The sequence below is a fragment of the Thauera sp. 2A1 genome (assembly GCF_009469595.2).
Taxonomy (GTDB): Bacteria; Pseudomonadota; Gammaproteobacteria; order Burkholderiales; family Rhodocyclaceae; genus Thauera.
Window position 1 is genome coordinate 1 of sequence record NZ_SSXV01000143.1, and the last position, 57,431, is coordinate 57,431.

General features: G+C 63.8%; 49 protein-coding genes and 1 pseudogene. 28 read left to right on the forward strand and 22 right to left on the reverse strand.

Annotation, left to right across the window (positions count from 1 at the left end; genetic code table 11):
* Positions 1-501: 501 nt before the first annotated feature.
* The 4 genes from GH664_RS22965 (at position 502) to GH664_RS22980 (ending at position 6,512) form a co-directional block, all read left to right on the forward strand.
* On the forward strand, positions 502-1,770 hold the full coding sequence (locus tag GH664_RS22965) for a hypothetical protein (protein WP_153167850.1): 1,269 nt from the start codon (positions 502-504) through the stop codon (positions 1,768-1,770).
* Between the two features lie 39 nt (positions 1,771-1,809).
* Positions 1,810-3,651: an alpha/beta hydrolase gene (locus tag GH664_RS22970; protein ID WP_194270367.1), complete on the forward strand. Its 1,842-nt coding sequence runs from the start codon at positions 1,810-1,812 to the stop codon at positions 3,649-3,651.
* 775 nt (positions 3,652-4,426) lie between these two features.
* Positions 4,427-4,882 carry a hypothetical protein gene (locus GH664_RS22975; RefSeq protein ID WP_153167852.1) on the forward strand — a complete coding sequence of 152 codons (456 nt, stop codon included), beginning with the start codon at positions 4,427-4,429 and terminating at the stop codon, positions 4,880-4,882.
* Positions 4,883-5,075: 193 nt separating this feature from the next.
* Positions 5,076-6,512, forward strand: a complete 1,437-nt coding sequence (locus GH664_RS22980) for an IS1182 family transposase (RefSeq protein WP_153167853.1) — start codon at positions 5,076-5,078, stop codon at positions 6,510-6,512.
* Positions 6,513-6,897: 385 nt separating this feature from the next.
* Here GH664_RS22980 and GH664_RS22985 read toward each other — a convergent pair whose 3' ends face one another.
* Positions 6,898-7,926, reverse strand: coding sequence for a ParB/RepB/Spo0J family partition protein (locus tag GH664_RS22985; RefSeq protein WP_096453152.1), 1,029 nt, complete (start codon positions 7,924-7,926; stop codon positions 6,898-6,900).
* 427 nt (positions 7,927-8,353) lie between these two features.
* Between GH664_RS22985 and GH664_RS22990 the strand changes: the two genes are divergently transcribed.
* The 14 genes from GH664_RS22990 to GH664_RS23055 all read left to right on the forward strand — a co-directional run bounded on the left by GH664_RS22990 (position 8,354) and on the right by GH664_RS23055 (position 20,812).
* Positions 8,354-8,716, forward strand: a complete 363-nt coding sequence (locus GH664_RS22990; protein WP_096453077.1) for a transcriptional regulator — start codon at positions 8,354-8,356, stop codon at positions 8,714-8,716.
* A gap of 299 nt (positions 8,717-9,015) precedes the next feature.
* Positions 9,016-9,975, forward strand: coding sequence for a P-type conjugative transfer ATPase TrbB (trbB, locus tag GH664_RS22995; protein WP_096453079.1), 960 nt, complete (start codon positions 9,016-9,018; stop codon positions 9,973-9,975).
* A 13-nt stretch (positions 9,976-9,988) separates the two neighbouring features.
* Entirely contained in the window at positions 9,989-10,435 is a 447-nt protein-coding gene (gene trbC, locus GH664_RS23000) for a conjugal transfer system pilin TrbC (protein WP_096453081.1), read from the forward strand.
* A 1-nt stretch (position 10,436) separates the two neighbouring features.
* Positions 10,437-10,748, forward strand: a complete 312-nt coding sequence (locus GH664_RS23005; protein ID WP_096453083.1) for a conjugal transfer protein TrbD — start codon at positions 10,437-10,439, stop codon at positions 10,746-10,748.
* Entirely contained in the window at positions 10,745-13,312 is a 2,568-nt protein-coding gene (locus tag GH664_RS23010; protein ID WP_096453085.1) for a VirB4 family type IV secretion/conjugal transfer ATPase, read from the forward strand. The genes GH664_RS23005 and GH664_RS23010 overlap by 4 nt, the downstream gene beginning before the upstream one ends.
* Positions 13,309-14,109 carry a conjugal transfer protein TrbF gene (locus tag GH664_RS23015; protein WP_096453087.1) on the forward strand — a complete coding sequence of 267 codons (801 nt, stop codon included), beginning with the start codon at positions 13,309-13,311 and terminating at the stop codon, positions 14,107-14,109. The genes GH664_RS23010 and GH664_RS23015 overlap by 4 nt, the downstream gene beginning before the upstream one ends.
* Positions 14,110-14,124: 15 nt before the next feature.
* Positions 14,125-15,021, forward strand: coding sequence for a P-type conjugative transfer protein TrbG (trbG, locus tag GH664_RS23020; RefSeq protein WP_153167854.1), 897 nt, complete (start codon positions 14,125-14,127; stop codon positions 15,019-15,021).
* Between the two features lie 2 nt (positions 15,022-15,023).
* Positions 15,024-15,512 carry a conjugal transfer protein TrbH gene (locus GH664_RS23025; protein ID WP_153167855.1) on the forward strand — a complete coding sequence of 163 codons (489 nt, stop codon included), beginning with the start codon at positions 15,024-15,026 and terminating at the stop codon, positions 15,510-15,512.
* Between the two features lie 5 nt (positions 15,513-15,517).
* Positions 15,518-16,921: a TrbI/VirB10 family protein gene (locus GH664_RS23030; RefSeq protein WP_153167856.1), complete on the forward strand. Its 1,404-nt coding sequence runs from the start codon at positions 15,518-15,520 to the stop codon at positions 16,919-16,921.
* Positions 16,922-16,939: 18 nt separating this feature from the next.
* Positions 16,940-17,719, forward strand: a complete 780-nt coding sequence (gene trbJ / locus GH664_RS23035; protein ID WP_153167857.1) for a P-type conjugative transfer protein TrbJ — start codon at positions 16,940-16,942, stop codon at positions 17,717-17,719.
* Between the two features lie 17 nt (positions 17,720-17,736).
* Entirely contained in the window at positions 17,737-18,012 is a 276-nt protein-coding gene (trbK, locus tag GH664_RS23040; protein ID WP_153167858.1) for an entry exclusion lipoprotein TrbK, read from the forward strand.
* A complete protein-coding gene (gene trbL, locus GH664_RS23045; RefSeq protein WP_153167859.1) occupies positions 18,009-19,598 on the forward strand; it encodes a P-type conjugative transfer protein TrbL in 1,590 nt (529 codons plus the stop codon). The genes trbK and trbL overlap by 4 nt, the downstream gene beginning before the upstream one ends.
* Positions 19,599-19,709: 111 nt before the next feature.
* Positions 19,710-20,288 (forward strand): TrbM/KikA/MpfK family conjugal transfer protein, encoded by a 579-nt coding sequence (locus GH664_RS23050; RefSeq protein WP_153167860.1) that lies wholly within the window; start codon positions 19,710-19,712, stop codon positions 20,286-20,288.
* A gap of 2 nt (positions 20,289-20,290) precedes the next feature.
* Positions 20,291-20,812, forward strand: coding sequence for a transglycosylase SLT domain-containing protein (locus GH664_RS23055; protein ID WP_194270368.1), 522 nt, complete (start codon positions 20,291-20,293; stop codon positions 20,810-20,812).
* Positions 20,813-21,240: 428 nt separating this feature from the next.
* On the opposite strand, the gene GH664_RS23060 is transcribed toward GH664_RS23055, so the two are convergent.
* From GH664_RS23060 to GH664_RS23095, 8 genes are all read right to left on the reverse strand, one after another.
* On the reverse strand, positions 21,241-22,800 hold the full coding sequence (locus GH664_RS23060; protein ID WP_153167861.1) for a hypothetical protein: 1,560 nt from the start codon (positions 22,798-22,800) through the stop codon (positions 21,241-21,243).
* Positions 22,797-24,620, reverse strand: a complete 1,824-nt coding sequence (locus GH664_RS23065) for a hypothetical protein (protein ID WP_153167862.1) — start codon at positions 24,618-24,620, stop codon at positions 22,797-22,799. Before GH664_RS23065 ends, GH664_RS23060 begins: the two co-directional genes overlap by 4 nt.
* A 422-nt stretch (positions 24,621-25,042) precedes the next feature.
* A complete protein-coding gene (locus GH664_RS23070; protein ID WP_153167863.1) occupies positions 25,043-27,907 on the reverse strand; it encodes an AAA family ATPase in 2,865 nt (954 codons plus the stop codon).
* A complete protein-coding gene (locus tag GH664_RS23075; RefSeq protein WP_153167864.1) occupies positions 27,907-28,506 on the reverse strand; it encodes a hypothetical protein in 600 nt (199 codons plus the stop codon). Before GH664_RS23075 ends, GH664_RS23070 begins: the two co-directional genes overlap by 1 nt.
* Positions 28,503-30,344, reverse strand: a complete 1,842-nt coding sequence (locus GH664_RS23080) for an ABC-three component system protein (protein ID WP_153167865.1) — start codon at positions 30,342-30,344, stop codon at positions 28,503-28,505. Before GH664_RS23080 ends, GH664_RS23075 begins: the two co-directional genes overlap by 4 nt.
* Positions 30,345-30,833: 489 nt before the next feature.
* The gene (locus tag GH664_RS23085) at positions 30,834-32,255 is read right to left on the reverse strand and encodes an MBL fold metallo-hydrolase (RefSeq protein ID WP_153167866.1); all 1,422 of its coding nucleotides are present in this window, start codon (positions 32,253-32,255) and stop codon (positions 30,834-30,836) included.
* 10 nt (positions 32,256-32,265) lie between these two features.
* Positions 32,266-35,874 carry a S8 family serine peptidase gene (locus tag GH664_RS23090; RefSeq protein ID WP_153167867.1) on the reverse strand — a complete coding sequence of 1,203 codons (3,609 nt, stop codon included), beginning with the start codon at positions 35,872-35,874 and terminating at the stop codon, positions 32,266-32,268.
* Positions 35,875-36,396: 522 nt separating this feature from the next.
* Positions 36,397-36,732 (reverse strand): peptidoglycan-binding protein, encoded by a 336-nt coding sequence (locus GH664_RS23095; RefSeq protein ID WP_153167868.1) that lies wholly within the window; start codon positions 36,730-36,732, stop codon positions 36,397-36,399.
* Between the two features lie 396 nt (positions 36,733-37,128).
* On the opposite strand from GH664_RS23095, the gene GH664_RS23100 reads away from it, so the two are divergent.
* The 4 genes from GH664_RS23100 (at position 37,129) to arfB (ending at position 38,819) form a co-directional block, all read left to right on the forward strand.
* Positions 37,129-37,509 carry a transposase gene (locus GH664_RS23100; RefSeq protein WP_153167869.1) on the forward strand — a complete coding sequence of 127 codons (381 nt, stop codon included), beginning with the start codon at positions 37,129-37,131 and terminating at the stop codon, positions 37,507-37,509.
* The gene (tnpB, locus tag GH664_RS23105) at positions 37,506-37,850 is read left to right on the forward strand and encodes an IS66 family insertion sequence element accessory protein TnpB (protein ID WP_153167870.1); all 345 of its coding nucleotides are present in this window, start codon (positions 37,506-37,508) and stop codon (positions 37,848-37,850) included. The genes GH664_RS23100 and tnpB overlap by 4 nt, the downstream gene beginning before the upstream one ends.
* Positions 37,851-37,906: 56 nt before the next feature.
* Positions 37,907-38,116 (forward strand): hypothetical protein, encoded by a 210-nt coding sequence (locus GH664_RS23110; RefSeq protein WP_194270376.1) that lies wholly within the window; start codon positions 37,907-37,909, stop codon positions 38,114-38,116.
* A gap of 298 nt (positions 38,117-38,414) precedes the next feature.
* Positions 38,415-38,819 (forward strand): alternative ribosome rescue aminoacyl-tRNA hydrolase ArfB, encoded by a 405-nt coding sequence (gene arfB, locus GH664_RS23115; RefSeq protein WP_153167872.1) that lies wholly within the window; start codon positions 38,415-38,417, stop codon positions 38,817-38,819.
* A 37-nt stretch (positions 38,820-38,856) separates the two neighbouring features.
* Here the strand turns inward: arfB and GH664_RS23120 are convergent, their stop codons facing one another.
* Positions 38,857-39,222: a hypothetical protein gene (locus GH664_RS23120; RefSeq protein ID WP_153167873.1), complete on the reverse strand. Its 366-nt coding sequence runs from the start codon at positions 39,220-39,222 to the stop codon at positions 38,857-38,859.
* A 105-nt stretch (positions 39,223-39,327) separates the two neighbouring features.
* Here GH664_RS23120 and GH664_RS23125 point away from each other — a divergent pair, with 105 nt between their 5' ends.
* Both GH664_RS23125 and GH664_RS23130 read left to right on the forward strand, forming a co-directional pair.
* Complete coding sequence (locus tag GH664_RS23125; RefSeq protein ID WP_153167874.1) at positions 39,328-39,804, forward strand: helix-turn-helix domain-containing protein; 477 nt, start codon at positions 39,328-39,330, stop codon at positions 39,802-39,804.
* On the forward strand, positions 39,801-42,305 hold the full coding sequence (locus GH664_RS23130; protein WP_194270369.1) for a VIT and VWA domain-containing protein: 2,505 nt from the start codon (positions 39,801-39,803) through the stop codon (positions 42,303-42,305). The genes GH664_RS23125 and GH664_RS23130 overlap by 4 nt, the downstream gene beginning before the upstream one ends.
* A 48-nt stretch (positions 42,306-42,353) precedes the next feature.
* Here GH664_RS23130 and antB read toward each other — a convergent pair whose 3' ends face one another.
* The 9 genes from antB to GH664_RS23175 all read right to left on the reverse strand — a co-directional run bounded on the left by antB (position 42,354) and on the right by GH664_RS23175 (position 52,395).
* Complete coding sequence (gene antB, locus GH664_RS23135) at positions 42,354-42,854, reverse strand: anthranilate 1,2-dioxygenase small subunit (protein WP_153167875.1); 501 nt, start codon at positions 42,852-42,854, stop codon at positions 42,354-42,356.
* A 4-nt stretch (positions 42,855-42,858) separates the two neighbouring features.
* Positions 42,859-44,247, reverse strand: coding sequence for an anthranilate 1,2-dioxygenase large subunit (gene antA, locus GH664_RS23140; protein WP_153167876.1), 1,389 nt, complete (start codon positions 44,245-44,247; stop codon positions 42,859-42,861).
* A 115-nt stretch (positions 44,248-44,362) separates the two neighbouring features.
* Positions 44,363-46,270 carry an AMP-binding protein gene (locus tag GH664_RS23145; RefSeq protein ID WP_153167877.1) on the reverse strand — a complete coding sequence of 636 codons (1,908 nt, stop codon included), beginning with the start codon at positions 46,268-46,270 and terminating at the stop codon, positions 44,363-44,365.
* Between the two features lie 66 nt (positions 46,271-46,336).
* Positions 46,337-47,344, reverse strand: coding sequence for an NADPH:quinone oxidoreductase family protein (locus GH664_RS23150; RefSeq protein ID WP_153167878.1), 1,008 nt, complete (start codon positions 47,342-47,344; stop codon positions 46,337-46,339).
* A gap of 149 nt (positions 47,345-47,493) precedes the next feature.
* A complete protein-coding gene (locus GH664_RS23155) occupies positions 47,494-48,639 on the reverse strand; it encodes an ABC transporter substrate-binding protein (RefSeq protein WP_153167879.1) in 1,146 nt (381 codons plus the stop codon).
* A gap of 67 nt (positions 48,640-48,706) precedes the next feature.
* A complete protein-coding gene (locus tag GH664_RS23160) occupies positions 48,707-49,255 on the reverse strand; it encodes a flavin reductase family protein (RefSeq protein WP_153167880.1) in 549 nt (182 codons plus the stop codon).
* Positions 49,256-49,297: 42 nt separating this feature from the next.
* Positions 49,298-50,557: an acyl-CoA dehydrogenase family protein gene (locus GH664_RS23165; protein WP_228111450.1), complete on the reverse strand. Its 1,260-nt coding sequence runs from the start codon at positions 50,555-50,557 to the stop codon at positions 49,298-49,300.
* Positions 50,558-50,566: 9 nt separating this feature from the next.
* Positions 50,567-51,358, reverse strand: coding sequence for an alpha/beta fold hydrolase (locus tag GH664_RS23170; RefSeq protein ID WP_153167881.1), 792 nt, complete (start codon positions 51,356-51,358; stop codon positions 50,567-50,569).
* A complete protein-coding gene (locus GH664_RS23175; RefSeq protein WP_194270371.1) occupies positions 51,355-52,395 on the reverse strand; it encodes a peptidase M29 in 1,041 nt (346 codons plus the stop codon). Before GH664_RS23175 ends, GH664_RS23170 begins: the two co-directional genes overlap by 4 nt.
* A gap of 154 nt (positions 52,396-52,549) precedes the next feature.
* Here GH664_RS23175 and GH664_RS23180 point away from each other — a divergent pair, with 154 nt between their 5' ends.
* From GH664_RS23180 to GH664_RS23195, 4 genes are all read left to right on the forward strand, one after another.
* Entirely contained in the window at positions 52,550-53,203 is a 654-nt protein-coding gene (locus GH664_RS23180; RefSeq protein WP_153167882.1) for a glutathione S-transferase family protein, read from the forward strand.
* A 57-nt stretch (positions 53,204-53,260) separates the two neighbouring features.
* Positions 53,261-53,872 (forward strand): TetR/AcrR family transcriptional regulator, encoded by a 612-nt coding sequence (locus tag GH664_RS23185; RefSeq protein WP_153167883.1) that lies wholly within the window; start codon positions 53,261-53,263, stop codon positions 53,870-53,872.
* Between the two features lie 539 nt (positions 53,873-54,411).
* On the forward strand, positions 54,412-54,699 hold the full coding sequence (locus GH664_RS23190) for a DNA-binding transcriptional regulator (protein ID WP_194270372.1): 288 nt from the start codon (positions 54,412-54,414) through the stop codon (positions 54,697-54,699).
* A 99-nt stretch (positions 54,700-54,798) separates the two neighbouring features.
* Positions 54,799-55,596, forward strand: coding sequence for an endonuclease (locus GH664_RS23195; protein WP_153167884.1), 798 nt, complete (start codon positions 54,799-54,801; stop codon positions 55,594-55,596).
* Positions 55,597-55,600: 4 nt separating this feature from the next.
* Here GH664_RS23195 and GH664_RS23200 read toward each other — a convergent pair whose 3' ends face one another.
* The 3 genes and pseudogenes from GH664_RS23200 to GH664_RS23210 form a co-directional block, all read right to left on the reverse strand.
* The gene (locus tag GH664_RS23200; RefSeq protein WP_256219464.1) at positions 55,601-56,560 is read right to left on the reverse strand and encodes a 3'-5' exonuclease; all 960 of its coding nucleotides are present in this window, start codon (positions 56,558-56,560) and stop codon (positions 55,601-55,603) included.
* Positions 56,561-56,603: 43 nt separating this feature from the next.
* Positions 56,604-56,765 carry a hypothetical protein gene (locus GH664_RS23205; protein ID WP_228111459.1) on the reverse strand — a complete coding sequence of 54 codons (162 nt, stop codon included), beginning with the start codon at positions 56,763-56,765 and terminating at the stop codon, positions 56,604-56,606.
* Positions 56,766-56,832: 67 nt separating this feature from the next.
* Positions 56,833-57,162 (reverse strand): annotated as a pseudogene (locus tag GH664_RS23210) (HU family DNA-binding protein); the annotation flags it as partial.
* Positions 57,163-57,431 lie beyond the last annotated feature (269 nt).

The following is a 57,431-nucleotide window of genomic DNA, read 5'->3' on the forward strand; positions in this document are numbered from 1 at the left end:
TTCACTCGGAATGGTGCCATTCCGTCAGCCCTCTGTCTGTCTTGTCCAAAGTACGGCGAGAAGCGCGGGCTCGAAGCCCTGCCGTTCCTGGAGGTCGTGCCCAGCCGTTGGACAAAATGGTTCATTTTGTCTAATCACGCCGCGCCATGCCCCTAAACGACCTCTTTGCCGGCCCACTCATGACAGACAGCAGGCGGCCAAGAGCAGTCGATCGTCGTTACATTTCCTTTGCATGCGCTCGGCTACCGCCTATGCTGAATGTAGTTTGCAAGAAGAGTGCGGATTCGCTTTACAGCAGTTTGCCGTCCTTATGCCCCCCGTTGGATATTGCTGGTGGTGCTCTACGTGGAAACGACAATCTCGACGACGCTTTACGGCCTGTCCCTGATATTGAGCGTGGGGTTTTGTCATTCACGGAGTGCTCTTCTATCTTGCACGGGTGAAATTCGAATTAGCGTCATTTCTACGTGCAATCAGCCCACATGACAAAGGGAGATGCCCATGTCAGAGATGTCCTCGATGGCAGACGACGGCCTGGCTCTCCTCGCATGGGCAGTTAGACAAGGCAAGCAGGTGCCGCCGGAACTCTCGGGAGAACTGCTGGCCGCGCCCGACCAACTGGCCGACCTGGACGAAGGCCCGAAGAAGGAAGCGTTCTACAGTGCCATCCAGAGACTGACCGCCCTTTTGCAGACAAGTCCCGCTGAAATTTGGGCCGAAAAGCAACGCGAAGCGCGTCTGGCACAGCAGGTTGTCGACGCACAGCAGCTACTCTCTTATGCAGTTGCCAATGGGAAGGAGATCAATGCTGGTGTTCGTAAGGCCTTGGTCGAATCGGCGGATGCCCTCATGCGGGGAAGTTTGAGGGCAGAAGGTGAGGACCGCTTCCTGCAGGCTTATCAAGAACTGACTAAGACGCTCGCACCGGTGACTTCAGAGACGCTGGAGGCGTCTAGAACCCGCTTTCCAAAGCTTGCGTTGTTGCTTACCCATCCGACCGAGTTCGTTAGCGGACTCGCCGTCGCCACTGGTGGCCGATTCTTGCACTCCCTGTTCTTCGTCTGCGTGTTGGTCGTGACTGGATTTGTACTCGCCTATTTCGCAGTGGGATCCACCACGCTCGCACGATACGATGAAGTGATTCAAATCGCCCAGATGGCGAAAGATTCCGCACGAACGAAGCAACTCGCGGTGCTCGGTGCCACACGAGCGCTCGAAACTGCAAGGGCAGGCACAGAGGCCGAACTAGAGAAAGCGCAGGCCGAGTTGGATAGGACCAAGGATGAGTTGACGCAGAGCGAGGTCACGTTGAAGGAAACCGATGCCGAGATGATTGGATTGCGTAATCGGCTGACAACTTGGATCAAACCGATTTGCGGCATGGTGGGGATGGCCGGCGCGTGCGGTTCTGAAGATAGGCCCGCTAGCACGTTAGTTTTTGATGCGCAAGTCATCCGCGATCAACTCGCTCAGATAATGTTGCCGATGCTGCTCGGCTTTCTCGGTGCGCACACCTTCGTGCTGCGCAATATGAGCCTCGACATCAGCAAGCGATCGTTTGCACCTGGTTCCTCAATTCATCACATGATCCGCCTCTTCCTAGGAGCTATGGCTGGAATTGCTTCGGGATGGATGCTGAAGCCTGAAACAATCGGCTTGCTCAGCAGCGCCCCTGCCTGGACTCTCGCCTTTATCGCTGGATACAGCGTGGAACTCGTATTTTCGTTTATGGACAGGATCGTAAGTGCCTTCAGTAACAAACCCCTATGAATTGATGTGCAACGCGTATCCTTGATGAGGACCGAGACTATGGAAGCGCATCAGTCTGCCCGCCCCACAGACAAAAACAAGCATCGCCTTCTAGTGGTCGCATTGAGAGGCTGGACCAACGCGAATGATCTGCTGCCAAAACTAACGGGAGACCCTGGCGGCGAGTATCCGAAAGCGTTTCTCCAGTTTGTTGAGTCGACGCTCCAGGAAAAATATGAGGTGGATCTATGGGTACCCGAGTTGCCACTTGCAATGTTTTCCGTGGCAGATCCAGCGGAGATAGTCGCGCAGATTGTGGATGACCTGAGCAAGAAAACTGAGGCGAAGGACTATGATGAAATTCAACTACTTGGGTTCAGCACAGGCGCACTCTTGGCACGCGGGGTCTTCTGCGCGGGCCATGGTGCGAGCGACGCGGGAGAAGTATGTCCCGAACACCGAAAGAGATGGGCCTCCTTAATCACTCGGATCGTGTATATATCGGCGATAACGCGTGGTTGGGAGATATCATCCGCCACACCGATGCGCTTCCGCTTGGTAAGTCCTCTGCTGAATTTTTTTGCGCACGCTTGGGGAATCTGGCACAAGCTATCGCACATTCACTCCTTTTCGCTCCGCAACTTGTTCGAGCCAATGGTGCTGATACATAAAGTGAAAAGGGGCGCTCCGTTTGTCACGCTAACTCAGCTTCAGTTTCTCGCAGTCCATCGCTCATTGATCGATGCTGGGCGCCCGGAACCGACAATTGTGTACCTCCTCGGATCACAGGATGAGTTTGTATCTCCGGCCGACGCGATGGATTTCGGGCCACGGGCTTGCTCAAATTATTTAGAAGTCCCGAATAGCAGGCATTTCGACCTATTGCGCCTTGAGGGGGACGGTGATAGGCCAAATGCACGCGTGGCAGTCCTACGTGAGGCGCTTCTAGCCTCACAAGAGACCTTGGCTCAGAGTCGATACAAAGTAGATCAGGAAGACTTGGACAGCAATCTTGACATCCTCGACCGGCCGCGTCGAGACGGTCCGTCGGAGGAATTTCCAAATGTAAATGTAGCCGTCATAATTGTTCATGGCATTCGCGATCACGGCTTCTGGACGAAGCGAGTCGCGCGCTGGGTTAAGAAAGTAGGCGCCGAAAAGGGCTTGATCGTTCGCGCACCATCCCCTAGTTACGGCTATTTCTCTGCGTGGGATTTCATCCGCCCGAGCGGCCGATTGGATGCGACCTATTGGTTCATGGAGCGGTACGTCCAAGTCAAAGCGGTGTATCCAGAGGCCAAAATTTCGTTCATCGGACACAGTAACGGAACCTTCCTCGCAGCAAGAGCGATGGAACTCTGCAAGGCGATCAAGCTGGATAACGTCGTGTTTGCCGGCTCAGTCGTTCGCTCGACGTTCGAGTGGCCCGTCATTCTTTCCATCAGCGCAAAGAGAGTTTTTAATGTCACGGCATCCAAGGATTTCGTTGTTCGGATGCTTCCCGGCTTCGTCGAACGGCTGGGGCTTTCTTTCATGCAATGCGGAGGCGCTGGTTATTTCGGATTCCGCGATTCCGCCACAATCGCCGACAATCGAGTGAAACAACTCGGAGTCCATGGTAATCATAGCGCAGGCATATCGGAAAACCATTGGGAGCGTCTGGCCAGAGCGGCTGTTAATGGCACGGTGACCGAGTCTAGCGCGTCAGAGTTGCCGGCTGCGCTATCGCGATCCATGCACGGGACGTTGCTCGTCGACCTCGCACTGATTGCGATCGTCGGTGGGATACTGTCTCTGCTTGTCCGGTTACTTATCGTCGTCTTACCGAATTCAATCCCCATTGAGACCATGGTCGCCGTGGTTGGCAGCCTTATTATCTACCGAGCTGCCAAATTCCTTTGAGGAAATACCCCTCCGCCCTCATCATCACCTCAGCTTAAATATAGTTCAACTATTGATGGCGACGTGTCCTTGCGGTGATCGAGAGATCAAATGTGACAGAAGCGAAACGGTGAAAACTCCGTTCAGGAAGTAGGCATTGAGCAGGCGCGATGCCAAGTGATCGGAGCGGTTGAGCAGACCGATTACATTACCGGCCCAGGAAAGCAGGATTCAACGACGTGAAGGATCGAGACGGTTTCAGTCATGCAGCCGGCCTATTTTGCAGGTGTGTTTCCTGTTGACTATGATGACAATTGCCGCGACCTTTAGAGCCGACCAAGACAGCCCATCTTGGTATTCCCGTGGGCTCACAAGCGCTTGCGGCCGTCAGTTGCAGCTTCATGCTGGACGGCACCTTTCGTACAGCCCCTCCGTCCGCTTCGGGTCGGCCTGAGACGCTCGTGGGTGGCCTTCCGAGGTGCTGCGTGGGTTCGGGGCCCTGGGGCTCTCAGTCCGGCCAGGAGCTGCCGGTGAGCGTTGGCGCTCGTAAGCCAACATCCACAATCCGCATGCAGTATGCTTCTCGCGTTAGGCCTACCCCCGACGAGTACCTGAACCGGGATCTGAAAACTACGATACGCTCCGGTCCAATTGCCAGGACCGCAGCACCACTCCTTGAAACGGCGCACATGTGCATGCAGCGCATTGCTGCGATGCCGAAACAAGTGGGGTCGTATTTTAGCCATGAGTACGTTCGGTATGCCCAGTCAATTAACTATTTGCCTGCCTGGTTAATGTGACTGCACCTCTTGTTTGGACGATCTGCCTCTCGTGCGTCAATACACAGATCGAGGAAGGGGCGCTGTATCTTGGGCGTGTGCAATTTGCCTCAGAAGAAGAAGCCCTGGCGTGCCTTGAACAGATCGAACGTGACGAGAATTCAAGTTATATATGCCAGCTCAGATGCGACGGGTGGGCTGATGCAAGTACCGGCTTAAGTGGGATTGAACATCCTCCAATCCATGTATCTGAGAAGGCAATTGAGAGTCTTCTTGGCGAGCCCCTTTATCCAAAAATAATTCAATGGAAGAGAAAATATAAAGTTCAAAAATTTATTGAAAAAAATGGCCTGCCAATTATTTCAATACTAACCATCATTGGGTTAGCTGCCCTTGGTGCGTCGGAGAATGTCATAGATATATTTCTGAAGATCCTCGAGGTCATTTGGCATCCTTTGACGTCATGGAGATAGAAGTTCACGCGCTAACGATTCCGTCGAGAGGGACCGCCCACAAGCTGCACTTGTGGGCTTTGCGGCTACGGTGGCCCTTCACGGCAAACGTTGAACGTCGGCTTTCCATATCTTCGACTGTCGTCTTTGGGTCCAGGCTGTGTCAAAACCCTAGATATAATATGCACGAGCCGTACATGGATCGGGGACTGTCGTGAAGCGTTTCGTTGAAGGCCAAGACCGTGGTCAAGGCACCCTGCTTCCGGAGCATGTGGATGATTACGTCGCCGAGGACAATCCAGTCCGCGTCATCGACGCCTTTGTCGAGCATCTCGACCTACGCAAACTGGGTTTCGAGCGCGTCGATCGCAGCTTCAATGGACGCCCGGCTTATCATCCTGCCGTATTGCTGAAGATCTACATCTACGGCTACCTCAATCGGATCCAGTCGAGCCGGCGACTTGAGCGCGAGGCGGGACGCAATCTCGAATTGATCTGGCTCACCGGTCGGCTTTGCCCGGATTTCAAGACGATCGCGCGGTTCCGGCAGGACAATGGCCAAGCCATCCGTAACGTCTGCGCACAGTTCGTTGGCGTCTGTCGCAGGTTGAAACTGTTCTCAAACGCCCTCGTCGCGATCGACGGCAGCAAATTCAAGGCGGTCAACAACCGGGACCGCAACTTTACCGCCAACAAGATCGATCGCCGCCGCGAGCAGATCGAAGCGAGCATCGAGCGCTACCTCGCCGCAATCGAGACGGCGGACCGGCAGAACCCTGACATTGCTGAGGCCAAGACTACACGCCTGCGCGAGAAGATTGCTTGTCTGAAGGAGCAGATGACGCAGCTTGAGGAAATTGAAGCCCGTCTGCAGCAGACGCCCGACAAACAGATCTCGCTCACCGATCCCGATGCACGCTCGATGGCCACCAGTGGTCGTGGCACAGGCATGGTCGGCTACAACGTCCAGACGGCCGTCGATAGCAGGCATCACTTGGTGGTGGCCCACGAGGTAACCAATGTCGGCCATGATCGCACCCAGTTGGCCAAGATGGCGAAGCAGGCAAAGCGCGCGATGGGTGTGAAAGAGTTAAGCGTGGTTGCCGACCGGGGCTATTTCCGGAGTGAGGAATTTCTGGCCTGTGACAAGGCGGGGATTACGGCCTACGTGCCCAAGCCGTTGACATCGAATGCCAAAGCCGATGGGCGGTTCGGCAAGGATGACTTCCTCTACGATCCGGAAAGCGACGAATATCAATGTCCAGCCGGTGAGCGACTGATCTGGCGCTACCACACCGTCGAGAACGGCCAAACGTTGCACCGTTACTGGAGCTCGAACTGCAAGGCGTGCTCATTGAAGCCGAAATGCACCCCTGGCGACCAACGTCGGATCAGCAGGTGGCAGCACGAAGACTTGCTCGAACGCATGCAGCGCAGGCTCGATCGCTCACCAGATGCAATGGCGATCCGGCGCCAAACGGTAGAGCACCCATTTGGCACGTTGAAGGCCTGGATGGGGGCGACCCATTTCCTGACCAAAGGCCTTGAGCGTGTCAGCACGGAAATGAGCTTGCATGTTCTCGCTTACAACATGAAGCGAGTAATGAAAATTCTCGGAAATGCGGCGCTAATCAACGCAGTGAGGGCCTGAAGGAGGCCTTCGTTTCTCTCTCTTTTCGTAATTCAACAGACGGCGAAAGAAACTTGGGACTCGCGTTTCGGTGTTTCCCCTCGGCTGCTCATTCTCTCAACGACTTTTGACACAGCCTGGGTCGATACGAGACTGTCGCAGGCGGTTCGCTGAGCCGCTGAGCGGGTTAAGGGGAAACGCCCACGTCAGATACATGTACGGGTCAGTAACCCAACGGCGGCGCCGAATCGACGTTTGCTGTTTCTTGCTGCAGATCAGCCCTGCGGGACTTGATTGCGATGGATGGACGCTGTTGCCCTGTCGATCCACGCGATCCCTGGCCGCTCTCCCTCGACCCGCTGGCGGTACCGAGCCAATGTTCGAGTTTTTCCACTCGGGCTCACCGTCAGCCTTCGATCAGCGCCACCAGTTTCATGTCTGCCAGGCGGGCTTCGACCTTATTCCCGCCATCCTCGTAGGTTAGCCAGGCCCACCCCTCGGTCGATGGGCGCTTGCTGAGGATTAGCCGGGCCCGCCGCCCGCGGTGTTCGACCTGGATGATGGCCCGCTTGAGCATGTCAGGGCCGGCCTTGCTTCTGGCGCCCGTCCTGTCCGGGCGCGGAGTCTCCCCTTCGCCCTGCAAATGAGATCCGTCCCCGAGGAGGTCATCGATACCTGCGTCGTGCTCGTCATCATGATGGCGCTTTTCCGCCAGGAACTCGCGCAGCATCCTGACCGACCCGCGCGTGAGTTCCTGGGTCTCGTCGGAGAGCCAGGCGCCAACTTCCGCCGGATATCGTTTGAAGGCGGTGACCAGTTCGTTGACCACGGTCACATCGCTTGCCCGGCCGCTGCTGAACGCGCGTGCGATGGGATCGGGCAGATCGAGAAGCGTCACATGCTGGGTGACGAACGCCGGGGATTTCCCGATCTCGCGGGCGATGTCGCTCTTCTTCTTGCCGCTCGAGAGTTCGCGACCGATGAAATCGGCGATCTCACGCGCGGTGAGCTCGTTGCGCTGCAGGTTCTCGATCACCTGATCGGCGTGGCTGTAGTCGTTGTCGATGAAGGCGGGGATAGTTGTCTTCCCCGCCCAGATCGATGCACGGTATCGCCGCGCGCCGTGGTTGATGAGGTAGCGCCCCTCGCGCTCCGGATGCTCACGCACCGAAATCGGCGACTTCACGCCCCGGATCTGGATAGTCTGGCCGATCTCAGCAATGCTCTGCGCCGAAAAACCGGGGTTGTCGGCCGTGCGCGGCTGCTGCGGATCTTCGTCGATCAGCTCGAGCGGCAGCTCCAGCGGGCGCCCGATGCGCACGAAGGCTTCCGACGGGCCCGGTTGCCGTGAGGGCTTGTCGTTACCTGCGGTGTCCGATGCGGATGCCCGGGGCCTCTCATCGGCTTTCGTCCTGGCATTCTTCACGCGGCTCATGGTGTGCTCTCCCATTTTCTTGTTGTCCGCGCAGGGTCACGGGTTGAACGCGGTGCGCGAGCGCGCTTTGGCCTCCCCCCTCGCTTCCGCCTTCATGGCCCAGGGGGTGTGTTGCCCGCCTGTGGGTCTGGGGTCACGCCACGCGCGTTACCGCTTCGAATGGGACCCGTCGGCGCCAGCGCAAGCTCCTCAAGCCCGGCAGGCCGTGCCTCCGCAGGCGGCGAAGCGGTCGGCGGGAGTGACGCATTCCGCGTGTCCGATCGTCGGCGCGCAGGTAAAATCGCGGGTTGACGAGAACAGGTCATGCCATACGCATTGTTTGAGACCCTCGCCCGACGCCACGCTGTGTGTGCGCAGGGTGTGCGGCGAAAAAACAATGCGATTTTAGCGGCTAAAGCCGAACGCGTGCAGCCAGAAGGCCCGAGCCTTGTACAACTACATCTTCTTCACGAACGTGCTGCGCGTCCTCGATGAGCTGCAGATGACCAAGCACGACCTCGCCGAAAAGTCCGGCGTGTCCATCTCTTTTCTCTCCGACATCACCACCGGCAAGGGCAACCCGTCGCTCAAAGTGATGGAGGACATCGCCCGCGCGCTGCAGACGCCGCTGCCGCTGCTGCTCGAAGTCACCGATCTGGATCCGGCCTCGCTCGAGGCGCTCGCCGGTGGCAAGGTCCCCAGCAGCCTGCCGCCCGGCTACGAACGGGTGGCGGCCGTCCTGCCCGAGCACCAGGCCTTCATCGTCAGGAAGTGGGCCGAGGCGGCCCAGAAGAAACTCAGGAAGTCGTAACGCCAGGGGTAGGGCGACGCAGCGGCACGAACGGGCAGACGCCCGCGTTTTAGCGGCTAAAGCGTGCCACAGCGGCACAGTCGCCTCTGGATGCCGCGCGTCCACAGCCTTTTCTCGCCCACGCACTCGTGCCCCCGGACGGCCGGCGGCCACGGTCGTGCTGCGCGCCCGTCTATTCACGCAGGATAATCAGGCCGCAACATTTTCGTCAAAACATTTTTCTTGAACTGCAAAATAGTTCGGTATATCGTTTAACAAAGTTCGGTGCCAACACAATGGCATTGTAGCCGGGGGAGACGATGTCCGAACAGCCTGAAGCCATCAGCATCCGCGAGCGTGCCCGGCGCAAGCTCGAACGCGACATGGGGCCGGCGTTCCTGGCGGCGCTGCACGACCCGAAGACCGTCGAACTCATGCTCAACGCGGATGGCCGCCTGTGGCAGGAGCGGCTGGGCGAGCCGATGCGCTGCATCGGCACGATGCGGCTGGCCCAGGCACAGGCCATCATCGAGACGGTCGCCGGCTACCACGGCAAGGAAGTCACCCGCCAGAAGCCCATCCTCGAGGGCGAGCTGCCGCTCGACGGGTCACGCTTCGCCGGCCAGCTCCCACCGGTCGTCCCGGCGCCGACCTTCGCCATTCGCAAGCGCGCGCTGGCCATCTTCACGCTGGATGAGTACGTCGCAGCCGGCGTGATGAGTTCCCACCAGCGCGACGTGCTGGTCGAGGCGGTGCGTGCGCACCGCAACATCCTCGTCGTGGGCGGCACCGGCAGCGGCAAGACCACGCTGGTCAATGCCATCATCGATCAGATGGTGGCCCATGACCCGGGCGAGCGGGTGTTCATCATCGAGGACACCGGCGAGATCCAGTGCGCCGCACAGAACTATGTCCAGTATCACACCAGCCTCGATGTGAGCATGACCGCGCTGCTCAGGACGAGCCTGCGCATGCGCCCCGACCGCATCCTGGTCGGCGAGGTCCGCGGTCCGGAAGCGCTCGATCTGCTGATGGCCTGGAACACCGGTCACGAAGGCGGGGCGGCCACCTTGCACGCCAACAGCGCGCGTGCCGGTCTGGACCGTCTGGCGATGCTCATCAGCATGCATCCGGACGCCCCCCGACCCATCGAACCGCTCATTGGCGAGGCCGTGCAGCTCGTCGTGCATATCGCCCGCGTCGACGGGCAGCGCCGTGTGCAGGACATCCTCGCCGTGTCGGGGTTCGACGGCGGCCGCTACCTCACCCACACCCTCTGAAGGAGTCTTACCGATGCCGCTTGCCCTGTCCCCGTTCCGCCTCAAGCACCTCGGGCAGCCCGCCGTGCGTGCGCTCTGCCTGCTCGCACTGCTGGCGCTCGTCCTGCTGGCACCGCAACTGGCCCTCGCTTCGGAGGGCACCGGGGGTTCGTTGCCGTACGAGAGCTGGCTCACGAACCTGCGCAACTCGGTCACCGGACCGGTCGCCTTCACCCTGTCGCTGATCGGCATCGTCGTCGCCGGCGGCATGCTGATCTTCGGCGGTGAGCTCACCGCGTTTTTCCGCACGCTGATTTTCATCGTGCTGGTCATGGCGCTGCTGGTAGGTGCGCAAAACATGATGAGTTCCTTCTTCGGCCGGGGCGCGGAGATCGCCGCGGCAAGCGGGGGCGCGGCCGAAGCCGTGCGGGTGCCGGCCGTGCAGGCCGGTACGGCGATGTCGACGGCGCAGGCGGTGTGACATGGCGCTGCGCACGATCCCGCTTCGCCGCGCCGGCAACCGGCACAACCTCTTCATGGGCGGGGATCGCGAACTGGTGATGTTCGCGGGCCTGCTGGCCGGTGCGCTCATCTTCAGCGCGCAGGACCTGCGCGCCACCGTATTCGGGGTCATGCTGTGGGTGGTGGCGCTCTTCATGCTGCGGCTGATGGCCAAAGCCGATCCGAAGCTGCGCCACGTCTATCTGCGCCACCGCCGCTATAGGGGCTACTACCCGGCGCGTTCGACCCCTTTCCGTGACAACACGGCCGCCCAGGGGAAGCAGTACACATGATCGCGGCCATTGCCTTCGTCGTAGCGGGGCTGGGCGCCGCCTTGCTGCTGATCCTGGTGGCCCGCATCCGCGCGGTCGAGGCCCGGGTGCAGCTCCGGCGGCATCGGTCCCGGGACGCGGGCCTCGCCGATCTGCTCAACTACGCCGCGGTGGTCGATGACGGCGTGATCGTGGGCAAGAACGGTGCCTTCATGGCCGCGTGGTGCTATCGGGGCGAGGACAACGCCAGCCGCACCGATGAGGCGCGCGAGCAGGTGTCGGTTCGCCTCAACCAGGCGCTGGCGGGTCTGGGCAGCGGCTGGATGGTGCATGTCGATGCGGTGCGCCGGCCCGCACCGGGCTACCCCGAGCGCGGGCGTTCGCATTTCCCGGATGCGGTGTCGGCGGCGATCGACGAGGAACGGCGGCGCCTCTTCGAGCGTCTGGGCACGATGTACGAGGGCTATTTCGTGCTGACGCTCACCTGGTTCCCGCCGGTGCTGGCGCAACGCAAGTTCGTCGAGCTGATGTTCGACGACGACGCGATCGCGCCGGACCACACGGCGCGCACGATGAATCTCATCGCGCAGTTCAGGCGCGAGATCGCGGCCATCGAAAGCCGTCTGTCCGCGGCGGTGACGCTCACGCGGCTGCGGGGCGAGCCGAGGGTCGAGGAAGACGGATCGACCGTCACCCATGACGCCTTCCTTGGCTGGCTGCAGTGCTGTCTCACCGGCGCCCATCACCCGGTGCGGCTGCCGGCCAACCCGATGTATCTCGATGCGGTGATCGGTGGTCAGGAGCTGTGGGGCGGGGTGGTGCCACGTATTGGCCGCCAGTTCATTCAGGTGGTGGCGATCGAAGGTTTTCCGCTGGAATCCGCGCCGGGGCTGCTCACCGCCCTGGGCGAGCTGCCGTGCGCCTACCGTTGGTCGAGCCGCTTCATCTTCATGGATCCGCACGAGGCCGTGCGCCACCTCGAGCGCTACCGCAAGAAGTGGCGGCAGAAGGTGCGCGGCTTCTTCGATCAGGTCTTCAACACCCACCTCGGACCCATCGATCAGGATGCGCTGTCGATGGTCGCCGACGCTGAAGCGGCGATCGCCGAGGTCAATAGCGGCCTGGTGGCGCAGGGCTACTACACCAGCGTGGTGGTGCTGATGGACGAGGATCGGGATGCGCTCGAGGCCTCGGCCCGCCTGATCGAGAAGGCGATCAACCGGCTGGGCTTTGTGGCCCGCATCGAGACGATCAACACGCTCGATGCTTTTCTGGGGAGCCTGCCCGGTCACGGCGTCGAGAACGTGCGCCGGCCGCTCATCAACACGATGAACCTGGCCGATCTGCTGCCGACCTCCTCGATCTGGACCGGCAGCCCGGAGGCGCCTTGCCCGCTCTATCCGTCGGGCGCGCCTGCGCTGATGCACGGCGTGACGCAGGGGGCCACGCCGTTCCGGCTGAACCTGCACGTGCGCGATCTCGGCCATACCTTTATGTTCGGCCCGACCGGCGCGGGCAAATCCGCGCACCTGGCGCTGATCGCCGCGCAGTTGCGCCGCTATGCGGGCATGTCGATCTATGCGTTCGACAAGGGTCTGTCGCTCTACGCGCTCACCCGCGCGGTCGGCGGACAGCACTACGCGGTCGCCTCCGACGACGGGCGGCTCGCCTTCTGCCCGCTGCAGTTCCTCGAGTCCAGAGGGGATCGTGCCTGGGCCATGGAGTGGATCGAGACGGTTCTGGCGCTCAACGGCGTGGAGGCCACGCCGGCCCAGCGCAACGAGATCGGTCACGCCATCCTGAGCATGCAGCGCAGTGGCGCGCGCACGCTGTCCGAATTTTCGGTGACGATCCAGGACGAAGCGATCCGCCAGGCGATCCGGCAGTACACGGTCGATGGCGCGATGGGCCACCTGCTCGACGCCGAGGAAGACGGCCTGGCGCTGGCCGGTTTCACCACCTTCGAGCTTGAGGAGCTGCTCGCGCTCGGCGAGAAATATGCGCTGCCGGTACTGCTGTATCTGTTCCGTCGCATCGAGCGCAGCCTGAGCGGCCAGCCCGCGGCGATCCTGCTGGACGAAGCCTGGGTGATGCTGGGGCATCCGGTGTTTCGCGCCAAGATCCGCGAATGGCTCAAGGTGCTGCGTAAGGCCAACTGCCTCGTGCTGATGGCGACCCAGAGCCTGTCGGATGCGGCCAACAGCGGGCTGCTCGACGTGATCGTGGAATCCACCGCGACCAAGATCTTCCTGCCCAATGTTTTCGCACGCGATCCGGACACGGCGGCGCTCTACCGGCGCATGGGCCTGAACACGCGGCAGATCGAGATCCTGGCGAGCGCGGTGCCCAAGCGCCAGTACTACTACGTGTCCGAGTCCGGCCACCGGCTCTACGAGCTGGCGCTGGGCCCGATCGCACTCGCCTTTGTTGGGGCAACCGACAAGGCATCGGTGGCCGCCATCCAGCGCCTCGAGGCGCGCGTCGGCGAGCGCTGGGTGCACGAATGGCTGGCCGCCAGGGGCCTGACGATCAACGATCAACGCGACGACGGGGACCCCGTCGATGCAATCCGGGAGGCCGCATGAGTCTGGCTGATACCGTCAAGGGGTGGCGCTTCCGGCGGCCGTCCGCATCGGGGCGCGACGCGACCGCGCCGTCGCACGGCTCTGAGGCGCCCGCATCGGGCGATTCGCCCGGCGCGCGGCGCACTGGCGACACCGACAACCCGTATCTCGCGGCGCGGCGCACCTGGAACGAGCATGTCGGCTCGGTGATCGCTCAAACCCAGACTTGGCAGGTGATCGGCCTGCTGTCGCTGCTGATCGCGCTGGCGGCCGTCGGTGGGCTGATCCACATCGGCAGCCAGTCGAAGTTCATCCCCTACGTGGTGGAAGTCGACAAGCACGGCCAGACGGTGGCTGCCGGACCGCTGACCGCCGCCGCGAAGGCCGACCCGCGCGTGGTGCATGCCGCGGTGGCCGAGTTCATTGGGGACGCCCGCATCGTGACGCCCGATGTGGCCCTGCAGCGCAAGGCCGTGTTCCGCGTGTATGCCAAGCTCGCGCCCAACGATCCGGCCACCGCGAAGATGAACGAGTGGCTCAACGGCCACGCCGAGGCGACTCCGTTCAGGCGCGCGGAAAAGGAAATGGTCAGCGTCGAGATCCGGACCGTCCTGCCCCAATCGCCCGACACCTGGCAGGTCGATTGGGTGGAGACGCGCCGCGACCGGCAGGGCACGGTGATGGGAGAGCCCGCCACGATGCGCGCGCTGGTCACGGTGTACACGGCTGAAGTGTCCGGCCAGACGACTGACGAGCAGTTGCGCAACAACCCGATGAGCCTGTTCGTCCGCGACTTCGCCTGGTCGCGGATTCTGTGAAGTGAGGGGGCGACGATGCAAAAGCACCTGTGTGCGGTGATCCTCGGCGCGATGGTGGGTGCGCCCGTGGTGGCGGCGCCCGGCGACGAGCTGGCCGACAAGTACTTCTCCGGGAAGAGCCCGGAACTGACCGCGCCCGAGCGCGAGGCGTTGCGTATCGCCAAGCGGTGGGGCGGCAGTGCGGCGTCGGGCGTGAAGCCGGTGGCGGGTCCGGACGGAGCGGTGCGCTTTCTCTTTGGGGCGCAGCAGCCCAGCATCGTGTGTGCGGTGCTGCAGGTCTGCGATATCGCCCTGCAGGCGGGCGAGCAGGTCAATTCGATTCATCTGGGCGACACCGCGCGCTGGACCGTCGAGCCCGCGATCACCGGCAGTGGCGCGACCGAGACCCAGCACCTGATCGTGAAGCCGATGGATGTGGGCCTGATGACAAGCCTCGTCATCACCACCAACCGGCGCACCTATCACCTGAAGCTGCGCTCGCACCGCACCGAGTACATGCCGCAGGTCGCGTTCACCTACCCTGAGGAGGCGCACGCCAAATGGGAGGCGATCCGCAGCCGAGAGGCGCGCGAGCGTGACGCCCAGACGCTGCCGCACACCGGCGAATACCTCGGGAATCTGTCCTTCGACTACGAGGTGGCGGGCGCCGCGCGCTGGAAACCGGTGCGCGTCTATAACGACGGTCGCAAGACCATCATCGAGATGCCCGTTTCGATGGCTCACACCGAGGCGCCGACCCTGCTGGTCGTGCGCAAGGATGGCGGGCTCTTTACTGAGGATGAAACGGTGCTGGTGAACTATCGCGTCCAGGGCGGGCGTTACATCGTCGACACCGTCTTCGACAAGGCCATCCTGATCGCAGGGGTGGGCGGTGGCCAGGACCGGGTGACCCTCACCCGGACGGGGAAATGACCATGACACGACGTCTCCCCCTGACCGGCCTCGTGCTCGCGGTGTGGGTGCTGGGCGGTTGCGCCACGGGCAGGCCGTACGGCAACTTCGTCGCGACCTCGGCCGCACTCGATCAGCCCGCGCTCGCCGCGCAGGCGACTCGGCAACTGGCAGCGCTGTGGCCGCCGGCCCGGACCCGGTTCGCGCTGACGCAGCCCGCGGCGGACACGTTTGGCGCTGCGCTCGTCGGGCAGTTGCGGGCCGCGGGCTATGCCGTTCAGGAGGCCGTTCCGGCGGCCGCCGCGGGGAGCCCCGCGCTGGGCACGGCGCCGGTCGATCCGGCAGCCGGCTTGACGTCGGAAGCGCTGCCGCTGCATTACGTGCTGGATCACGACGCGGGCACGGACCTCTATCGGCTGACCCTCTCGGTAGGCGAGCAGTCAATCACGCGGGCCTACCTGGCGCAGGGCGGCACGGTGAGACCGGCTGGCGCCTGGGTACGCAGGGAGTGAATTCGATGCGCGACACCGATGATCCCATGGCCCCCGAAGCCTCGCCCGGGACGCTCACGACGCGCTCGGGCGTGCGCCGGGTCAACAATCTGCCGATGTATCTGATGGGGGGCGTCATGGTCGCCTTCCTGGTGATCATGATGATGGTGGCAGCCGATCGGGCGGCCCGGCAGCACACGCCCGCCAGCGAACCGGCCGGGAAAGCGGGCAGCACCGCGATGTTCGCCCGGGAGATCGCGGGCGAGCAGACTGGCGGGATCATTCCCCCCGCCCCCCGACTGATCCCGCCCGCGCTGGACACGGCGCCCGCCCGGGGCTCGGTCTCGGAGCCGATCCTGATCGCCCGCCCGGACGATCTGGACGCGCCGCCCCGGCCGCCCGATCGCAGCGGACCGGTGCAGCCCGCGCGCGATGAGGAAGCCGAGCGCATCCGTATGGCCAAGCTCCAGCGCCTCGAGGAAGCGGCCAGGGCCCGAACCGGTGTGCCCGTCGGCGCCCCGCGCAGTGCCGCTTCCGCGCCGACCGGTGTTGCCGGTTCGTCGTCTTCGCGCGAGGACGTACGGGCGCGGCTCGCGGCGCTGCGCCAACAGGCCGAGGGCGCCCGCGGCGACGATCCCACCGCAGCCTATCAGGCGCGCCTGGCGCAGATCCGCAGCCAGCTCAACACCGGCGCCGGCACCCCGGCCACCAGTGCGGGTGGCGCACCCTCCCTGCTTCAGGGGGCCGGTGGCGGACGTCACGCCCTGGCCTCGTTCGGCCAGGCAGGAGCGGGCGACCGCTGGGCGATGGACGCCCAGCCCGAGGCGCCGCGCACGCCGTTCGAACTGCGAGCCGGGTTCGTCGTGCCTGCGACGCTCATTTCGGGGATCAACTCCGATCTGCCGGGCCAGATCATGGCGCAGGTTGCGCAGCCCGTGTATGACACGCCGACCGGCCGGCATCTGCTGATCCCGCAAGGCGCGCGCCTCATCGGCGCCTACTCGAGCGAGGTTGCCTACGGGCAGGCGCGCGTGCTGGTGGCCTGGCAGCGCATCGTGTTTCCGGACGGCAAGGCGATGGACATCGGGGCGATGCCCGGCGCCGACAGCGCCGGGTACGCCGGCTTCAACGATCAGGTGAACAACCACTACGTGCGCACCTTCGCATCCGCCTTCCTGATGTCGGCGGTGACGGCCGGCATCGCCCTGAGCCAGGACCGGGGCGGGCGCACGGACCATCGCGACACACAGCGTGCCGGCGACGCCCTGAGCGAAGCGCTGGGTCAGCAGCTCGGCCAGGTCACCGCGCAGATGATCGCGAAGAACCTGAACATCTCACCGACGCTCGCGATCCGTCCCGGCTACCGCTTCAACGTGATCGTGACGAAGGACATGACGTTCTCGAAGCCGTACCAGTCATTCGATTACTGACCCGAAGGAGGAGCCCTCATGAAGATGCAATGCCGAGTCGCGCGCGCCGCTCTCGTCGTGGCGCTGGCTGCCGGCCCCGTCACGGCGCATGCCGGCGGGATCCCGGTCATCGACGGGGCGAACCTGTCGCAGACGGTCATGACCGCCATCGAGAGCGTGGCGCAGACGCTCAAGCAGATCGAGCAGTACCAGACCCAGCTCCAGCAGTACGAGAACCAGTTGCAGAACACGGTGGCGCCGGCGGCCTACATCTGGGACCGCGCGCAGGCGACCATCAACGGGCTGATGGACGCGGTCGACACGCTGAACTACTACAAGTCGCAGCTCGGCAGCGTCGATGCGTATCTCGGGAAATTCCAGGACGTCGCCTATTACCGCGGCTCGCCGTGCTTCTCGCCGGCCGGCTGCAGCGACGCCGAGCGGGCCGCCATGCAGGAAAACCGGCGCCTGGCGGCCGAGTCGCAGAAGAAGGCCAACGATGCGCTGTTCCGGGGACTGGACCGGCAGCAGGATGCGCTGAGGGCCGATGCCCGCACGCTGGAGCAGCTTCAGTCGGGCGCCCAGGGGGCGGGCGGTCAGATGCAGGCCCTGGGCTATGCGAATCAGCTTGCGAGCCAGCAGGCCAACCAGCTCCTGCAGATTCGTGCGCTGCTGATTGCCCAGCAGAATGCGGTGGCGGCTCGTATGCAGGCGGAGTCTGATCTTGAAGCCAGGCAACAGGCAGCGCACGTCACGTCGACGGAATCGCGCATCGAACGCACGGCCAGCCCGAAAAACTGGCTTGAACTGACTCGCTGACAGGGAGGTCCGGCGCCATGAACAAGACGATACTGCTTGCAGGCCTCGCAGTGGTGCTACTGGCTGGCTGTGACAGCCACCCAGTCCCTCCTGCCATGCCCGAAGTTAACGACACCAACTGTCAGATCGAGACGATCAAGAAGATCGAGGACAAGGCAACACGCGAAACCTTCGCTGGGTTGTGCTCTCGGCGGCCACCGGCCGGCGGTGGCATTGCGCCGACCGAGAAGCCGATGAACTGGCTGGAACTTGCCAACCCGAAAGACCAGAAGGGGCAGGGGGCGAAGCCATGAACGCCGGGCACAAAGCAGCCTTGAGCGGTGCGGTCCTCACTCTCTACTCGACCGCTGCGGTGGCGCAACTCACGAACCTGGGGATGCTGGACCAAGTGGTGATGGAGTTCGCCACGCGGGCCACGGCTTGGCAGACCGTGGTGATGAATGCCGCCATGTACTTGTTCTGGACGCTTGGAACCATCTCACTAGTCATCACGTTTGGCGTCATGGCGCTTCGAAGGGCCGACATTGGCGAATTCTTCGCCGAGTTCGTCAGATTCATCCTGTTCTTCGGTTTCTTCCTGTGGCTGCTGCGCAACGGCCCGAATTTCGCCAACTCGATCATCCAGTCGCTTTCTCGGATCGGCGAGCAGGCCTCCGGCCTGTCAACGATCACGCCGTCAGGGATCGTCGATGTGGGCTTCATGATTTGGAAGCAGGCGATATCCAGTTTGTCCGCGTGGAGTCCTATTGATAGCTTCGTTGGTGTGGCCTTGAGCGCCGGCATCCTGATTCTGCTGGCTGTCATCGCCGTGAATATTCTGCTGCTGCTCGTATCGGCGTGGCTGCTGGCCTACGCAGGCATCTTCTTCTTGGGGTTCGGCGGCTCGCGTTGGACGTCCGACATCGCGATCAACTACTACAAGACCGTGCTGGGCGTGGCCGTGCAGATCATGACAATGGTGCTGCTGGTCGGCATCGGAAACGACCTCCTTTCCACGTTCTACGCCAAGATGAATAAGGGCGTGCTGAACTTTGAAGAGTTGGGTGTGATGCTGGTTTTCTGTCTGGCGCTGATGCTGCTGGTCAACAAGCTCCCAAGTCTGGTCTCCGGAATCATCACCGGCGCCAGTATCAGCCACGCCGGTATCGGCAGTTTCGGCGCAGGCGCGGCGGTGGGGGCTGCCGGGATGGCGGCGGCTGCAGCGGCAACGGGCAGCGCGATGCTGGCTGCGAGTGCAGCGAATGCCGCTGGCGGGGCACAGGCGTTGATGACAGCGGTCGCGAAGGGCAACGAGAACGTGCAATCCGGCGCCGACGTGCTCACGAGCCTGTGGGGTGGTGGGTACGACGGGGGAGACACGGGCGAGCGAGCCAAGAATCACATGTCGTACGCCGAGGCCGCTGGCATTTCATATCCCAACAGCACCCCGATTGATTCGACAGGGCAGGGTGGGAACGTCAGAGGCAGACAGCAGGCGAGGAACGACCAGTCAGGCAAGACAAGCGCATCTCGGGACCGCGCCGGCTCGAGCAGCGCGCGGAATGTCGAGGATCGTCCGCAACCGGGCTCGAGCGGACTGATGGCCTCAGTCGGGAAAGCTGGATTGATTGCCGCGGACACCGCCGCGAACCTGGCCAAAGGCACCGCACAGGTCGCCAAAGACGCGCTGGCCGGAACCACAGAGGCTGCACTGGACCGCATCGCCGAAACACCAGGCGGCAGGATCGCGGCCGCCATTAAAGGTGCGGCTGCGCCCGAAGGCGCGCATGGCGCGGCGCCGACGTTCGAGGGCAACACCCTCGCGGGCGCAGACACCAGCGACATCGACGTGGAAGCGGAAGTCGCGGCGTTCGTCAATCGCGACACCCGATCCGCATGAGCAGGAACAGCGCGGACTCGTCACGGCAAGGCTGGCACGCCCGGTGAAGGGCAAGGCGGGCGACGCTCACGCTACTGGCAAGAAGCGCAAATCAGCGAGGAGAAACGCACCATGAAAAGGCACCTCTTGGGCATCGCCGTCGCGGCGATGGTCCTCGGCGTAGCGATCCACCCGGCCGGTGCCCAAGAGGCAGAGGAGCTCGCCGGAGACACCCGCCTGGCTTGCGAGGCGATCCTGTGCCTCTCAACAGGCCAACGGCCGAGCGAGTGCACGCCATCACTGAATCGCTACTTCGGCATCATCAAGCGGAAACTCTCCGACACGCTCGAGGCCCGGCAGAATTTCCTCGAGCAATGTCCGGTCGCCCATCAGACGCCGCAGATGTCGGCCCTGATTCGTGCCGTCTCGCGCGGTGCCGGTCGGTGTGATGCGGCCTCGCTCAATCGAACGCTGCAACGGTGGAGCGGTGACGACGGCGGAGAGATCTCGATCAGCGACAGACTCCCGGAGTACTGCGCGGCGTACACCGGGCACGCCTACACCGACTTCAGCCAGACGCGACCCCGGTACGTGGCGACGCCCGAGAGCGGGGGCTATTGGGTCGAAGCCCAAGACTACGAGCGAGCCCTTGCGGAGTACAACGCGCGCCGGGAAGCAGCGCGCCGTAGCGAGGGGTGGGGAGATCGCTAGACATGCTGTCCTTCGTTGCCGATATGCCGCCGCTGGAGCAGGAAAGGATCCTGTGTTCGATTTCTTCCGCGGTGAAGTACGCCGTGCCGGCCAACATCGTGCTGGCTGTTGCCGAGAAGGAGGGCGGCAAGCCGGGCCAGTGGGTCCGCAACACGAATGGCACCCATGATGTTGGTGCGATGCAGTTCAATACGGCGTACCTACGCGAGCTGGCGCGCTACGGCATCGCGGCGGACGACGTTGCGGCCGCAGGCTGCTACGCGTTCGAGCTGGCCGCCTGGCGGTTGCGAAAGCACCTTCGGAACGACCAGGGCGACCTCTGGACGCGCGCCGCGAACTACCACTCCCGTACACCTCGATTCAACGCCGTGTATCGCACTGACCTGATGAAGAAGGCGGCAAAGTGGGCCGATTGGCTGGAAGCCCGGTTTGTCACGGTAGACGTGACCCGGGCGGACGCGACGCCATCAATGCCGATGGCAAATGCGGCGAATGCGCCGGCGGCGCTGACTGCGCGGCGATAACCCTGTTTGCATTCATCCAGAGCCCCCGAGTTCGACCTGGACGACACGTTTCTGAGTGGAGCTGCCATTGGGGGAACGGCCACGAACTGCTGGTCGTCGGCCGGAGCTGCCGGTCGGCCCGCGCCGAATGAGCGGCGGCAATGCGCTGTACTGCTGTCGGGGGAAGCGGGGGCGGGGTAAGCGACCCGTCTTCGGCCCCACCAGTTCACGCTACCGTCCGCAGCCGGTCGAATCCTCAACGAGTCGACGTCGGCATTCTGCGGATCGTCAGCTGGCACGCAAGACTCCAGCGAGAATAATGGAACATCGAGGACCGGGAATCGACGTGACCGCGCATTCCTGTCATGGTCGGATGTTGGGGGGCGGGATCATGACTCTCGAGCTTCCGAGGCGTTCGATGGGCACTACAGAAGCCTATTAGAGCCGAGTCAAGCGTAGTACTTGAAATTGGGTTTCCACTTGTCAGAGGTGAGCCCAGGGTTGGCGAGCAAGATCTCGCCGACCCGGTCGGAATACTTCACGGTGATCGGTTGGCCCTCGCCCAACTGGCAAGCGTTGTAATTCAGCTTGGTGAGCCCAAGGATGTCGCGTGCCACCTGCAGAAGATCTGCGTCGCCGTGCTGGATGGCGATTGCCAACGGGACTGGGACCTCGAAGCCGTCGTATGTTCCGAGCCGTGGCTTGAAGCCGTTGGTGAACAGAAGACCGTAGCGCAGGCCGCGCTGCCAAAACACTCCGCGCTGGACAGGATGTTGACCGCGTTTGCCGACGTCAGGATGCTCATCGAACCGATAGAGACGCTGACCATTTCTGTCTTGCCTGACCCGGATAGCCACGAGGTTCACACCCTTCGGACAGGCACGCCGGAAGCCCTCGAACTCTTCCGCTTCGATGCCAGAACGAGCGTGTAGGAAGATTTCCTTCAGTGGCCGACCATCTTGCTGCTCGTAGGTATCAATAACCCCCCTGAGTAGCGCCTCAGCTTTGTCAGGTGGCAGATGGAATTCGCCTTTTTCCTTTGAATACCACGGGCCGAATTCGCCTACGAAGACCAGCCCGTCGCCACTATCAAGGAACATCTGAGCGGCGCAGCAGGCTTGTCGGCCGTCCTCCGTCAGTTTGTAGGCGATGCCAACGTAGCACACGCCTTCGCGCGCCCACGGGGTCTTCCATGGTTTGGCGCCGCTCTTGTAGTAGACTGCTGTACCGAAATTCCAGAGACGGTCCGAGAGCGGATTGGTGCCCTTTTCGCCATTGCGGACCTGAGGCGTAACCATCAGAGTCGATTCTTTGATGATTTGAACGGGCAGTTCGTGTGCCATCATCCGAGCCTTGAGCTGCCGACGAAAGTCTGGCGAGAGCTGTCGCGCGGCTTGGTACTCGTCGAGTCCTCCCATGTCTTCGTCGTCGAACATTCGGAGCTGTCCACTCGCACGGTCTTTCAAGACGGACTTGAACAACCCGATCTCCTCTTTGGACCGCCCCTCATCGCTTCGTTTGTCGGGTGTGACGAAAGACTTGGGACGGCAGTTTTCATAGACCTCGTCCGGAACAACGCACACAGCTAGCGATGGCCGTCCATCCAGCTTGGCAAGTCGCTCGAGTTGCGCCAAGTAGAGGTTGGCGACACCATAAGAGCGCTCATGTCCGTCTGTTTTTCTGGACGCCTCTGAGAGTTCCGCGTCGTCTATGGCGAATGAACGCAGAGGCTTTGGCCATGGTGCACCGAATGCCACTTCGTACCCCGGAAAGGGTGGCCACGCACGATGCTTCGCGGCATCAACACATGAGGCGGGCGCATTGAGGGCGAAGCACCACTTCGCCCAAAGCTCAATACCCCGGGGCGTACCGAACACGACGTAATCCGGCATCTGGGAGCGACGCTCGGCGGGTCCGAAAAGGGCAAGGCCGTCGTGTGGGTCTTCGGCCGTCTGCCCCTCCCCAAACTCCAACAAAGGTTCTCCGAGAAAGTGAAAAGTATCGCTCATGCTTCAGTTGCCCCTTCGGGGGAGGCAGTGGTCTCGTCGTCACTCTCGTCATCATCTCGGGTACGGTACTCAGCAAGCTCTTCGCCCATGTCGTACACGCCGCTGATCGCCGCCACATCAAGTCCGACAGGGCAATTCCAACTGAGCGGAGTGCTCTTCATGACAACAGCAGCGTTTCCTTCACCGAACTGAATGACACCTGGGGACGTTTCGATGCCTTGCACCAAGCCTAGCAGGCGTGGAAGCCACTTGTTGTTCCACCATTGCTTGCTGACGATCTTTCGGCGGCGCCCAATCTCCTTGCCTTCAAATAGCATGCCTTCAGCGGTAGTCACTCGGATGTAGGGCCTGACCAAGACAGTCCAATTGCCTTCCTCGTCGCACTGCGGTGAGAAGCGGGGTGCAAGTTGGTAGTAGAACAGAGACGCACGGTCGCCGAAGCCTTTAGTGCGCTCGCCCGTCAACTGGACCGTAGTGTTGCGACCATCTACATGACGAATAGGCTGAACCCATTCGCCGGCTTCCCGCTTGGGGTAATAGAACACTCTGCGGTCGGTGCAGAACTTGAGACCCTTCTGGATGCACACGACTTCCAGGCTTCGACGCGTGACTTCCTTTGCGATGTCACGGGTCCGGCGGCCGTTACGTTCCGACATCTCCCTCCAAAGGAACTGACCTCGATTCGCTACCTTGACACTTGCCGGCGGCTCGTAGAACGACGCAAATGCGCTCTCGCCAATTCGCGCACACGGCCAGGTCTGGCGCCACGCCTCAATTTCTTCCTCCTTCGGCGTGTGCCGAAGGTCAAACGTTTTCATGAGGTCCGGTAATTGCAGCGAGAAGACGTTCGAATACACGGGCTCTGGTTTCGCCACCGTCATTCGGGTCGGAAGATAGTCACCAAGCGCGATGCTGCGCCCGCGTGCTGCATCGAGCTTCGGGGCTAGTCCGAGCGCTCTCAATCGGCCGAAGATGCTCTCCAGGCCTTTCATCCACGATGCGCCGAATTCGGCAGAGGTCAAGGATCTGAGCTTGGATGGCAACCGTGAGCCAAGCGGCAACCCAACGGTGCAAGGAAGCACAAGGTCGTTCTTGGCGCCGGCGATGACGCACCGCTCCAAGAAAATGCTGTCTGCTAGGCTGGCATTCGAGAGAACTGGCAGATACTGCGCTGCCCGAGAGTCGAGCAGTATCCGGATGGTCTGGTCCGTGTTTTCACCGGCGAGCGGCGCCGTCCCGCGGCACCATGTAGAGTAACCCGCGAGTGCAAGCCTCCTCGCAAGCCAAGTGCTCAGTGCGTGGTCGGCATCGACATGGTCGAGTACCAAGAGGTCTGGAGACTCAACGACTGACTGGCCGCCTCGTTGAGGAAAGAACGGCGGCGTGAAAACGCTCGGATGCTCGGCCAAGAGGTGCCGTTGCGGCCCCGCGAGTTGCACACGCAAACGCTCCAAGTCAAAGAGGTCAAGCTTCCAGCCGTACTTCTCCGCGACCAGCGCATGAGCCCAATCCTTCTCGGAAGCCGACAGAGCCTCGGTGCATACGAAGACAAGAGCGTCGAGCTTGTACTTCTTCTCCGTCAACCGGTCGCAATCGCCTTTGAACTTGACTCGCCAGTCCTCCCGGACGGTGTACGCAAACCCAATCGTCCGATTTGATGCGTCGCTCCGCACTATCGCATCTCGACCTCCGTCACCTGTTCCTCCCAACGGATCGATGCCCGGATACCCTGCACCGGCAAGCAGGGCGGAGGAAAGCCGTTCGAAGTCTCGGTAGTCCGACAGGCGTTCGAGACAGTAGATGATGCGGTCAGCAGACATAGCTCGAGGATACCTTACTGCGGTGTAGAAACATGCCGGACAAAGCCGAAATGGTGAAAGCAAGCCATCACTGCCTACTGAGCATCCCAACCCCCGAAAGCGGCGGAAGGCGTTCGCAAAGAAAACAACTGGTTGCAGAACGTTTTCTTGAGAGATGCGACAACACAGTTCAGCTGCAAACCGACTACTCGGTCGGCCATGCTTCGTCGTCTCACCAGCCGCTCCGGCCGAGATACTTTGGTACCCGGTCCGTCTGCTTCGTCCAGAAGCGGCCATTCGAACCGACAGAGCAATTTGGATGGAGCTAAGGCAGTGAAGAATGTCTGTAGATCTCCCCCCAATTTGACTGCCGATTCCACGTCCGCCTCAGTCGCTGAAATCCGCCCGGAAGCCTCATAGACGTATACCGCCAAACACAGCGTTTAGCGTAGCGGATAGATGGTGCTCAGCCGAATGCCGCTGCGCCCGTTGCCGTCAAGCTCCAGAACCTTAAGCGGATGCACCTTTCCTGCCGGCGTCTCTACCAAATCGATGCCGGCGAACTTCTCGATGAGGTGGCGAGCCAACGCACGGCTCGAAGTCGTGATGACGAGATTGAGGGCCCGACTGTTCTCAAGAACGGTCGCGCGCAAGATGTCGAGTAGTCCGACGCGATTGAGATCGTCGAGATGGATGATCGGCTCGTCGAGGAAGAATGTGCCTCCGAGGCTGCGCGCCCGTGCGAGGAACAGCGCGAGCGCTAAATCCTGCCGCTGTCCTTGACTGAAATCCGTCCCGGGGTCGAGCTGCTGACCGCCAGCGTCGGCCAGCCAGTGAAGGAAGTCGCTGTCCTCGCCGAGATTGATGCGATCAAATACGCGGTTGGCGTGCATGCGTGCGAAGAGCGGATTGACGACGCGGCTAAGGTCCTGGACCTGTTTTCGACTCATTGTGGTATAGGCGTCGTAAAAGACCGCTCTCGCGCGATTTGCGGCGGCAATCCGGTCACTCATGCGCTTTTTCCGATCGAGCGAGGGCTGGATTGCTTGGCGCAGTTCCTTGAGCCTCGCGCGCCGAGACTCGGCCGCCCATGCTGCCCGCGCGGCTTCGATGTGACCCTCGGCACGCGATAGCCGCTGGGCTTCCGCGGCGAGCTCCGTCTTGAGTGTGGTTAGGGTGGTATCCGACCAATCGACACCCGGAGCAGCCTCTGCGCAGGCCATGCGCAGAGTGGCGAGCTCCGACGACTTCCGCTGCAATGCCTCGCGGGACTCACGCAGGGCCTGCTGGGTGGCGGCGTAGCTTGCACGCAATTGGTCGCGCTCCTGAGTCGCCGTTTCGATTCCTTTCGCCAGATCCGCTAGCTGGAGCTGAATAACGCGGTCACGCGCAGAGAAGGTCGCATCGAGCTGATCGAGCAGGTCGGAGACCTGCGCGTCGGGTGCGAGGAGGAGGTCACCCGGAAGCGTCGGCGAGAGGCTGTCACGCGCGGCGATGAGCTCTGCGAGAGCATCGGCGACATCCAGATGGAGGCGCGCAGCCTTGACCGTCTCGGGAGTGGCGCCCTCTGCGAGACCAAGCCGCTCTATCGCGCGATGCCGGGCATCGTCGGCAGCTACCAGACCGGCGTGCTCCTTCTCGAGCGTAGCGACTTGGGCTTGCGCGGAAAGCGCTGCATCGAGCCGCCCGCGCGCTGCCCGTGCCGCGTCGGAGGCGACGGTAGCCGCAGCCCTGGCCGCCTCAACGAACTCCGGCGCCGCCGAGAGCGTGGCGGCAATGGCGGAACGCAAACGCACGGCGTCGCCCCAGTCATGCGAACAGGTCGGGCATTTGGCAGCGTCGATGCCATGATCGTGCAACAGGAGATCACGCGCGGCTGCTTGCAGGCGGGCCACCGGATCCGCCGTGCCATCCAGGATGGTGACGGCGGTGCGGGCACGGGCGTCAGCCTCTGCGACGTCGCTGCGCAGGACGGCGAGTGCCTCCTCGGATACCGGTCTCGAGCGCGCCGCCGCCAGATCCGCATCGAGCACGCGCAGGCGCTCGATCTGATCAGCTGCTTGCTCGAGCGCAGCCTCAAGGGCTGCCAAGTCGCTGCGGTATTGCTCGCGCGCGCTGGCGGTCCACAGGCTCTGAGGATATCGTTCCGATAGCGCTGCGAGTGACTGCGGACGCCCGTCCAAGGCACCGGTATCGAGTAGCACAGCGAGAAGCACGGCGCTCAAATGGGAGAGTCGGTCCTTGGCTGCAGCAAATGCGCGGGCCGCGTTGCTCACCGCGTAGCGCTGCGAGCTGCGCTCGGCAACGCGCGCTGCAGCTTCGCTGGTCTTTTGCTCGATGTCGGCAAGCGATTGCGTCAACCTCGCTTCGAGCGCGGCTCCTTCGTCCACAGCGTATTCCAAGCTGGAGCGCGTGCTCCACCGCACTTCAACGCGCTGTGCGGCACGCGTGCGCGCATCCAATGCGTGACTCTGGCGACGCTGGATGGCAGTGAGCGCTTCGAGCAGGTCGTCGAAATTCGCTTGTTCTTGGGATTGGCGCAGCTCATTCGACGCCAGGAGCGCAACGGCAGCCCTGGCTTCAGAGCGTGCCGAAATCGTGCGTGCCGGCCCATCCGTCTCTTCGCCCGCGAGAGCTTTTTCCAGCGCATCGGCTTCGGCGGATTGCCGCGCGATCAGCTGAGTCAGTGAACGAAGCCGGGTGGAGAGCTCGGTTGCATATTTCTCGCACTGGCGCTCGGCATCGAGCAGGTGGCGAATGCCTAGCAAATCGGCAAAGACTTGGGTTCGTCGCTCGATCGTCTCGTCATCGGTATCGACTAGAGCGGCGAGCGACTCTGCACCCAGAAACCGCGTCCCCTTGAGCCAGCGTTGGCGCAGATTGATTGCCGTCAGATGGTGCGCCTCGTTTGCCGCAGCGGCAGGCGCAAGAAGCGCCAGCAGCTCATGTGGGCGGTAATCGGTCGCGCTCGCAACATCGTTTCCGAAGACCGCGGGGGACTGCGCGCCATCCGCAAAGCGAGCGACGAAACGCCGTTGGCCGTCGATATGGAGGTCGGCGGCCGTCACGGGGAAATCGGTCTCCTCAGTGAATTTGGAGCGGAGCACCCTTGCGTCAAAGGACTTGCCTTCCTTCAGGCGCTCGACCTGGCCGGTGAGCAGCCATTCGGTAGCCTCGCACATCGTGGTCTTGCCGGTGCCGTTTGGCGCGAACACCAGCGTCAGCGGTGCGCTGAAGTCGAACTTGACCGAATCGTTGATCCCCCGAAAATGGGCGACGCTCAGAGAAGAAAGCCGAATTCCGCTCATCAGGCCGCTTCCTCGTGGCGCAGGATCGCTTCAGCGACACCGATGGAAACAAGTTCGTTCCATAGCGCCTCGGCCTCAATGTCGAGGCCAGGCCATTGCAGTTCCGGACCAGGCGCGGCTACCGCGTCGGGCAGCCCCAGGACCGTGACGTCAGCCACACGTCGCCATCCGACTGGGTCACCGTCGGCATCATCGGCCGAGGATGGCCAGATCAAATGCTTGCGACAGACCTGCACCGAAAGCTCAATACGGCGAATTTCCTCCCGTGCCTCGGCGTCGGGGGCTTGCGGAAGCGCGAGCACGAGATAGCCATCGATCGGACGGCCCCGTGTGTGGCGTTCGCCTTGGACGAGAACTTCATCGAACCAGGCTTGGCCAGCCGCCGCCGCCTGCTCGACCGACGCCGGGTCGCTTGCCCCGCACGGCCAGAGAAGAACGCGCGCATAGGAGGAGGACCAAAGCGTCGAACCGTTGGGCGGCCGGATAGGTGTTTCCGATTGCGGAAGATCGTTAATGCTCACGAGTCCAACCTTGGCGCAAAGTTCTTCAAGCTGCCCACGGGCGCCCGCGAGGTCCGCGGGTTCAGTTCCTTCCGTCATCCACTCCCCTCCTGAAAGAACGCGCCGATTCGGTCGAGCAGCGCAGTCACGCGCGCATCATCGTCGGCGGCATCATAGTCGGCGAAGACTGCCGCGACATGCGAGAGACCAAGACCCGCTACCCGCCGCAGTACTTTGGTAGTAGTGATATCACCAGCGACAGGTGCAAGCGATCCGCCGGCGGAGAGGTCGGTGCCGACCGCAGGTGCAGCGCTGATGTCGTCCCGCCGATCCTCTTCGATTTCCCCATCGGCAATGTCACCCATGCGTGTGGATCCGAATACCACGAGGTACGGATGTACGCCACCGTTAAGTCTCCATTCGGCAAGATGGCGCTTCAGCGCTCGCGGTGATTCGCTGGGCGAGCGCCACACAAGGATGTGACGGTCCTGCGTATCGATCCGCAGTTGGCCAGTCATACCCGGAACAGTCTGCCACCTGATCCCCTCAATCGACTTTAGCGTCGCAAGTGCATGGAGCCCGGTCTTAAGCGCACTACCCACCTCCGCATCATGGAGTGCATCGGGGTCAACCGGTTCGGCGGCGCGGGTTCCTTTCAGTGTCGAGTTGAGTAAGGACGCCGGGCCGTGCGGATCGGAGCGCCGCAATTGTTCGCCGATTTCGATGATGCCTCTAGCGAGCCTTGGCGCGCAGCCGGGATCGGGCGGATGCCGGCGGAGGAATCGTGCAATCTCACAAGCAGCCGCGCTTGGCGCAATCACGACGGGCGCCGCGATTCCCTCGTCGTGGATCGGGCACGCCATGTTGCCCCGCCAGACAAAGTTACCATTGACCGGGTTGTACGGCGCCCAAGAGACAAGACCCGCAGTAGCCGATGGGTGCGTTTGGCGCACGACTGCGCCAACAACGCCTTGGGCGTTGAGTGCGCGAGTCGCAGGCAAACTCGCTTGGCCATGAGTCATCGTGCCATAAGGTGCAAATACGCCGGTCAGACTGCGCCACTTGTCATGGGTCTCATTCGCCACCGGTTCATCATGCGCGACATTGCAGAGCGCAACGGCGCCCGATCGCCCGGCAAGCACGACGTTGAGGAGTGAATCGATCGCGACCGCCCAGTTCTGATTGAAACCGGTTTGGAGCAATGACCCCACGACGAGCGTCGGCCGGTCGTCAGGAAGAGTCGCCAGCATGCGTTGTATCCTTGCTTGTGGCGACGCGGAGTTCTGCGCGGCCGGTTGCACGAGATCAGCGCAAATCAGCGGCAAGATGTCGAGATCGGTGAACCGCAGATGTAGGAATGTCTCGCCGGTCTGCAGGTCGGGAATGGCCACAGCCTCGAACGCCTGCTGAAGGACATTCTTGAGGTACGCGATACAGTGGGTAATGCCATTGGGCTCGTGAACCCAGCACCATCCGCCGTTGACCCGCATCGCGACGCTGAGGGGGTGATCAACCTGCAACCAAGCCAGATGGCGATGCGTGCCTCCTTCTGCTCCACCTGTCTGCCAATCCAGCACAGTCTGGCCCACGGTTGCCCCGAACCCAGCGATCAATACGAGCGGACGATTAGTCGCTCGTACAATCTTATCGACCGCAGTCCAGTCACCTGAGCCCAAGGAATATTCCGGTGCGACGACGAGAACGGGACCGCCTCCGGGCATCAACTGCTGCAACGCGGGCTGCGGGTGGTTCGGTCCTCCGATGAGCAGGTCGCGCAGAACGCTCACCGCGATTGGCCGGGAAGCATCATGTAACGCCTGGTCAATCGTCGCCGAAAACTGGAGAAGGCAGATATTGAGCCCACCTCCTGTGCGAAGCGCATAGTCCACATCGATCCGGGTATGATCTCCTGCGAACTGAAAATGCAGATTGGGCACGTTGTAGTAGGGGCAGCCGGCAACGGTTGAACTGTCGCTCGTTAGAATACCTTCTTCCCGTCGTCATGTGTTATCGCCACCTTGACCCTGGGGATCTAGCAGTCGTGGCTGCCTCGGCGTACCTTTAGCCCCTTCCTCCCCATACCGCTCTAGGAAAGAGGGGATCGGAGCTCGTCCGGCACGGCCGATTTGTCTGGATTCAGTTCGCAAAGGGCTGCTTCGGGTCGATATGGTGAGTTCGCAAGATTGCGGACCCACCGTTCGACCGCGCAAAGTACCCTACGGCAGTTGTAGGCTGCGTTGCCGCCGCTCATCTGGCGCACGCTGGCCGGCAACTGAGGCCGACTTGCCGGCGTGCGGCCTCAAGGCGTGACCGGCAGTAGTCGGAGTGGAGTTGCCGTTCCATCGACCGTTTCGTCCAAGGGGCCACAGGCCGGTGATGGCCGCGGGCTGCGACTCCGTGCTTCGGACTTTCGCAGGGGCGCGCCTTCAGTCCACCGTCACCTCGAAATAGAGGTCGGTGGAGCGGGCGCCGCGGGCGCTGGCCTGCGCGGAAGGCAGCGCGTCGCTGCGTAGAACGTATCCGGCTGCGCCGGTGGTCTGTTCGAGGGCGGCGACCAGGGTGTTCAGCGGGATGTCACCCCAACGCTTCTTCACCGCCATGTTGTGGTCCACCGGGATCAGGGCGACCCGCAGCCCACTCATGGATTCGAGGCCGCCCTTGCGAAGGGTTGCGTTGTAGCTGCCATGATGACCGACCTTGTAGAGGACGGTGCGTTTAAGGAGATCGTCGACCACGACCCGCGTGCCGCCGACCGTCCACTCGTGGGTGCGCCAGGATTCCCAGTTCCCGACCTGGGCGTCGGCCGCAAAGAGGAGCACGCCGGCCGCGCCCAGATCGACCGCCAGCACGAGACTGGTGTTATTGACTAGGTTGTCCAGCATCAGCGCGAGCTGGGTCGCGCTATCCATCCAGGCGAGGTCGATACTGCGCCAGGCTTCGCCCGCGCCCTCGTCGACCCAGTAGCGGGCTTGGAAAAAGGGCATGCTGCGAGCGACCACGTCCGGAATCCGATAGGGGCCGCCGAAGGGCTGGTCCTCGTCGCTGCCGCCGAGCGCCGCGGCGGCAGCGGCGACGCTGGCGGCGAATGCCTCGGCCGCGAGATGGTAGGTTTCGTCCCGGTCCGTCTTGGCGGGCAGCATCTTCTTCAGGAAAGCCTCGTCGCGGGGCGGGCCCAGCACGTAAATGCGCGCGCCGAAATCGGACAGTTCGAACGGCTCGTCCTTCGGGTCGCAATAGCGAAGCGTGGCGCCGCCCTTGGCCCGCAGCGCGTCCATAGCGCCGTCCGTGGTGGCAGCGCCGGCGGCGCCGAAGAATTCGAGGACCGTCGCCAGCAGCGTTGGCTCGGCGCTGGCGGCCAGATGCATCCTCGCCGCCGCCGGTTGCAGCATCGCCAGCGCATCCGCCTGTTGCTTGCGCAGCGGCGCGGCGTCGGGGTCGCGGGGGTTCTCAGTCCATCCCAGCCAGACCTGGCCGACCTTCAGCCGGGCAAAATCATCGGCCGCCTGCACGAAGCCGGACACGTGATCCCAGTGTCGGTGAGTGGCCACCAGGACATCCACGGTCCCGCCGGATTCCTGGATCACGTCCCTCATGACGGCGCTCATCTTCGCTTGGGCGTTCGTTGTGCCGAGGATCACGCCGCAGTCGATGAGCATCCGGAACTTCCGCCCGGTCGCGCTGGTGAGCGTGAGCAGGTGGCAGTCGCCCAGGCCGTGCCGGTAGGTACGTACCGTGGCAGCCGGACGCGGCGCGTTCGTTGCCACCGGCGTTACCACCGTTGCGCCGGGTCCTTTCCTGGATCTCGAGCGCGTCTTCGTCGTGCCCTTGTCGCTTGCGTTGCCTACCATGGCGATTTCCTCAGCGGCGGTGAAGGAAGGCGAAGGGCTCGCGCGCCTGCGCCGCCAGTCCGGTGTAGTTGTTGCCGGCCGCGTCCATCTGCGCCTGCCAGGCGGCCTGACTGCGCGTGACGCGGGCCACTTGGTCGAAGCGCTTGCGGACCATATAGACCGCCGACTGGGTATTGAGGTCGAAAAGTAGGGTCGCGCCGCCGCGGAATTTCATGCGGCTGCCGTCGCAGGCAGTCAGGGACTGGGTCAGTTCAACGACCAGTTGCGACAGCAGGCGCCCATCCGGACCGACCCGCTGCAGTGGCCGCACGGAATGGACCTCGATGGCGTGCAGGTCGCATTCAATGCTTTCGCCGGCCGCGTTACGCAGCCGGTAACCTTTGGCGGCCCGGCGCTGCAGGCCGAGCATCTCGAACTCCTCGTCGCTGACACTGTCCTGCAGCCAGCGGTGAACCTGCCGCGCATTGACCAACGAACTGAGCCACGCGCGGCGCCGATGGGTGCTGCGGTCCCACTTCAGGCGCAACCTGTGCAGCAGGCCACCGAGCCGGCTGAAGGCAAGGGGTGGTGGCTCCCACAGCACGGTTTCGACGGACAGGCTGCGCACCGCTTCGGGGAAGATGCCGCGCTGGGCAAACGCCGACACGAAGGCCACGCGGTAGCCCCACGGGTCCGACGGCACGAGGTCGTGGTCGGCGGTGACGAGGGCGCGCAGGAAGTCGCCGAAGGTGATGTCCACCGGCGGGCAGTAGTCGAGCGCGCGGATACAGATCGTCAGCACGTGGCCGGCGACCTTGGCGGCCACGTCGGTGAGGGCGTCGGTGAGTTCGCTGGACAGGACACCTGGGGGCAGCACTTCGGAGCCGCCGGTGGCCAGACTGATCGGCCGCAGCGCACGGCGCGCGTAGACCTGCGAAAAGGCGTCGAAGACCGCAGCGACGAGCACCGCGCCGCGGGCGTGGGGCTCGTTCGATGCCTGGTAGTCGCCGATCGTTGGCCGCGCCGGCGTCCAGGTCTTGCCACCGGCCCCGTCGTCGGTGAACTGTCCGATGGCATTGCGCAGCCCGCCGTGCAGCCCCCGCGCCCTGCCGAATTCGACGGCCAACTGAGCGAGCAGGCTGTTCTGCCCGGACAGGTCGCCGCGCACCTTGCGCAGCTGGTCGCGCAAGGATTCGTGCAGGGTGAAGTGCTGGAACAGCGCGACAATGTCGGCGAAGGCTTCGTGAAAGGCAAGAACGTCGGGGTTCGTCGGCTCGCGGAAGCGCGGGTGGAGACCGTCGAGGAGCGCGTGGGTCGTCTCGTGGGCGACGATGTCATGGGAAAGCGCGGTGAATACCGTCTGGCTCGGCGCGCCGGCGACGTCGAAACGGCACGAGAAATAGCCGAGCAACAAGGCCTTGCGATCCGGGCTGTAGTAGGCGTTTTGCTCGCGCAGCGCGTGAGGATAGATGCGCAGCCGCTGCACGAAGCGTTGCCCGGGCCGGGTCTGCGGGCGATTCTGCGCACCGCTCGTTGGTGGATCGCCGGCGCGCGCCTGCAGCGGCACCTGCACGACGCGCGGAGACCACAGGGCGGTGCGGCCCAGCGCCCGCTCGAAGTGTTCGATGGTCTTCATGGCCACCGCGTAGGCCATTTGCTGGTGGAACTGGGGGTTGGCCTCGGCGGGGCGCAGGCCGTCGGACGCCAGGAGGCGCGGGTCGTTGAGGTCCACCGGCGCATAGCAGCAGCCGCTCGCCGGGTCCACGTCCACCACTTCGACGTATTCGCCGACCGGCCCCGGCGCCAGGTTGTGCTCCCAGCGGATAGTGGAAATGGTCTCGTTGAGTCCGATTGTCTCCAGTTCCCGGCCGAGCGACGGGTCGTAAGCATAGATTCGCAAGCGGCGCGCAGTGGGTTCGGGCGGGCGCGGTGCGACGGCGTGCCTCAACTGCAGGGCCTCGACGCTAGGCGAAGTGGCGGCCGGCCCAATCGGGGGCGCGTCAACGGCCCGCAGGGCGCGGCGCAGTGCTTGCGAGGCCCGGGGATGTTCGGCAAGTGCCTTCGCCAGCGCGCTCCGCGTGCTGGCATCGAGGGAGGCCGGATCGACGCCGGCATCGGGCAGAATTGCCTCGATCGCCGCGGATTGGGAAAGCTGCAGCGCCTCCAGTTCGAGCATCGCCTGCTGCGCGGTGCCAGCGTCAACGCCGAGGCCGGTAAGCACCTTGAGGAATCCGAAGCAGGCCGAATCGGGGGCTTCCTTGGCGAGTTGTGTCTCTTCCGCCGGGGCCACCGCCATAGCAGCGGCGACGCGCAATTCGCCGTTGCCCAGTTTGTGGCCGTCGCCGCGGGCAGCGCTGGAAAATAGGGCCCGACGCGCCGCCTCGACGCACATCCAGGGCTGGGAGTAGGCATCGCAGGCGGCCTTGTTTTTCTGCAGCCACATGGCTGCAGCGGCGGCGATCTGGGGCGTTGCTGCGGACGTACCCGCACCATCGAAATCGACCACGTCGGAGCAGCCGAACTTGGCCCACGGCACGTTCGGCGTGCTGGCAGCGAGGGCTGTGCGCATCTTGCTGTCGGGGCCGTAGTTCCCGGCCATCTTTCTCAGTGGCAGATCGGCGTAAGGCGAGTGGTCAGCCATCACGCCGCAGGCAGCAATGACGCGGTTGAAGCGCGCCGGATAGACAAGATGGCGGGTGGGCAGATTGCCGAAGTTGTTGCCAGCCGCGGTGACGACGACGACCCCCGCCTCGTAAAGCGCGTTTACCGCGTCCGCCCAGGCCCGGCTAGCGAGGCCACCCATGCTCATCGAAATCACCGCCACGGCGCTCTCTGGCCCCTTTCCCGCGGTCAGGCCGTGTACATAGTCGAAGGCCTGGGCGATGGCGCTGTTGTAGAAGAGCTCGACCCGGTTGGCGACACGGATAGGCACCACCTTCACGAAGGGTGCGGCGCCGAGCCGTGGTAGGCCCGCTGCTGGCGCGCCGGCGAGGATGCTCAGGGTGCCGGTGCCGTGGCCAAGGTTATTGAAGAAGCCGGAGGAGTCGTCGGCGGCATCGTTCGGGCGGTCATCGTCGACGAAGTTGCGCTGCAGGGTCCGCTCGAGGCGCCGGGGCAGGCTATGGTGATCAGGGTCGTAGCCGGTATCGAGGTGGGCCACCCGCACCAGCTTGCCGTCGTCGGCAGGCAACGGCAGATCGGCCAGCGCACGGGCGAACTGACCGTGGGCGTCGTCCTGGTACCAGAAGTTGTCCAGCGCCCCGGGAAAGCCATCGGGGCCGGTCTTCTGGTCGTCCGCCGCGCACGAGGCGACGAGCGCCTGTTCGCGGTCGTTCGGTGGGGCGGTTATCCATGCCTGCTGTAAATCCGGCTCGGCGAACTCCGGCCGGACCCCGCCGGCCAAACCGAGGCCCTGGGTGACCATCGAGTGACAGACGTCCCACGCATTGCCCATGTCCAGCGCCACCGGCGCCTCGACAATGTGCCAGATCGACGGCGCCGCGACGCTGGCTGTGCGGGGCTCGGTGATACTGCCGAAAAGGGGGCGGGCACGCAGCACCGCAGCCTGCCCGGCAAGGGACAGGGACGTGTTCGGCGCCACGACCGGCATCTTGACGAGGAATCTTTGAACTTGGGCCATCACCCGCCTCTCCACGGTCGATGCGCCGGGCCGCGCGTCTCGCCAACCCCATGCGCGCGCAACCCGGGCGATTTCAAGAGTTCTTCCGTTAAAGTCCCGCCATCGCCGGGCCGGCGGACGGGGCAGGTGCCGCCACGAAACCAGGCGCTCTTGCTGGCCGTAGCGGACGAACTCGCGCCGCTGCGGGTCCGACGACGGAATCGCGAACTGCGGGGCGGTGCGTCCGCCGCGGCAGGCGCGCTTTGCGAGACCACGGCGAACCACCGTGTTGTGAAGTGGCGCCGCTCCAGCCGGCGCATCGCCCGCGGGCAGGGCATCGGGGAAACCCGCTGTCTCCCCGCGGGAGCGCAGCGCGTCGCCACGGATTCTGCATTGAGATCAAAGAGTGCTGCGCCGTGCTCCTGATCTGCACCAGGCGCCATGACCTTCTTGATTGCGCTTGTCGCGTCTGTCATGCACCGTCCTCGGAGCGTTGGTCACTCTTGCAACTGCTGCTGGTATTTCGCGGGCAGAAAGCGTTGATCAGGCTGTCAACTCGCCAATCAGCGCCAGATCGGCAATACCGTTGGCCGGCCGCCCGTTCTGCGCCCGCCAAGTCTTCACCAGATTCAAGGTCGTCTGCCCGAATATGCCGTCGACCTGAATATCCACGCCGCGGTCAGACAGCCCGAGTTGCAGCAGCCGGACGTCGAACCCGCGCGCCAGCGGGGCCGACAGCGTCAGCGGCCGTGATCCCGGTTGCGGGCCGTCGTAGCAGCCGGGGGGCATTGCGGCCAGCGTCAGCGGTGAAATCTCCTTGCCGCGAACCACAAACGGCAGCTCCAAGCCCCAGAAGCCCTGGTCGGCGGCTGCGTACATTTACACAATCTCGGGCTAGACAAGGGCCCCTTCATGACAAAGCATTCGTTCAGCATAGCCTGTGGTCGACAGCATTCAAGTGATCGCGGGCCATTTCATGCAGCAGGCGCAATGTGCTCGGCCCGGGCCGATTGCGGCATGCCCAGGTAGGTGAAGCAGTTGAGGATGGCGGGCGTCTCTCAAGAAAACGTTTTACAAGTTATTGTTTTCTTTGCTAACGCCTTCCACCGCTTGCGGGGGACGGGATGCTCAGAAGACGGATCGCAAAGTACGCTAAGCGTGCGCTGAGGCTGGCACCGTAAGCGTCCGCCCAATGCCGTCTTTCCTTCGGCGTAGCCGTCGCTGACGATCACCCCCTCTGAGGGGGCACCCAACGTTGTGCCCACGATTGCATTCATGGACACAAATTTGGATCAACGCCCGCAGCGCGGCCCGCGCGGGCCGTACCGCCGCCACACGATCGAGTTCAAGCGTACCGTCGTCGAGCAGTCGCTGCAGCCGGGCGCCTCTGTGTCGCGGCTCGCGCGCCAGCACGACATCAACGCCAACCAGATTTTCACGTGGCGCAAGGCCTACCACGAAGGTCGTTTGGGTACGGCTGCGTTCGTGCCGATCGTTCTCACCGACACCGATGGTTTGGAGGCAACGGAGAGGCTCGATCCCCCGGCGGTCGCGTTCGGTCGGCTGACGATCGAGCGCAAGGGCGCGCGGCTGACCGTCGAGGGACGTCCCGACGCCCAGGTGCTCGCGCAGGTGCTGGCGGTGCTGTTGCGATGATCGCCCCGCCTTCTGGGACGCGGATCTGGATCGCGGCCGGCATCACCGACATGCGGCGCGGCTTCGACGGGCTGGCGGCCCTCGTTCAGACCCAACTCCAGACCGATCCCTTCAGCGGCCAGATCTTCGTGTTCCGGGGCCGACGTGGAGACCGGATCAAGGTGCTGTGGTGGGACGGCGACGGCTTGTGCCTGTTCGCCAAGCGGCTCGAGCACGGCAAGTCCGTCTGGCCGCAGGTCACGCACGGGAGCGTGGCGCTGACACCAGCGCAGCTGTCGATGCTGCTCGAAGGCATCGACTGGCGGCGCCCGGTCAGAACGGCACCGAATCGGGCCGCATAGCGGTAGATGAACGTCTTTTAGCGGCATTTGGCCGCATGCTTCGGTATCATGCCGCCATGGCGAACGCCCCTGTTTCCACCCCTGACGAAGTCATTGCCCTGCGGGCGAAGGTGGCCCAGGTGTCGATCAAGCCGAAAGGCATCAGCAAGAAGAAGCGCACGATCTGGGTGCCCGAGTTCCGGCATTACACCGAGGTGCAGGGGCGGTTCACGGATCTGCTGCCGGTGAAGGAAGGCGACGTCGGGGCGGGCGGCACGCTGCACTGAGGCAGCCGGGGAGGGCGGGCGCATGTGCGGTCGTTACGCCCTCTACGATCCGGTCCCGCACCTGCGTGAGGCCTTCGACGTGCATGCCGTTCCAGCGATTCGATCCAGGTGGCGGCGGCCTGGTGCAGCGCGGGGGTGAGGAGGGGTAGGGGCATGGCGTCACCGATGACGAATGTGACGCAGCGCGCTGTGGGTGGCGGTAAAGGTACTTTCATTCATTGTGCCTGTCGCAGTTCGGAATCATGATGTTCCGGACCTACAGTGCCTGCATTTCGTATGACCTAATCCTGCCCGAGCGATGACCACCCGCTTCACCCTTTCTCCTGACGAAATCGAGATCACCGCGATCCGGGCCCAGGGTGCGGGCGGTCAGAACGTCAACAAGGTGTCGAACGCGGTGCATCTGCGATTCGACATCGTGGCATCGAGCCTGCCCGAGGACATCCGCGCGCGACTGCTGGCCCTGCACGACCATCGGATCAGCACGGACGGCGTGGTGATCATCAAGGCGCAGAAGTTTCGCAGCCTGGAGAAGAACCGCGCCGAGGCGCTGCGCCGGCTGGAAGAGCTGATCGAGGGTGTCGCGGCGCCCCCGAAAGCGCGTCGCGCGACCCGGCCAAGCCGCGCGTCGGTCACCCGCAGGCTGGAGGGAAAAGCGCGGCGGGCGTCGATCAAGGCCGCGCGCGGCAAGGTCAGCGACTGATCGGCTTGTCCCGTCGAGGGTCAGTGAGCGTCCCGCATCACTCGGCGTCCAGCAGGCGCGCGCATTCGTCCATCATCGAGCGCGCCAGCTCCGAGTCGTAGTTCGGATCGAGCGCTTCCATCATCTCGTGCGTGGTGTAGAGGCCGGCTTCCCGTGACAGCGAGCCGGCGATCTGGCGCGCCAGGCCGTCGCTGAGCGCGGAGAGCTGGCGACGCTCCGCCAGTGGTAGTGCGCGCTCGCTGCGCCCGAGCCAGTCGGCGATGAAACTCGCGCCCTGGGCCTCGGTGAGCCACTGGCCATGCTCGTAGTGGATCGACAGGCGCTCGGCAGTGAGCGCGAAGATCAGCGCGGCGCGCGTTCCCCGGCTGTCGGCGGGCGGTGTCGGGCGGGGGTGTGGGGACATCGTGCAACGGCCAGGTTAGGTCAGGAGACGGCCGGATGCTATCAGCCCTCTGCTGATTTTAAAGGACAGTTGTGCTGTTCAAATAAAAGTGGCTCAATAGGCGCCATGAACACCGACGCTTCTCCAAGCTATCCGTTGGCCGAGCTGGCCGTGCTCGCGGACCTGCCGCCCCGCACGGTGCGTTACTACGTGCAGATCGGCCTGGTCGACCGCCCCGAGGGCGAGACCCGGGCGGCCCGCTACGGCGCGCGGCATCTCGAGCAACTGCTGCAGATCCGCAAATGGACCGCTGCCGGCGTCTCCCTTGAGCGCATCCGCGAGTTGCTCCACGGTGCGCCGCCGCCGGTACCCCCTCGCGAACGCGCCATCGGCAGCGTGTCGGTGTGCAGCCATCTGACCGTAGCGGACGGCATCGAGGTGGTGATCGATCCGCAGCGGGCGGGGCTCAGTCCCGAGGCGGTGCGGCAGTTCATCCAGGGCGTGATGACGGCCTTCAAGGCGGCGCAGGGCGAAGAACACGGTGCCTCGCAGGAGGATCCGGCGAACACGAACAAGAACGAACGACAGGCGAGAGAATCATGATGAAGCAGCAATCGGCACGGCTCGAGACGCGTGCGGGTGAGGCACTGACGCTCAAGGGCGTGCGCTTTGAAGGAAGCTTGCGCGGCACGCTTTTCGATGCGAGCCTCGAGCAGCGCTTTGCGAACCCCTTCGACCGCCATGTCGAGCTCGTCTACACCTTCCCACTGCCTTGGGCGGCCGTGCTGCTCGGGGTCGAGGTCCAGATCGGCGATCGCCACCTGTCCGGCGCGGTGGTCGAGAAGAAGCAGGCCGAGCAGGGCTATGAGGACGCGCTCGCCGAAGGCAACACTGCCATCCTGCTCGAGCAGAATTCTGATTCCAGCTACACGCTGAACCTCGGCAACCTCGCACCCGGAGAGACCTGCGTGGTGCGGGTTCGTTATGCCCAGGTACTCCAGTTCGAGCAGCATGGCCTGCGCCTGGTGGTGCCCACGGTGATCGCCCCGCGTTATGGCGATCCGGTGGGCGATGCCGGCTTGAGGCCGCACCAGGTGGTCGAGCATGACCTGATGGTTGTGTATCCGTTCGAACTCACCCTGCGCGTCGAGGGCGCCCTCGCACGCGCCCGCATCGGCTCGCCGAGCCATCCGCTGTCGATGCGCCTCGAAGGCGAGGGCGGCGCGACGGCAATGGTGGTGTCGCTTGCGCGCGGTGGCTGTCTCGATCGCGACTTCATCCTCGTACTGGATGAGGTTGCACAGGATTCGCTCGCCCTGTGCGCGCAGGACACGCAGCACCCGGGTGGGGTCAGCGTGCTGGCGAGCTTCAGCCCGCGCGTGCCGGCGTCGGCTCATCCGCTCGCGGTGAAGATCCTCGTGGATTGCTCCGGCTCGATGCAGGGCGACAGCATTGCCGGCGCGCGTCGCGCGCTGCAGGCCATCGTCGCCGGTCTGCGCGAGGGTGAGCGGTTCTCGCTGTCACGCTTCGGCGATACCGTCGAGCACCGCTCGCGCGCCCTGTGGCGCACGAGCCCCGCCACCCGGTTGGCCGGGCAGCGGTGGGCGGCACAGTTGCAAGCCGACCTGGGCGGCACCGAGATGGAAAAGGCGCTGGATTCCACGCTGGCCCTCGCGGGCGAGGTAGCGGCAAACCTTGGTGCTGAGGAGGGGGCTGCGCCGGTCGATCTGCTGCTCATCACCGATGGCCAGATCCACGCCATCGAGCGCACGGTGGAGAAGGCGCGCGCGCTGGGCCACCGGGTCTTCGTGGTCGGTATCGGCAGCGCACCGGCCGAGGGCGTGCTGCGCCGCCTGGCCGAGGAGACCGGCGGGGCGTGCGATTTCGTCGCACCGGGAGAGGCCGTGGAACCGGCTGTCCTGCGCATGTTTGCGCGCCTGCGCTCGCAGCGCATGGCGTCGCTGGAGCTTGCGTGGCCGGCCGGTGCGAAGCCTGTGTGGATGAGCGCGCTACCCGGCTCGGTGTTCGACGGCGACGCGGTGACGGTGTGGGCACGCTTCGCGCAAGCACCGGAGGGCACGGTGAGACTGGTGGGCAGGCGGGCGCACAGTCCAGCGAGCGAGCGGCTGGGTGAGACCGCCTTGACGGTTTCTCGGAACGACGTTGTGCTCAACCGTATGGCGGTGGCGGCGCAGGTCGAGGACCTGCTTGAAACCGAGGGGATGGCGTCGCCTCAGGCACTCGAACTTGCAGTCGGCCAGCAACTGATTACACCGCTCACCAACTTCCTGCTCGTCGAGGCGCGTGCCGAAGCCGACAAGCCAGCGGACATGCCCGACCTCGTGAAGGTACCCGCGATGCTGCCCGCCGGCTTTGGCGGGCTCGGCAGTCTCGATTTCTGCATCGAGCCCAACATGGCGCCGCTCACCTTGAAGGAGGCGTCGGAGCACATTGGCTCACCAGTTGCGGTAAGCGGTGCGTGTTTTGACTTCGATAACACCTTCGCTGCGCCCGTGGTGCTTCGTTCGCGTCGACGTGCGGATCGCGGCGATTCGCCCAACAAGGCTGGGACCTATGACATCCCGGCTTTCCTGCGCCGAGGCTCCAACCAGGATGCCTGGCAGCCACCCCGGGACGATCCGCGTTACTGGTGTGCGGAGCCGCACTACACTGGTCTGACCCCGCTGGGCCTGACACAGTGGCTGCGCAGTCACCCGCAGGCCGAATGGCCGCAAGGTTATGCCGAGTTGCGCCGAATCGGTGTCGGTGCGGCGGTGCTTGACTGGCTGGAGTTCGTCCTGGCTGAAGGGGAGGGCGAGGCCCTGGTGGTCGCCTGCTTCGTCCAGGAGATGGCGCAACGTGATCTTCACGAAGCGCTGCTGTCGGACACCGGCACGCTTGGCCGAGTCAAGGCCTTGGTGCAACGTGTGGCACCGGGTGCTGCGCCGAAGCTCATGCAGGATGATCCTGCGGCTGCGTCGATCGTTGCTCGCTTGCAGGTGTTTGCAAGCACGCTCCGGGCAGAGCAATGGCCCGACTGCGTGTTTGACCTTCGGGACGAGGCGACGGCGCTTGGTTGCCGGCGGCGCTGGAGGTCGCCTTGAGGCGCTACTTGGCAGCGGTGGCCGACACCGCATGGAGCGTGCCTACGGTCAGAGGTGGTAAAAGTCGAGTACCGCGTTGATCGTGTCGTTGAGCAGCACGACGTGCTTGCGCGCGATCTTCCAGCTCTCACCTACGGGCTTGAGGTGGTAGGTCGCGTAGCCGAAAAATAGTCCTGCCACGGCGAAGCGATAATGATGCGTCGCCCAGTTGACCTTGACCTCGAGCTCACCATTCGAGCCTCCTGGCAACTCGGCGATACGCACGTTGCTGATCTGGTGCAAGGTGCGCGGCATCGGTGTGGAGGCCGCGGACTTCCCGGTGCGGATGCGGTAAACACGATCCTCGAGCCCCGAGCGGTTCGCGTAGTAGATCAGCGACATGCTGCGCTTGGGATCGGCGGTGTACGTGTGCTCCGACTCCCATTGCGGCACGTGAAACTCGCTCTCCTCGTCGAACATCTCGAGGTATTCGTCCCAGGCCTGGTTGTCGCACAGCTCTGCGTTGCGATAGAGGAACTGCTCGACGGCATGTTGAAGGTTGGGGTTCATCTGCTTACTCCTTGTTCGCCATCTGCAGTTTGTTGTTGATGCCCTTCAGCAGGAACTTCTGCCAGGCGCCATGCTGGTTCACATACAAGCCTTCCTGGGTGAATTCGGTGCCGGTCAACACCGGCCGTATTCCGACCGCCTTGCTGTTGGCGGACTCTCCTTCGATCCACTTGTCGTGACCGCGAGAAATGTCGCTCCAGCGCTCGAGTCGGGCTTCGAACCCCCGCTGCGCCTCCCGGAATTCCACCAGATCGTCCGGCGTCCCCATGCCCGACACGTTGAAGAAGTCCTCGAACTGGCGGATGCGGCTTTCGCGATCCTTGTCCGACTCACCCTTGACGCCGATGCAGTAGCTGTGGATCTCGGTCTTGTTCCAGGCGACCGGCCGGATCACGCGCAGTTGCGAGCTGATCTGGTCCATGAAGAACAGGCTCGGGTAGATGTTGAGGTTGCGCAGGCGATGCATCATCCACTCCGCCTTGGCCTGGCCGTACTCCTCGACCAGTCGCGGCATGATCGTCGCGTAGCCGGGACGCACACTCGGATTCGGCATATCGCTGAACAACAGGCTGTGGCCATTGCGGAACGAGAAGAAACCGTCATCCGTCTCGGCGTCGCCGGCGCCGAGCTTGCTGTAGTCGAGCGTTCCCTCGACCTTCCCGCCCTTCTCCGCATTCACCTCGTGCCGGTGCTTGACCGTGGCTACGTAGTTGAAGTGCACGGTGCTGACGTGATAGCCGTCCAGGCCGTTCTCGCACTGCAGCTTCCAGTTGCCGTCGAAGGTGTATTGCGAACGGCCGGGCAGCACTTCGAGTTCGCCCGTGGGCGACTGCGCGACCATCATGTCGAAGAAGACCTTCGCGTCCCCCAGGAAGTCTTCGAGACTATCGGTTCCGTCCACATCCAGGCTGATGAAGACGAAGCCCTTGTAGCTTTCGATGCGCGCCTTCTTCAGGCTGTGCTTATCCAGATCGAAATCGGCGGCGTACTCGGATGGCGCCTTCACCTTCACCAGACGGCCGTCGGTCTTGTACGTCCACGCATGGAACGGACAGGCAAAGGCCGTCGCCTTGCCCTTGCAGACGCGCGTCAGCGTCGCGCCGCGGTGCTGACACGCGTTGACCAGCGCATTGAGCTTGCCACCGGCGTCACGGGTGATGATCATCGGCTGTCGGCCAGCGCGCATCGTCACGAAATCGTTCGGATTGGGGATTTCGCTCTCATGGCAAGCGTAGATCCAGTTCTTCTCGAAGATCATCTCCATCTCGAGGTCGAACAGTTCGGGCTCGGTGAACATGTCGCGTGCGATGCGATAAACCCCATCCGCCGGGCGGAAATCTAAGCAGCCTTTGACGAAATCACGCCACTCGGCGTAGGTGCGCTGGGTGTTCATGTTGCTCCCTCGTGTTGGGGTTGATATCGGAGAAATATGCGCCGCTGGCTATTTACTGGCAGTTGCCGAAGCCGCGTCTTCGGCATTAAAGGTCAACGCCTATCGAGCTAAATAGTCACTCGAACAAAAGGCAGTCGGGCGGGCAGTCGTTCACCGTCGCGGCGTACAAGCGGCGCACCGAATCAGCACGGTTGATGAGTACGCCGCGTTGGTTGATGTGTCCCTTGTCGGTGATCTCTCCCGCGTCGATGCAGGGCGGGCGGTCAAGGATCAGGGCGCGCGCGATGCGTGTGCTGCTGGCGCGGTAGGCGTCGTTGTGCGAGCGCAGCGCGTCGGCAAGGGTCTGCTTGACCAGTGGATGCGTGGCGAGTTCGGTGGCGGTGAGTCCTTCCAGACCGGGCAGGCGCTTGCGTAGCTGGTCGACATTGGGGAACAGCAGTGCGCCGAGTTCATCGGCGTCGTGGCCTGTGCACACAAGGTCGGTGAGCCACGGGTGGGTGTGGGCGAGCACATGGCCGCGCACATGGGCCACCGACACCCAGGTGCCGGTCGTCAGCTTGAAGTTCTCGGCGATGCGCCCGGCGTACTGCAGGCCGTGACGCGGCTCGTCGGGGGTGATGAAGGTGACGGCATCGCCAGTCTTCAGGTAACCCTCCTCGTCGAAGGCGTCGCGGTTGGCTTGGTCGTCGCCGAAGTAGCCGGTGGTGATGTTCTGGCCGCGGAAGCGGATTTCCATGCGGTTGCCGACCGGCACCAACTTGGCTTCGACGCCGGGCGCGGGCAGGCCGATGGTGCCGATGACCTGTGGTGGCCACCAGGTCAGCGTCGCCGGGGTGGTGGTTTCGGTGGAGCCGAGCGAGGACAGCACCGGGATGCGGCGGCCGGTGGCGCGGGCGCTGAATTCCTCGAGCTTGAGCCAGGTGTTGGGCGGCAGCGAGGCGCCGCCATAGACGATGACGTCGAGGTTGGGAAAGATCGCGTCGGCGATGCTCGGATCCTCTTCCATGCGCGCGACCAGCATCTCCAGGCCGCGTGGCACATTGACCATGATGCTGGGCTGGAAGCGGCACAGGTTGGCGATCGTGCGGTCGACCAGTTCGGGTACCGGTTTGCCGTCGTCGATGTACAGCGTGCCGCCGTGCCGCAGCACCATGTTGAACGAGCCGTTGGCGCCGGCGGTGTGGTTCCACGGCAGCCAGTCGACCAGCACCAGCGGGCGCTTGCCGAGGAAGGGCCAGCATTGGTCCCACAGCGTGCCGGAGGCGATCATGTTGCGCTGGGTGACGGTCACGGCCTTGGGTGCCCCGGTGGAGCCGGACGTGAGCAACAGGCGGCCGATGCTGTCGAGGCCGATCTTCGCCACAGCTTCGTCGACCGCGGCGCTCGGTGTGGTACGCAGGATGTCCGCGAAAAGGTCGTCTACCGGGATGCCGGCGTCCGGCGCGGCCTCGTCGCTCAGCACGCGGGCGCCCGACAACGACTTCACACTTGCGAGCGCTTTCGCGTAGCGCTTCGCACTCCCTGCATAGACGAGCGCCGGCGCAAAGCGGCGGCTGAGGTCGGCGATCTTGCTGCCGCTCTGCGACACCAGGCTGTAGGCAGGCGACACCGCGAGCACCGGGATGCCGATCTGCATCGCGCCCAGTTGCAGCAGCGCGTGGTGGATGCTGTTCTCGCTCAGCACGAAGATTGGGCGGTCGGTGGGGATGTCGCGGTCGAGTAACCATTGCGACACCGCGTTCGTCGCCGCCAGCGCCTCGCGGTAGGTGATCTGGCGCCAGTTGCCGGTGCCGTCGGGTTCGGCGAGGAAGACAGTGTCGGGCCGCTCGGCGGCATGCAGGCGCAGATAGTCGCCCAGCTGGCGCACGGCCATTGGCGCCAGGGGCTGCAGGTTGCGGATCAGCACGGCGCCGTCGGCGCGCTCCGTGACTTCGATATCGACCGGGCCGAAGCGGACGTCGCGGAACGGCGCGCTCGGACGTCCAGCTTCGAAGGCGGTGTGGGATGCGGCGAGAGTCGTCATGGCATCTGTCCTGTCTGACGTGAAGTCGCGATGGGATGGAGCTAGGTGGGTGGGTTGCAGACGCGTTCAACGGCCGAAATCGAGCAGCACTTTGGCGCCACGCGGGGCCGAAAAGCGTTGCCAGGCATCGGCGAAAGCGCGCGCCGGCGTTGCCTCCCAGGCGTTCGGCGTCAGGACGCCCTCAGCCAGCAGGTCGAACACGCGCGCCAGCTGAGTGGTGAATTGCGCTTCCTCGTTAGCCAGCAGGCCGCCGCAATACACGCCGACCAGCGAGGCGCCCTTCAGCAGCAGCAGGTTCATCGGCACCGACGGGATGGCGCCGGCGGCGAAGCCGATCACCAGCAGGCGCCCGCGCCACGCCAGCGCGCGCACCGCCGGCTCGGTGTAGAGGTCGCCGACCGGGTCGACAACGATGTCGGCGCCGCGCGGGCCGAGCAACTCCTTGAGGCCCTGGCGTAGCGCGGCGGATTCGACCGTGACGGTGCGGTCGTGCGTGTGGTCGCGCAGCGACAGTCGGCCTTCGGCTGCGCGCTCGACGCTGTATAGCTGGGCGCCAAGATGAGCTGCGAGTTGCATTGCTGCCCGGCCCACCGCGCCGCTGGCGCCGAGTACCAACACGCGCTCGCCGGCCTTCAGCGCGGCGCGGTCGACCAGGCCGTGGTAGGCGGTCAGGTGTGAGTTGATGGAGGCGACCGCGTCCTGCGGCGATAGACCCGGCGGCAGCAGGATTACGCGGCGGGCTGGGGCGACCAGCTGCGACGCATAGGCGCCGACCACGCCGCTTGAGACGACGACATCGCCCGGCTTCAGGTGTGTGACGCCCGCACCCACTGCGTGCACCGTGCCGGCCGCATCGAGACCGGGGACGAAAGGCAGGGACGGTCGATCCTGATAGCGTCCCTGCATCATCAGGTGATCGGTGAAATTCAGCGCTGCGCAGTTCACGTCGATCACGACCTCACCCGCCGCTGGGGTGTTCGGCCGCGCCCATGGTTCGACAGCGATCTGCGGCGGGTTGCCGTACGCGCGGCAGACGAGGGCATAGGTCGGGGAGGGCGGAGGAGTTGCGGACATGGAACGACGCTCCGGGCAAGGTGGCGGACGCAGGGCATGCGTGCCGTACCGACGAAGGTAAGGGCGTGGATGGAAATCGTGCGGTGGCCACCCCGGGCCGCACGCTGCAGCCCCGGGTGGCCAGGATCACTTCGGCGGGGGTCGGCGCGTCAGCGCACGAGTGTCCAGCCGCCGTTCTTCACCGTGATCAGCTCGCGGCCACGTTCGTCAAAGCCGCTGTGGTCGGCCGGCGTCATGTTGAACACGCCCTGCGTGCCCACCAGCTCCTTGGTCTGCTCGAGCGCGTCGCGCAGCGCGGTGCGGAACTCCGGCGTGCCCGGCTTGCCCTTCGCTGCGGCCAGCGGCACCGCTTGCTTGAGTAGAAGTCCGGCGTCGTAGATGTTGGCACCGAAGGTGGCCGGCTTGGTGCCGTGCAGCTTCTCGTAGGCGGCGATGTACTCGCCGGCGAGCTTCTTCGACGGATTGCTGTCGTCGATCTCGGGCAGTACCAGCATCAGGCTGGCGGCGAGGATGGTGCCCTCGACTTTCTTGCCACCCAGTTTCAGGAAGTCGGGTAGCGCGGCACCATGGGTCTGGTAAAACTGACCCTTGTAGCCCTGATCGACGAGTGTGATCTGCGGCAGCACCGACGCGCCGCCTGGTGCAGCGACGAGTACGGCGTCCGGGCGCGCTGAATAGATCTTCAGCGCCTGGCCGGTCACCGAGTTGTCCGAGCGCAGAAAGCGTTCGTTGGCAACGATTTTGATGCCGGCCTGCTCTGCCATCGGCGAGAAAACCTTGTACCAGGTCTCGCCGTAGGGGTCGCCCGTGCCGATGAAGCCCACCGTCTTGATGCCGGCCTTGCGCATCTGCCCGATCAGCGCGCGGGCAATCAAGTCGTCGTTCTGCGGCGTCTTGAACACCCACTTCTTCTTCTCGTCCATCGGCAGCACCACCGCATTGGTGCCCACAGGCGCCAGCAGTGGCACGCCAGCCGAGGCGATGAAGTCGAGCACCGCGATCGCATTGGGCGAGCCCGAGGGTCCGATGATCGCATCGACGTTCTGTTCGGAAATGAGCTTCTTCACCGCGGTGACTGAGGCGGTCGGGTCACTGCCATCATCGAGCGCAATGTATTCGACGCTCATGTCGCCGATCCTGGTCGGTAACAGGGGCACAGTGTTCTTCTGGGGAATGCCGACCAGCGCGGTTGGGCCAGTGGCCGACGACACGACGCCGATCTTGACTTGCGCGTGTGCGGTCGTCACCAGCAAGGCGCCGAACATCAGGGCGGATGCGATCTTCTTCAACAGCATGTTTGTCTCCGTTTTGATGTGGTTGTGGTGTGCAAACTGTCGAGGCGGGGTGATGCGTTGTTGCGGGTCAGGTTAGGCGCTGTGCAGCGGCGTCATGGCTGCGCGCTACCGCATATCCTCCATTCCAGTAGGCCAGCGGCGCGCCGTCACGGTGGCAAAAATGGTCAACGAGTCCGAGCACGATTTCGTGATCGCCGGCACTCACAAGCGAGTCGAGCGAACACTCGAAGCTGGCGATCGTGTCTTCGAGAACAGGGAGGCCCGCCGCAGACCGGTGGTAGCACACACCGTCAAACCTGTCAGCCAATGGGCGTGCCATCTGCTGTGCGATCTCGCGCTGGTGTTCGGCCAGCACATTCACGACGAAGCGCTGAGCAGTGCCAAAGATGGCATGGGCTTTGGAGCCGCGAATCACGTTCCACGACACCATTGGAGGCTGCATCGAGACGCTGGCGAAAGAGTTCACCGTGAGCCCGTAAGGTACGCCATCCTCGTCCACCGTCGTGATCACGGCGACGCCGGTGGGATAGCGGCCGAAGGCCCGGCGAAGTTCCGGTTTGGGAGCGTCCGCCGTGGGTATGGCGGGCGGCGGAGCAGATAGGACGGTTTCGGACATGTTGGACCTCCACTGTGTTTCGGGATCGACCTTCGGGCCCTCTCAGTCGTCGCGCTCGCCTTCCTCGTACAGCACGCCGTGGCCTATGCGGTCGAGACAGATTTCCGCTGTCCAGGGCAGCATGAGCGAGCCGCAGCGGCTGTCGCGGAACATGCGTTCGAGCGGAAAATTCTTCAGCATCGCCTGTCCGCCACACACCTTGACCGCGGCCGAACAGATCTCGGCGCTGTATTCCATGATCGTGTACTGGCAGGCGTAGGCGCGCATGCGCTCGGTGCGCGATGGGTTGCGCTTGAACTCCGAGGTGACGCGGTGGAACAAGGCCCAGGCCTGCTGCAGCTTGACGTACATCTCGGCGACACCGAATTGCTTCGTCGGATACATGCGGCGCTTCACATTAACGTCCGACACTTCGGCGCGCAGATAGGCGACGGCGAAGTCGTACGCCGCCTGCGCCAGGCCCATGTAGCAGGGGGTGAGCGTCATGAACATGTGCGGGTACTGGCTGGCGGCCTGGATGTAGACGCCCTGCGGCATCAGCTGCGCGGTGTCGGGCACCACCACGTTCTTCAGCAGCAGCGTGCGCGACACGGTGCCACGCATGCCCAATGGATCCCAGTCGCCCACGACCGACACACCGGGAGCATTGGCTGGCACCGCCATGAACATGGTGTGGGCGCGGGTCGGCTCGGCGACGTCCTCGGTACACAGCACGCCGTAGTAGTCGGCGTGGCCGGACAGCGATGCGAAGATCTTCTTGCCGTTGAGCACCCAGCCGTCGGCGGTCTTGTGCGCGCTGGTGCCGAAGGGGTGCTTGCCGGCGGCGGCGCCGCTGCCCTCGGAGAAGGGCTGGGCGTAGATCTTGCCGGCGAGCATGTGGCCGTAGTGCAACGCGCGGTTGTGCTCGTGGCTTTCCCGCTGCTCGGGCGTCAGCTCCAGCGCGTCCACCATGTCGGCGGTCCACAGCGCGTTGGCGTTGTGCATGTTGAAGGTGTTTGCAGTGGTGCTGCAATAGTACGAGATGCGCGATGCGACCAGCGCGTAGGTGCGGTAGTCGGCACCGATCCCCCCCAGGCGCTTGGGTACGCACAGGCCGAGGAAGCCCATCTCCTTGAGGTCTTCGTAGTTCGCGGTTGGGAAGCTGGCTTCGCGGTCGTGCTTGAACGCACGCTCGGCCCAGGCCACGCCGTACTGGTCGACCCTCGCGAGCAGCTCGCGCTGCAGATCGGTGAGCGGCGCGCCGTCGAACATCGTGTTGGCGTCGGCCGACTTGGCGTACTTGATCAGGTAGCTGCTGTCCATGCGGGTCTCCTACTTGTCCTGTTCGGCCGCGGCGAGGAAGGCTGCGACGGTGTGGTTGAAGCGGTCCGGCGATTCGATATTCGCCATGTGGTTGATGTGTGCGAATTCGTGCAACTCGACCTGCCTCAGGTGCTCGGCCATGCGACGCATGGCCTTCACTGGCGCCTGCTGGTCGAGCTCGCCCGCCATCAGCAGGGTCGGCACAGCGATGTCGGACAGCGCGGCCTTGCGATCGAAGGTGGTAAGCAGGCGCATGTAGTGCAGGTACTGCGACTTGACGACGCCGTCGGCCGAAAGCTCAGCGAGCCTGAACATTTGCGGGCGGGTGTCGGCGCCGACGAACTTGCGCAGCAACTCCGGCGCCGCGTCACCGAAACGGGCGACGTTTGCCAGCGGCTCGGCCCGCAAACGAACGAATTCCTGCTGCCACGTCAGGTCCGGATTGCCGAAACCAGCGGTGGTGGCCGACAGGATCAGGCTCGCGACGCGCTGCGGATGACGGTGGATGTACTCCTGCGCCACCATGCCGCCGATTGAATGGCCGAGCAGATGCATGCGCTCGATGCGCAGTGCCACACGCATCGCTTCCAGCGCGTCTGCCAGGTCCGCCCAGTCGATGTCGGCCGCGGCTGGCGAGTGGCCGTAGCCGGGCATGGTCCAAGCCACCGTCAGGCGTTCACGGCCGAAATGTTCGAGCTGCGGCAGCCAGATGCTGGCGGTGGAGCCCATACCGTGCAGCAGCACCAGAGGCGTTCCGCCGTGACCGCTGGCGAGCCAGGAAGGAACCAAGGCGGCGCTCATTCGAATACGGGACAGAGCTGGCCACGATCGACGATCTGCACGCCGTCCAACGACACGCTGCAGTTGCGCAAGGGCAGGTCGAAATGGCCCAGGCTGTGGCGGCCGGCGTTGTCGTTGGCGCCGGTGGAGTACAAGAAGTTGCCGGCGAAGGCGCGCAGCTCGGTGCCGTTGGTGTCGGCCTTGTCGAACATCTGCAGCGCATCCCAGCGCGCGCCGGGGTTCATGCCCCAGCCGACGTGGCTGACGGCGTAGGCATCGGGGTCGTTCCACGCCGCCATATAGCTGCGCATCAGTTCGGCGTCGAGGCTGCGGCCCTCGATCTTGCGCACGTAGTCGTCCTCGATGCGCAGCGTCACCGGGCTTTCCAGATAGCGCTTGAAGGTCAGGTTCACGTCGCCGGTGTCGAGCACCAGCGTGCCGTTGACCGAGCCCTTCGCCGGAAAGGCGAGGCAGATACCGCCCGGCCAGTGCTGCACCAGGCCTGGACGGTCGGCCCCGCCCCACACGCCGGCCGGCTTGGCACCGGTCAGCACGATGCGAAGATCGGTGCCGGCCTCCGAGGTGACGTGCATTTCGCTCGCCTTGGCCAGCATGCGTACGCCGTTCTTGATCGACTTCGTCAGGTCCGCGTCGGTGGTCAGGCGCTCGAGGATCTCGGGATGCTCGTTGCTGATCATCATCACGCGCGCGCCGCTCGCGAGGATTTCGCCGAGTTCGGGGGCGTGGAGCAGGCCTTCCACCGTCAGGTCGACCACCAGACCTTCGCCCGACAGCGCCTGCATCACCGGACGCATTTGCTGGATCACGTGCGAGGCGCCGGTCGAGCGCACCGGAACCGGCGTCGTCACCGGTAGCGAGGGCACGCCAATATGGACCGGGATCGCGCCCATCCGCGCAAGCGCCAGTTCGGCCAGCTTCAGATTGATCTGTCGGCTGTCCGTCTCGGAGAGGATGCGGACGACCTCGCCCGGCTCGACCTTGCAGCGGCGAAAGATCGTCTCAAAAGTACGGATCCACTTTTCCTGGATTTGAATCACGTCTCCGGCTCCTCGTGTTCAATAGTTCCGGTTTCATCCGATTGATAAACCGTCTTGTGGGTCGAACTATTGGAGAATTTTTGATATAAGTCAACTCGCGAGTCGATTTATTTCCGGCGGCCGTTCGTCGGAACGCGTGGAAAGGGATGAGGTCATGGATCAGCTACTGCAACTGCACGGAACCCCGCTCAGCAACTACTACAACAAGGTCAAGATCGCGTTGCTCGAGATGGGCTTTGCGTTCACCGAGCACGCTCACCTACCCAACAGCGGCAGCTGGCCAGGGTCCGGCTCCCCGAGTGGAAAGATCCCTTTCCTCGTGACCACGGAGGGCCCGATCCACGAATCCCAGGCCATCCTTGAGTACCTTGAGGACGTCCGCCCCGGTGTCAGCCTGTATCCCGACGATGCCTACAGGCGTGCGCGTTGTCGGGAGTTGATCCAGTACCTCGAGCTGTATGTCGAGGCGCCGGCGCGCGCGCTCTATCCCGCGGCGTTCTGGGGCAAGGAGCTAGCATGCGAAACCGTGGAACGGGCCGTTGAAACCATCGCCTCAGGCATCTCCACGCTGGCGCGTTGCGCGCAGTTCGAGCCGCATCTGTGCGGCGAGTCATTCACTCACGCGGACAGCGTCGCCTGGGTGCACCTGAACACCGTGGCCATGGCCCTCAAGCGCGTTACCGGTGCGAACCCGATACCCGCATGGCTGCCGGCGGTGCCAGGCTATCTCGAGCGCCTGGCTGAGAGACCGTCAATCCGGCACGTGGAGGACGATCGACGTGCGGCGGCGCGCGCGTCGCGCGGATGAGGCGGCCTCGCTTACCATGCACCAACCCGCGCATGATCAACTCCACCCGAAACCTCTATGGCCCGCACTCGCGCACCTGACTTCGAAGACCGCCAGCGACAGATCCTCCGTGCTGCGGCAGTGCTGTTTGCCGAGCACGGTTACAACGAGACCTTACTCGACGACATCGCCGAGCGCTGCGGGACCAAGAAGTCGTCCCTCTACCACTACTACCCGTCGAAGGATGCGATCCTCCATGAGCTGATCGCATGGAAGATTTCTGACCTCACCGCCAAGGTCGAGGCAGCGGTCGAACCGATGGCATCGCCACGTGCGCGACTTGACGCGCTGGCGACGACGCTCGTCGAGGAGTACATCCGTACGCCGCAGGAAATCACCGTGCTGCTCACCCAGACGCGGCATCTCAGCGTCGTTGCGCTGCGTGACACGGCTGCAATCCAGAACCGGATCATCGATCTCGTCGTCGGGTTGTTGTCCGAATTGCGGCCGGAGTTGACGATCCCGCGACGAAAATCCACTGTGGTAGCGATGTTGTTTTTCGGGATGACTAACTGGATCCACGTCTGGTACAAGCCAGCGGGATCGATTGGCCCGGCGGAATTGGCGAGCATGATCGTCAACGTATTCCTTGACGGATTCGTCAATCAGCCGGCGTCGTTGTTGGGGTGAGCTGCTTCGTCTGCGCGCATGGCAGCCCCGTCCGCCTTTAGGCGGCGACGAAGCTGGCCCCGCTGTACCCAAGCAAGGGCACAGCGCGGATTACGTTGCCGCCGAATTGCAGGGGCCCACGTGCAATCATGTCATCGAGCAGCGAAGGCAGTCTTTATCCCTGAGGCGGGCTCGCCCTGTCGGCCAGATGCACGTAATACAACCCTGAGGGCACGTCAGGTCAGGTGCGGTCGAGCGAAGGCCACCTTACGCTGCACTGCCATCGTCCTAACCCTGAACGACAGGTCACCGACACATTGTCGCCCGAATGTGCACGGTGGGTCGGCGTCAGCTAAGGCCGAGATTCAGTCTCATGCCACCGACAACAGGCGGCACCTCGGCCTTATGTGGAGCTCCACATAAGGCCGATCAGCAGAAATTGATTTCGGCGTAACTGTCGAACTCGGGAGGCCCCGTGCGTGAAGGCGGTAGGCGCCGATGGGCTGCGGCGATGGAACCGAGTGCTGTAGGATATGCGTTTTCCATTTTCCGGGGAGACGATGAAGCTGCATGTCTACACCGGTGCCGAAGTGAAGGCACGTCGCAAGGCACTGGGCCTGGTTCAGGCCGATTTCTGGGGACTGTTCGGTGCCACCCAGAGCGCCGGTAGCCGCTACGAGTCCGAAGGTGGTAGGGAGATTCCCGAACCGATCCAGATCCTGCTGAACATTACACTTGCCAGTGACGCTAAGGCGAGCACGATCGTGCAGTCACTGCGGACGCTGGGTAAGCCGCCGAAACAGGACAGCAAGCCCAAGGTGCCGCTCGGGTTCGGCCGGCTGCCGTGACCAATCACCCGTGACGGGCCTTGGCCGCCCGTCGCAATCCTTCCCCTTCCAAGTTCCTCATCCCCACGACCTGTACAACCGGCAGGCCGATTCGTGTTCATGCGCGCCATCCTCTTGTTGGTCAGCCTCATGCTGGCCGGCTGCAATGCGGCCTTCATCCACGACCCCGTTGTCGATCAGAGGTCATCGAGACCGTCCCCGCTGCCGGCGCCGACGGCCGACGTACCCTTCTATCTCGTCACCGGCAAAACGACGGTCGGCCACCGCAGCTTCGCCAACGCCAAGAAGGTGCTTCCGTACGTCTTCGCGGGGATGGAGCAGGATTTCTACTGCGGCTGTAGCTACGTGGGGACGGCCGTCGATTTTGCGAGCTGTGGCTACGTTCCCCGCAGGAACCTGACGCGGGCCAGTCGCATCGAGTGGGAACATGTGGTGCCGGCCTGGACGATCGGACACCAGCGGCAGTGCTGGCAGGACGGCGGACGGCAGCGCTGCACCGAAATGGATCCGGTGTTCCAGATCGCCGAGGGCGACCTCAACAACCTGGTGCCCGCCGTGGGCGAAGTAAACGCCGACCGCAGCAACTTTGCGTACAGCATGTGGGAACGAGACCCGGCGCCGATGTACGGCGCCTGTCCCACGGTGGTCGACTTCAAGCTGAAGCGGGTCCAGCCGCGAGAAGGTGTCCGGGGCCGGGCTGCGCGAATCACGCTCTACATGTATCAGACATACGGTCTGCACCTCAGCGATCAGGACAGGAAGTTGATGTGCGCCTGGGCCAGGCGCTATCCCATCGATGACTGGGAGCGCGAGCGCAACCGGCGGATCGTGCGCTGGCAGGGCCGGGGCAATCCGTTTGTGACCGACGCCACCCAGCTCAAGCGCAGCTGCGGTTGAAGGCTCAGGCGGCGGGGCCGACCGGCATTTTCTCGCGCGACAGGTAGCGGTCCGTGTAGCGCTCGCGGCCGGTGACCGTGTCGACCGTCACCTGTGCGGCGCGCGGATAGATGTCGCGGCCCAGCATGGCCAGTTCGCCCGCCAGATCCTCCACGCCCGCCTTGTACCAGGCCTTGATGGGCTTTTGCGGACTGGTGCCGTCACTCCAGGAATACCCCTTGTCCATCTTCAGCCGATCCTTCATCTCGAAGGGTGCGTGCTCGGCCCACACGCAGTAGGTCCGGCGGCCGCTGCGCTCGAGGATGTGCGAGAGGATCGTGCGCGCCTCGGGCCCCGATCGGGTCAGCAGATACAGCAGCACTTCCGCGTCCACGAGCGCCCGGTGCGCGCCATAGAACACGCTGCCGAGCCGGTAGGCGAGCCATTCGAGTTTCGTCGAACCGGTCATCATGGCCTGCCAGGGTGCTTCACGCTGTGAGCACGCCCACCACTTGTTCATGAATGAGGGGAACCGCGCTTCCAGAAACCCCCGGTCGAACGGCGCATTGTGGGCGATCACCAGGTGGGCGCGTGCGATCGCCGCCTCGACACGCACCGCATCGAACACCTGCCCGGCGACGTCCGCATCGCGAATCCCGGTGAGTTCGGTGATGTTCGCCGGAATCGGCCGGCCCGGATCCTCAAAGCCGCTGTAACGCTCCAGAACGCGATGCACGAGGCCGGTTCGGGGATGGAACTCGGCCAGCACATACCCGAGGTCGATGATCCGGTCGTCGTCCTTGCTCAGACCCGTGGTCTCCGTGTCCACCACCATCGCGACGCGCAACTGTTGCGGATCCACGCCCTCGAGCGGGGCGTAGCACGGAGCGGGCTCGAAGCGTCGCAGTACCTTGAAATCGCCTGTCGCTTCGAGTTGCCGGGCCAGGTCCGCGTAGTCGGCCGTGGGTCGGCTCCCGGCAGGCACTGAGGTTTCCCCGGCGTTCACAGGCCTCGTGGTCGGGCTCATCTCATCCTTCCGCGCAGTCGGCGGCGGTGAGCCGCCAGGCGATCCCGAGGCCGAGGCCGAGGAGTACCTTGGATGCCGCGAAGCTCGCGGACGCCGCGAAACGCGCTCGACGGGCGTCCACGGTGTCGTCCGGCGCAACCCTGGTGACGTGTGGTCGGGACACGGCGTTCAACGCCTTCCCGCAATGCCTTGTCCGGCTTGAAGTGTGGCCGCCATTTCGCCGGGACCGACGCCGCTGCTCCCGTTCTGGGATTGCGCCCCGATCTGGCGGGCCCGCGACTGACACTGAAGCTGCCGAATCCCCGAATCCCCGAATCCCCGAATCCCCGAATCTCGACCCTGCCGCCGGCGGCCAGCGCCGTCTGCAGGGCATCGAGCAGAATACCGACGCCTCGAAGGCCTTCTTCCCGGTCAGTTGGGGGAAGCGCTCGGCAAGGCGATCGTGCAGTTCCGATTTGAGCATGACCGGATTCTACCCAAGCGCTGCGCCGTGCCCCGCATTGATCGGATCGCGCACAGGTTTGCCCCACCACCGCCGAGTCAAGAGCGTGGGCCGGCATCAGGCGTTCGTGGTGCGATCGGGGTCATGGGCCCCGAGTCGCGGTACGGCCACTGTCACCGGCGAGGCGTCTTTGTCACCTGTATAGGGTGGCAAGGTGCTGCAGAACCTTCGGCTTGAAGCAGAGCGCCACACCGCATTCCATAATGATGATGGATGCAATCGGCTTCGACGCCTATGACACCCTGCAGCGGTCCGCGCGCTGGCGTTAGCTGACCCGTCATCATCCACTGCGCCGGCGCGGTTGGCGAACCGAAGGCCCCGACGCGA

Excerpts from the sequence above, each read along its gene's own strand:
- GH664_RS23125 (WP_153167874.1), top strand. The coding sequence starts at position 39,328 with ATGAACACCGACGCTTCTCCAAGCTATCCGTTGGCCGAGCTGGCCGTG.
- GH664_RS22965 (WP_153167850.1), top strand. The coding sequence starts at position 502 with ATGTCAGAGATGTCCTCGATGGCAGACGACGGCCTGGCTCTCCTCGCA.
- GH664_RS23070 (WP_153167863.1), bottom strand. The coding sequence starts at position 27,907 with ATGAGCGGAATTCGGCTTTCTTCTCTGAGCGTCGCCCATTTTCGGGGG.
- GH664_RS23160 (WP_153167880.1), bottom strand. The coding sequence starts at position 49,255 with ATGTCCGAAACCGTCCTATCTGCTCCGCCGCCCGCCATACCCACGGCG.
- GH664_RS23190 (WP_194270372.1), top strand. The coding sequence starts at position 54,412 with ATGAAGCTGCATGTCTACACCGGTGCCGAAGTGAAGGCACGTCGCAAG.
- GH664_RS23195 (WP_153167884.1), top strand. The coding sequence starts at position 54,799 with ATGCGCGCCATCCTCTTGTTGGTCAGCCTCATGCTGGCCGGCTGCAAT.
- trbB (WP_096453079.1), top strand. The coding sequence starts at position 9,016 with ATGTCCGAACAGCCTGAAGCCATCAGCATCCGCGAGCGTGCCCGGCGC.
- trbL (WP_153167859.1), top strand. The coding sequence starts at position 18,009 with ATGAACGCCGGGCACAAAGCAGCCTTGAGCGGTGCGGTCCTCACTCTC.
- arfB (WP_153167872.1), top strand. The coding sequence starts at position 38,415 with ATGACCACCCGCTTCACCCTTTCTCCTGACGAAATCGAGATCACCGCG.
- GH664_RS23030 (WP_153167856.1), top strand. The coding sequence starts at position 15,518 with ATGCGCGACACCGATGATCCCATGGCCCCCGAAGCCTCGCCCGGGACG.
- GH664_RS23110 (WP_194270376.1), top strand. The coding sequence starts at position 37,907 with ATGGCGAACGCCCCTGTTTCCACCCCTGACGAAGTCATTGCCCTGCGG.
- GH664_RS23075 (WP_153167864.1), bottom strand. The coding sequence starts at position 28,506 with ATGACGGAAGGAACTGAACCCGCGGACCTCGCGGGCGCCCGTGGGCAG.
- GH664_RS23055 (WP_194270368.1), top strand. The coding sequence starts at position 20,291 with ATGCTGTCCTTCGTTGCCGATATGCCGCCGCTGGAGCAGGAAAGGATC.
- GH664_RS23120 (WP_153167873.1), bottom strand. The coding sequence starts at position 39,222 with ATGTCCCCACACCCCCGCCCGACACCGCCCGCCGACAGCCGGGGAACG.
- GH664_RS23025 (WP_153167855.1), top strand. The coding sequence starts at position 15,024 with ATGACACGACGTCTCCCCCTGACCGGCCTCGTGCTCGCGGTGTGGGTG.
- GH664_RS23060 (WP_153167861.1), bottom strand. The coding sequence starts at position 22,800 with ATGAGCGATACTTTTCACTTTCTCGGAGAACCTTTGTTGGAGTTTGGG.
- tnpB (WP_153167870.1), top strand. The coding sequence starts at position 37,506 with ATGATCGCCCCGCCTTCTGGGACGCGGATCTGGATCGCGGCCGGCATC.
- GH664_RS23100 (WP_153167869.1), top strand. The coding sequence starts at position 37,129 with ATGGACACAAATTTGGATCAACGCCCGCAGCGCGGCCCGCGCGGGCCG.
- GH664_RS23010 (WP_096453085.1), top strand. The coding sequence starts at position 10,745 with ATGATCGCGGCCATTGCCTTCGTCGTAGCGGGGCTGGGCGCCGCCTTG.
- trbG (WP_153167854.1), top strand. The coding sequence starts at position 14,125 with ATGCAAAAGCACCTGTGTGCGGTGATCCTCGGCGCGATGGTGGGTGCG.
- GH664_RS23050 (WP_153167860.1), top strand. The coding sequence starts at position 19,710 with ATGAAAAGGCACCTCTTGGGCATCGCCGTCGCGGCGATGGTCCTCGGC.
- GH664_RS23165 (WP_228111450.1), bottom strand. The coding sequence starts at position 50,557 with ATGGACAGCAGCTACCTGATCAAGTACGCCAAGTCGGCCGACGCCAAC.
- GH664_RS22970 (WP_194270367.1), top strand. The coding sequence starts at position 1,810 with ATGGAAGCGCATCAGTCTGCCCGCCCCACAGACAAAAACAAGCATCGC.
- trbJ (WP_153167857.1), top strand. The coding sequence starts at position 16,940 with ATGAAGATGCAATGCCGAGTCGCGCGCGCCGCTCTCGTCGTGGCGCTG.
- GH664_RS23015 (WP_096453087.1), top strand. The coding sequence starts at position 13,309 with ATGAGTCTGGCTGATACCGTCAAGGGGTGGCGCTTCCGGCGGCCGTCC.
- GH664_RS23130 (WP_194270369.1), top strand. The coding sequence starts at position 39,801 with ATGATGAAGCAGCAATCGGCACGGCTCGAGACGCGTGCGGGTGAGGCA.
- GH664_RS23095 (WP_153167868.1), bottom strand. The coding sequence starts at position 36,732 with ATGTACGCAGCCGCCGACCAGGGCTTCTGGGGCTTGGAGCTGCCGTTT.
- GH664_RS23065 (WP_153167862.1), bottom strand. The coding sequence starts at position 24,620 with ATGTCTGCTGACCGCATCATCTACTGTCTCGAACGCCTGTCGGACTAC.
- GH664_RS23005 (WP_096453083.1), top strand. The coding sequence starts at position 10,437 with ATGGCGCTGCGCACGATCCCGCTTCGCCGCGCCGGCAACCGGCACAAC.
- GH664_RS23150 (WP_153167878.1), bottom strand. The coding sequence starts at position 47,344 with ATGTCCGCAACTCCTCCGCCCTCCCCGACCTATGCCCTCGTCTGCCGC.
- GH664_RS23185 (WP_153167883.1), top strand. The coding sequence starts at position 53,261 with ATGGCCCGCACTCGCGCACCTGACTTCGAAGACCGCCAGCGACAGATC.
- antB (WP_153167875.1), bottom strand. The coding sequence starts at position 42,854 with ATGAACCCCAACCTTCAACATGCCGTCGAGCAGTTCCTCTATCGCAAC.
- GH664_RS23155 (WP_153167879.1), bottom strand. The coding sequence starts at position 48,639 with ATGCTGTTGAAGAAGATCGCATCCGCCCTGATGTTCGGCGCCTTGCTG.
- antA (WP_153167876.1), bottom strand. The coding sequence starts at position 44,247 with ATGAACACCCAGCGCACCTACGCCGAGTGGCGTGATTTCGTCAAAGGC.
- trbK (WP_153167858.1), top strand. The coding sequence starts at position 17,737 with ATGAACAAGACGATACTGCTTGCAGGCCTCGCAGTGGTGCTACTGGCT.
- GH664_RS23085 (WP_153167866.1), bottom strand. The coding sequence starts at position 32,255 with ATGGTAGGCAACGCAAGCGACAAGGGCACGACGAAGACGCGCTCGAGA.
- GH664_RS23145 (WP_153167877.1), bottom strand. The coding sequence starts at position 46,270 with ATGACGACTCTCGCCGCATCCCACACCGCCTTCGAAGCTGGACGTCCG.
- GH664_RS23090 (WP_153167867.1), bottom strand. The coding sequence starts at position 35,874 with ATGGCCCAAGTTCAAAGATTCCTCGTCAAGATGCCGGTCGTGGCGCCG.
- GH664_RS23170 (WP_153167881.1), bottom strand. The coding sequence starts at position 51,358 with ATGAGCGCCGCCTTGGTTCCTTCCTGGCTCGCCAGCGGTCACGGCGGA.
- GH664_RS23180 (WP_153167882.1), top strand. The coding sequence starts at position 52,550 with ATGGATCAGCTACTGCAACTGCACGGAACCCCGCTCAGCAACTACTAC.
- GH664_RS22985 (WP_096453152.1), bottom strand. The coding sequence starts at position 7,926 with ATGAGCCGCGTGAAGAATGCCAGGACGAAAGCCGATGAGAGGCCCCGG.
- trbC (WP_096453081.1), top strand. The coding sequence starts at position 9,989 with ATGCCGCTTGCCCTGTCCCCGTTCCGCCTCAAGCACCTCGGGCAGCCC.